Below are 57,671 nucleotides of genomic sequence, written 5' to 3'. Positions count from 1 at the left end.
GCCCGCTGGAAATTTCGTAGGAACGATTCAGCAGGTTAATTATAGTAGATTTTCCAGCCCCTGTAGCTCCTACAATTGCAACTGTTTCACCGGTTTCTGCCTTAAAAGAGACTCCTTTTAGCACCTCTTCATCACCCACGTAGCTAAATCTAACATCTTTAAATTCAATTTCTCCTTTTAAATGATTTACAGCAATTTTACCGTTATCGGGAATAGAAGATTGAGTATCGAGCACGCCAAAAACCCTGTTTGCGGCTACCATTCCCATTTGAAGGGTATTGAACTTATCGGCAATTTGTCTCAAAGGTCTAAAAAGCATTTGGCTTAACTCAACGAAGGCCACTATTACCCCCAGGGTAATAGCTTCACTGCCTTCAACAACTCTTAGCCCTCCATACCACACAATTAAACCTATGGTGATAGAAGTGGCCATTTCGGCAATGGGAAAGAATATGGAGTTATACCACACAGTTTTAACCCAGCCTTTACGGTGTTTATCGTTGATCTCTTTAAAATTCTCGTATTCTTTTTCCTCCCGGGTAAAGAGCTGCACGATCTTCATTCCTGTAATTCGCTCCTGCACAAAAGTGTTAAGGTTTGCTACCTGCGTACGCACTTCTTCAAAAGCCAGCTTCATCTTCTTTTGAAAAACCCTTGTCGCATAGAGGATAAATGGCAGTACCACAAGTACCAAAAGTGTGAGCCTCCAGCTTTGATAGAACATAAAAGCCAGGATAACTGTCATTTTTAAGAGGTCACTAATAATCATGAACAGCCCTTCACTAAAGATGCTCGCGATAGTCTCGATATCGCTCACCGCCCTGGTTACAAGACGCCCCACAGCAGAGTTGTCAAAATACTTCATCTTAAACTGAAGCATGTGCTTAAAGAGGTTCACCCTTAGATCGCGAATTACCTCCTGCCCCAGCCAGTTGGCGAAATAAATAAAACAAAACTGGAAAAGTACCTCGAGCACCAGCACTCCCAGCATGAGACTTATATAAAAGAAAAGCTGATCATTATCTTGTGGCACTATAGAATTATCTATAGTAAGCTGCAATAAATAAGGCCGCATCACCCCCAGGAAGGAGAGCAAAATAGCGGCTATAGCTACAAAATAGAAGGCGCCTTTGTAGGCGAAGGCATAATTAAGCAATCGCTTAAATAATCTAAAATCGAAAGCATTTCCTGTTGTTGCTGCCATTAAATCAAAATACTTTCAGGATACACGATCCTGGTTAAATATAATCCGTGCGCAGGCACCGAAGCTCCGGCCTTGCTTCTGTTTTCACTTTTAATTACCTGATGCATATCTTCTATTTCGCGTTTGGCCAATCCTATCTCTACCAGAGTACCTACAATAGCCCTCACCATATTCCGAAGAAAACGATCTGCAGTAATATGAAATATCAACAGGTTATCCCGTTGTTCCCACTCTGCTCTTGTTATCGTGCAGTTGTAGGTAAAAACATCGGTCCTGGACCTGGAAAAACACTTAAAATTTGTGTACTCCAATAATATCTGCGCAGCTGCATTCATATCTTCCACATTAAGTTCTTTCTGTAAAAAATACGCTGTCTCTCTTTCAAACACATTCTTTTTGGTGGTAACATGATATTCATAAGAACGGGCTACAGCATCAAAGCGCGCATGAGCATCGGGGCGTACAGCAACGAGATCTCTAACCGCAATATCGTTTGGCAACAGCGAATTAATCCTGAAGATGAATTCCTGCCCCAGGATAGCTTCGGTATCAAAATGTGCAAAGATTTGCTTTGCATGCACTCCCGCATCTGTTCTTCCGGCACCCAGCACTTCAATTTTTTCCTGAAGCAGGGTGCTTAAGGAATTTTCTATTACCTCCTGCACGGTTATCGCCGTAGGCTGTCGTTGCCAGCCGTGGTAGGCTTTTCCGAAGAATTCCAGCTCCAAAAAATATCTCAACCTAAATTTTTACTTTTGCAAATTAAAGAAACAAAGATAAGCCATTAAAGGCAACTGCTCATTCTTCCCGGCGGTAGATTATTAATCTTGTTATAATTATTCCCTATGAAAAAGATCTTACTACTAAGTGACACCCATGGTTATCTTGATGACCGCATCCTGAAATATGCTGCTGAAGCTGATGAGTTGTGGCATGCAGGAGATATTGGCACACTGCAGGTAAGCGATTCTCTAAAAAAAGTAAAACCACTAAAAGCCGTATACGGGAATATAGATGGCGGGGGCATAAGAAAGGAATTCCCCCTAAACAACCGGTTTATATGTGAAGAAGTAGATGTGTGGATTACGCATATTGGGGGCTACCCCGGCCGTTACTCCCCTGCAGTTAAAGAAGAGATCAAAGCCAACCCACCCCGGATCTTTATCAGCGGGCATTCCCATATTTTAAAAGTGATGAACGACAAGAAGCTCGGTTTACTTCACATGAACCCCGGCGCAGCAGGAAAACAGGGTTTTCACCAGGTAAGAACAATGCTAAGATTCAAGATTGACGGGAAGGATATCAAAGATCTTGAGGTGATTGAACTGGGGAAAAAAGTAGTGAGCAGTGATCGGTGATCAGTAGCTAATAGTTATTGATTAGTAGTTGATAGATCTGTTAATTGAGAATACTGCTTCAGGAATACCTGCCAAAAATGCCATTTTTGGAATCTTATATTCTTTAAGCCTGAAACCAAAAAACCCGGAGCTTTCACTCCGGGTTTTTACGCACTAATACTACTAAGATGAAAGGTTTATCGCAGTCGGTCTACAGATTTTACAAGATCTTCATCCTTTTTTATAGCCTTATTGGCCAGCACTAAAAAAACGATAGAAAATACAGGAGTCAGCATCCCAATACCTTTCTCTGAAACCGAAGTTTCTCCAGATACAGTTAGAGACCAATAGACAAATAATCCTAGTAAAATTAAGTTTAATAAGATATTGACACGCCCCAGCACAAACTGAAGCTTTCTATTTTTAAACAAAAAGATCGTAATTATTGAAAGTAAAGCCGAAAAGAGTGTTAACCCTAAAGCCGAATAAACATCCTCGATGTATACCGGATTTCCAGCCAAATCATTCCACAGTTCAAATATAAAAATAAAACCTGCATTGAAAAGGGCGGCAATTAATAAATAAACTGTCTGAATTCTTTGTAACATTTATCTTCAATAGAGGCACAAAAATAAAAGATTCTTTTTAGAAACCATATTTATAATCTGAAAATAATATCGTATAATTGCAGTATCAATTCGTAACCAATTCAATAAAGGTTACTTAGACTCCAAAAATTTTTTCGATTCTTCCTCGAGAAGGTTAATTAAACCAAAGACCAATTTTATTTAAGAACATTCATGTTTGAAATTTCAGAATTAAAGGCTAAGAAGCTGCCTGAACTTCAGGAAATAGCCAAAACGCTACAGGTACCAAAATACCGTACGCAGAAAAAGCTTGACCTGGTATACAAAATCCTTGATTATCAGGCGGCCAATCCGCAAAAAGTTCAGGAGGTACTGACAGATGAAGAGGGAAAACCTCAATCCCAGGAAGACCAAAATACTGCCAGGAAACAGCGAAAAACCCGCCCCAGAAAAGAAAAATCCAGTACTGCAAAAAATCCAGCAGACCAACGACCGGTCTCTGAGAAAAAAGCAGATCACAAAGGAGAACAAAAAGAAAAGTCACAGGAAGCAAAACCTTCATCTGACAACAGGAATGAGCAGAAAGGAAAGAAAGAAGATTCTTCCCGCCAGCAAACTTCTAAAGATTCTTCTTCGCGAAATCAACAAAAAGACCGCAAAGATACCAGGCAGAAAGATGCACGGGATAACCGCAACCAAAATCGTGACAATACCCGCGACAATAGCAACCGCGACAACAACGGGAACAGAGACAACTCAGGCAACCGCGACAGCGGGAACAGAGATACAGGAAACCGCGATAACAGAAATCGTTATAAAGAACCCGATTACGAGTTTGATGCAATTATAGAAAGTGAAGGAGTACTTGATATCATGCAGGACGGATATGGCTTCCTTAGGTCATCAGACTACATGTACCTCTCTTCTCCAGATGATATTTATGTTTCTCAATCCCAGATAAGATTGTTTGGACTTAAGACCGGTGATACCGTTCTTGGCCAGGTAAGACCTCCAAAAGAGGGAGAGAAATATTTTCCGCTTATCAAGATTAGCAAGATCAATGGTCTTGATCCACAAGTAGTGAGAGACCGGGTTTCTTTTGAACACCTTACTCCACTTTTCCCTCAGGAAAAATTCAACATTGCCGAAAGACAAAGCACAGTTTCTACCAGGGTTATTGACATGTTCTCTCCTATAGGAAAAGGACAAAGAGGAATGATCGTTTCCCAGCCAAAAACAGGTAAAACCATGCTCCTAAAGGATATTGCAAATGCAATTGCTGCAAATCATCCTGAAGTATATCAAATTATCCTGCTTATTGATGAACGTCCTGAAGAGGTAACCGATATGCAGCGTAATGTAAAAGGAGAAGTAATAGCTTCAACTTTTGACAAGGAAGCTCACGAACACGTACGTGTTGCAAACATTGTGCTTGAAAAAGCCAAGAGAATGGTAGAATGTGGTCATGATGTAGTGATCCTTCTGGATTCCATCACCCGTTTAGCCAGAGCATATAATACAGTACAACCTGCCAGCGGAAAAGTACTTTCTGGAGGTGTTGATGCAAATGCGCTTCACAAGCCTAAAAGATTCTTTGGTGCAGCACGAAATATTGAAGGAGGCGGATCTCTTTCAATAATCGCCACAGCACTTACCGAAACAGGCTCTAAAATGGACGAGGTGATCTTTGAAGAATTCAAAGGTACCGGTAACATGGAACTTCAATTAGACAGGAAAATTGCCAATAGAAGAATTTTCCCAGCCATTGACCTTACCTCTTCCAGTACAAGAAGAGATGATATCCTGCTTGACGAGAACACACTTCAAAGAATGTGGGTAATGCGCAAGTATCTGGCCGACATGAACCCTGTGGAAGCCATGGAATTTATCAATGGCCGTATTACACAAACAAAGAACAACGAGGAGTTTTTAATCTCCATGAACGGTTAAGGATCATACCTTCCTAAAATGACAAAATCCGGACATCTTTTGATGCACCGGATTTTTTTATGGGCTTTGATAGGATCATTCCTAAATGTTGTGGAGGAATTGGAGTAAATCTCGATCTTTGCAGAAAAATTACTGTAGGTGGATAATAATTACCTGGACCTGATTAAGCTTGTACTTCCACAATTCTTGGTGGAGAATTTTGACTTAGAAAAGAGTAGAAAAGAAAAAGAAGTACTTCATCTTTATTTTGAAGAACGCAATATCCCTCCTGACGAACATTCTTCAAAGATTTTAGTATCTAAAGGTTTCCACAAAGAAATTACTATTCAAGACTTTCCGCTCCGGGGAAACACCGTTTATCTTCATGTGAAACGCCGTCGATGGTTGGATAAAGATACCGGACAGGTAGTGCAAAGAGACTGGAACTTAGTAGCACAGGGAACACGTATGACCAACGAGTTCGCTGCTTTTTTAAAAGAAATTAGTCGATACTAAGGCTTCTGACTGCCATACTATTGGAAGTTTCTACAGTGTCAATGGAAAGAAACTGCAGCGCCAGTACAAAGACTTTCTGAGTGATTTTAAGCAGTGGAAAGAAAAGAAGCACGCCAGAAAGTGGCTTATCTTTCCAGAGAATATGGGACCTTACCTCTCCATTGATGAGACTGCTCTATCCAAAGGAGAGCTCTACACGATCATCACCAATAAGAAGGCTAAAGGTAAAAAAGGAGCACTTGTAGCTATTATTGCCGGTACTAAAGCTGAAGCTATCATTGAGCAATTACTAAAGATCCCTTCTTATCAACGCAATAAAGTGAAGGAGATAAGCTTAGATATGGCTCATTCCATGAAGCTTATCGTGCAGAAATGTTTTCCAAAAGCAATAAAAGTCACAGATCGATTCCACGTCCAGAAGCTGGCTATTGAAGCCCTTCAGAACCTCCGGATCAAGCATCGATGGGAAGCAATTGATTATGAAAACGAGCAGATACAGAAGAGAAAATTAAAAGGCCAAAGTTATACTCCAGAGACCTTTACCAATGGAGATACCAGGAAACAGTTATTGGCCAGGAGTAGATATCTGCTATACAAAGCTCCATCGAAATGGACAGAAAGTCAATCTAAAAGAGCTAAAATCTTGTTCCATGAATATACAGACATTGATAAAGCCTATGCACTTGTCAATAGCCTTAGAAATGTATTTAACCAGACAAAATCTATTGAAGCAGGATATACAAGATTAGCCCATTGGTATAAAGAAGTAGAAGAATCCGGATTTAAATCATTTAACACCGTTGCCACAACAATAAGTCTCAACTACAGATCGATCTTAAACTACTTTAGAAATAGAAGCACAAATGCTTCAGCAGAATCATTCAATGCAAAAATTAAAGCTTTTAGAAGTCAATTTAGAGGGGTGAAAAATGTAGAATTTTTCCTGTACAGATTAACTACATTATTTAGCTAGTCCACAACTTTTGTTCTTGATCCCTTTGATACCTTGTTGCTACAACTCCTTAGAAAAAAACATTCCTCCCGCTTATAGACACTCCTCCTTACGCAGGAAGAAAATAATATGTCCATGCACTACCATCCTTAAACTATCTTAGAACAGGAGTATAAATGTTTCAGTAGTATCCTTTAATTGAATACCATAAGCTTTTAGAAGCCAGTTTAGAGGAGTAAAAAATATCGAATTCTTCCTGTTCAGATTAACCACAATTTTTGCCTAATCCCCCAGTTTTGATCATGATTCATGGTCTGTTTTTATCATCTGATTTTAAAAAATAAAAAATGCCTTTCGTCAAGACGAAAGGCATTCCTATATAAATTGAACACTATCTTAATTAAAGCGCAGCTACGTGCTTAGCTAATCTTGATTTAAGATTAGAGGCTTTATTATCATGAATAATGTTTTTCTTCGCTAATTTGTCAATCATAGAAGCTACAGTAGGGTACAAAGTCTCTGCCTCCTCTTTTCCTGCCTCACGTAACTTTTTGATGGCATTCCTGGTAGTTTTATGCTGGTAGCGATTTCTAAGACGTTTTGTCTCGTTGCTACGGATCCTCTTTAACGATGACTTATGATTTGCCATTATACTCTTATTAAATTAATTCTTTTTCTGTAGTCCGTAGGGGAATCGAACCCCTGTTACCAGGATGAAAACCTGGCGTCCTAACCCCTAGACGAACGGACCAATTTACTATTTCAAAGATGGTTTACACGACTTGTAAACCTTTGTAGTCCGTAGGGGAATCGAACCCCTGTTACCAGGATGAAAACCTGGCGTCCTAACCCCTAGACGAACGGACCATTTATTTTCAAATGCGGATGCAAAAATACAACTATTTTTGAATGCCGCAAATGTTGAGGAATTTTTTTTAAAAAAATTAATAAGCCTTTGCAAATAGCACCCTCCCCACCGATGGTTTCCCGGTGAAAACACAAACGCCTTCCTCTTTTTCATTATCAAAAGGGATTAAACGGATGGTAGCCTTTGTAAGTTCTTTGATCCTATTTTCTGTCTCTGCAGTGCCATCCCAATGCGCTGAAATAAACCCTCCCTTTTCCTTAAGCACTTTCTTGAACTCTTCAAAATCGTTAACCACTGTAATATGTTCGTTACGAAAGGCCTTTGCTTTATTGTGAAGATTCTCCTGAATCTCGGTCATAAGCCCTTTTACCCGCTCTACTACCTCGTTTTGCTGAACAAACTCTTTACTCAGCGTATCTCTTCTTGCTAACTCCACAGAACCCTTTTCAAGATCTTTAGGGCCAATAGCTATTCTTACAGGAACCCCCTGCAGTTCATACTGTGCAAATTTCCAACCTGGCTTTTGAGTATCGCGATCATCGTATTTTACCGAAATTCCCTGGGCCCTAAGATCGGCAGTAAGCTTATTGGCAACTTCCGAAATTTGATCTAATTGCTCCTGCCCTTTGTAAATTGGCACAATTACAACCTGTATTGGCGCCAGGTTTGGAGGCAGCACTAACCCATTATCATCACTATGCGTCATAATCAACGCTCCCATCAATCTTGTAGACACTCCCCATGAAGTAGCCCAAACATGCTCCAGCCCCCCTTCTTTTGTAGCAAATTTCACATCAAATGCCTTAGCGAAGTTCTGCCCCAAGAAGTGAGAAGTCCCGGCTTGTAAGGCTTTTCCATCCTGCATCATTGCTTCTATACAGTAAGTTTCTACAGCCCCTGCAAAACGCTCACTCTCTGTTTTTCTACCCTTTATCACAGGCATTGCCATGAAATTTTCGGCAAATTCTGCATAGATATTATTCATTTGTTCTGTCTCGGCCAATGCCTCAGCCTTAGTGGCGTGTGCGGTGTGACCTTCCTGCCATAAAAATTCGGCTGTACGCAGAAAAAGCCTGGTACGCATCTCCCAGCGCACTACATTGGCCCATTGGTTTACCAGGATGGGCAAATCGCGGTACGACTGTATCCAGCCTTTATAAGTATTCCAGATAATAGCTTCAGATGTTGGCCTTACTACCAGCTCTTCTTCCAGCTTTGCATCAGGATCTACTATTAATTTTCCGGCATTATCGGGATCGTTCTTTAATCGATAATGAGTAACTATAGCACATTCTTTAGCAAAACCTTCAGCATTCTTTTCTTCAGCTTCAAACAGGCTTTTAGGAACAAAGAGCGGGAAATAAGCATTTTGATGTCCTGTTTCCTTAAACATTTTATCAAGTTGTGCCTGCATTTTTTCCCAAATTGCATAACCGTAAGGTTTAATAACCATACAGCCTCTCACGGCAGAATTTTCTGCCAGGTCGGCCTTCACAACCAGTTCGTTATACCATTTTGAGTAATCTTCTTTTCGGGTAGTTAGGTTCTTTGCCATCTCCAGTCTTTTGGCACAAATGTTGTACCTTGTTAGTGAAATAAAGTTAGCGCAAAACTAACTATTTTTATCTTTGTTCAATAAATTATTCAACGTCATGAAACGATACTACAAGCTTTTAAACGTGAGAAGCCTTTTTACAGCACTAGGCGCTCTGTTTTTTTTAGCTTCCTGTAGTTCTTATCAGTATGCCGGCTATGACAACGACGGCATTTACAACTCCTCAGATAATGAAGAGGCGTATACTGCTAATGATTACGAGGAATCTTACGAAGACGCCCTTTATTATAAAAACCTCTTTGGAGAAAAAGCCGCACAGTTTGAAGCTGTTCCTGAAAATGGAGCAATTTTTACTGATGTAGAAACATATTCATCGGGTCAATATGATGAAAATATGTTTGGAGCCGAAGGTTTGGAATATGAACCCGGACGTGCCGCATGGGGAACTGACCCCGATGAGATCGCAGTAAACATTTACAACAACTATCCGTTTTACAGCCCATACCACTATGGTTACGGATTTGGTTATCCGCATTATGCCGGATTATATGATCCATTCTTGGGACCCCGTTACTATTGCTACGGCTTTTATGATCCATTTTACTTCGGACATTCTTACGCCTACCCCTCATGGAGATGGAACATTGGCTGGGGTTACGGCTGGGGTGGATATTATGGTTACGGCCACAGATACTCCCCATACTATCCTTACGGCGGATATTATAACCACTACCGTTCTTATAACACACGTGAAGTGGCTTATAATGCAGGGCGCAGAGACAGCTATTCTAATCGCTACCGGAATACCGAAGCCTCAGAAAGCCGTGTTTCCAGAATTCAGGGATATTCCAACACCCGTAACGTGAGAGCTGCCGCAACGAGATCTAATAATGACAGAACTTATCAAACCCGTTCTACCAGAACAAGATCTACAGTAAGTCGTAGCAGCGATTCATCTGAAAGAAGCTATAGAAGTGCAACCCAACGCAGGTCTACACCTGCTGTAAGAAGTAACACTTCATCAGATTCAAGACCTGCAGTGAGAACAAGTCGTTCTTCAAGAAGCAACAACAGTTCTTACCGGTCTTCTACGCCATCAGTAAGATCTTCTTCAACAGTAAGATCCTCTTCGGCACCTCGAGCCAGTTCATCATCAAGCAGGTCACGTGGCGGCGGTAGATAATTCCCCTAAAACACTTCATAAATGAAAAGATTAATTTTTGCCTTCACAGCCATGATTTCCATGACTGTGGAGGCTCAAAATATAACAGATGCTGTAAGATATTCTACAACAGATCTTAACGGAACAGCACGATATCGGGCCATGAGTGGTGCTTTTGGCGCCCTGGGAGGCGATCTCTCCTCTCTTAATGTGAATCCTGCCGGTTCAGCAGTATTCCTCTCAAGTTTCGCCTCGATTAGTCTCAACGTAGAGAACAGCAACAGTGACGTAAGCTTTATGAACGGCTATAATTCCAGTTCCGATTCTAATGTTGATCTTGGGCAGGCCGGAGCCGTTTTTATCTTTAACAATAGAAATGAGAACGCAAACTGGAAAAAGTTTTCCCTCGGTTTTAATTTCAATAAATCTTCAAGTTTCAATAACACCTATTCGGCCAGGGGAAATAACCCCCATTCAATAGACCAGTACTTTCTGGCTTATGCCAATGGCACTCCCGTTGAATACCTTATCCCTTACAGAAATGAATCTGACGGCGAGGCATATGCCAGGCTGGGAGAGACTTTAGGGTTTGGAGCTCAACAGGCCTATTTAGGCCTTTGGGGCGGAGTGATTGGCGTAGATAACCCAAACAACCTTCCAGAATCAGATCCTGCTTTTCTGGAACTCGACTCTTACAGCAGTATCTTATCTCCGGGAACATACGATCAAATTTACAACTATACCGCAACGGGACTAAATGGGAAACTGAGCTTCAATTTCGCTTCTCAATACCAGGATTTTCTGTACCTGGGAATTAACCTGAACTCCCACTTCATCAACTATGAAAGAATGACTTCTATTGATGAAGAAAATCTACAGGCACCCGATGAGTATGTATATTTCGAAGATCAATTAAATACATTAGGATCTGGCTTTAGCCTGCAATTAGGGGCTCTCGCCAAGATAGGAAACAATGTAAGGGCCGGATTAGCCTATGAATCTCCTACCTGGTACACAATTTCTGAAGAAACAAGCCAGTATATCGAGACCGACATTGATTATGTAGAACCTAATATCGTCAACATTTACCCCGATTATAAGTTGCAAACTCCTGCCAGCTACACGGGAAGTTTGGCTTATCTTTTTGGTGCATCGGCACTTATTAGTTTTGATTACACCTATAAGGACTACTCTACCACAAAATTCAAACCTACAGATGACCCTGCTTTTATGGAACAAAACAATATCATCTCCAATGAATTGGGAGGGGCTTCAAAATTTAGACTTGGAGGTGAGTACAGAATTCAGAATTGGAGCCTTAGAGGCGGATACAGGTTTGAAGAAACTCCTTATGCAAATGAACTACCCATGGGAGACCTTGAAGGTTATTCGGCCGGGATTGGATACAGCTTTGGAAGTATCAAAATTGACTTCGCTTACGATCATTCTTCACGCAAAACAAACCCAAAATTATATCAGGCAGGATTAACAGACAGAATGGGAATTTCAAGAGACAATTCAAATTATGTGCTCACCATAGGTTTTGGCTTGTAGCACATAGGTTTTTAATATAGAAAACAGCCTTCGGGCTGTTTTTATTTTTTATACTATTTCAGCCATTGAACTTGCTGCAACAGACTTCCAAAAAAGGGTTTAAATATGTATCTTTGCAAGCTTACTTACCAAGTGTTTTAGACGCTACTTTATATAGAATTATGAAAAAAGACAATATAGACGAGGCTATTGATGAAATGGGAGATGCTTTTGTAAGCCCCAATACAGACACTCCTATGCGTAAAGATGCCTTTGAAATAAGTGATGAGGAAAAGATTGAACGCATCCAAAAAGACGTACAGAGCATCCTGGACACCCTGGGCCTTGATCTTACCGATGATAGCCTTAAAGGAACTCCAAAAAGGGTAGCCAAGATGTTTGTTAAAGAAGTATTTGGCGGGTTGCACCCTCAATTGAAACCAAAGGCTTCAACCTTTCAAAACAAGTATAAATACGGGGAGATGTTGGTAGAAAAGAACATCACCCTCTACTCTACCTGTGAGCACCACCTGCTGCCAATAGTAGGACGAGCACACGTAGGATATATTTCCAACGGTACCGTTGTAGGGCTTTCAAAAATGAACCGCATTGTAGATTATTACGCCAAGCGCCCACAGGTACAGGAGAGATTGACCATGCAAATTGTAAAGGAGCTCCAGGAAGTATTGGGCACCGAAGATGTTGCCTGCGTGATTGATGCCAAGCACCTTTGTGTAAACAGCCGCGGAATCAGGGATATCGAAAGCAGTACCGTTACCAGCGAATACGGCGGAAGATTCAAAGATCCCGAAGCAAGACGCGACTTTTTAGACTACATCAATCTGGAAACCGAATTCTAAATCTGTACATTTTTTATGGCACTTTACCAGCAGCAGGAATTAAAGATCTACAACTCAATATCGGGAGAAAAAGAAGTTTTTAAACCTATCAATGAAGGTACCGTGGGCATGTATGTTTGCGGCCCTACGGTTTACAGCAATGTGCATCTTGGCAATTGCCGCACATTTATCTCCTTTGATCTTGTTTTTAGATACCTAAAACACCTGGGCTACAAAGTGCGGTATGTACGAAATATTACCGATGCCGGGCATTTAGAAAATGACGCCGACTCAGGGGAAGACAGGATCGCTAAAAAAGCACGCCTTGAGCAAATTGAGCCTATGGAAGTTGTGCAGCGATACACTGTAGATTTTCACAATATTCTGCAGAAGTTCAACAACCTCCCACCAAGCATTGAGCCTACCGCAACCGGCCATATTGTTGAGCAGATAGAGATTATCAAGGAGATCCTTGAAAAAGGCTATGCATACGAAGCTAACGGTTCTGTTTACTTTGATGTCATCAAATTCAACGAATCTCATGACTATGGCAAATTAAGCGGAAGAAAGCTGGAAGACATGATCCCCAATACCCGGGAGCTGGCTGCACAAAGCGATAAAAGGAATCCGCAGGATTTTGCGCTCTGGAAAAAAGCCGAACCTCAACACATCATGCGCTGGCCTTCGCCATGGAGCGATGGTTTCCCAGGCTGGCACCTGGAATGTACCGTGATGAGCTCAAAATATCTGGGAGAGGAGTTTGACATTCACGGCGGCGGAATGGATCTGAAATTTCCGCATCATGAATGTGAGATTGCACAGGGAGAAGCCGCTACAGGAAAGACCCCGGTAAATTACTGGATGCATGCCAATATGCTTACCCTTAACGGGAAGAAAATGGCTAAAAGCACAGGTAATAACATCCTTCCCAATGAGATCTTTACAGGAGACAATCCCAATCTCGAAAAAGGATTTGCACCTACAGTAGCACGGTTCTTTATGTTGCAGGCAAACTACCGCAGCATACTCGATTTCTCAAACGAAGCTCTTGTGGCCAGTGAAAAAGGTTTTCAGCGATTGATGGATGCCTATCATGCACTTGATCATCTGGAAACCGCAGCAACTTCCGACTTTGATGTAGCTGAATGGAGACAGAAGTGTTATGATGCTATGAATGACGATTTTAATAGTCCCATTCTCATTGCGCAACTTTTTGAAGCTGTAAAGCAGATCAACATCATTAAAGACGGAAAAGCTAAGATTACAGCTGAAGACCTCGAGGTGCTAAAAAAGACAATATCCGACTTCATTTTTGACGTTCTCGGACTTGTAGATACTGCTGAAGCTGCCGATAATGACTTCGGAAATAAACTTTCAGGCACAGTAGAACTGCTCATTAAATTAAGAGCAGAGGCCAGAGCTAACAAAGATTTTGCTACCAGCGATAAGATAAGGGATGAACTCCTGGAGATTGGGATTCAGCTGAAGGATGGCAAAGACGGCACCAGCTTTACCATAGAATAACAAAAATTCTTGTGAGAAAGTGGCTTACATATCCGCTTATAGGTTTGGTGAGGACCTACCAAAGATTCATCTCGCCACTCACGCCTGCAAGCTGTCGCTACACGCCTACCTGTTCCCAGTATACTGTTGAAGCCCTGCAACAGCACGGTGCTCTAAAAGGAAGCTGGCTCTCCATAAAACGAATTGCCAGTTGCAATCCGTGGGGAGGACAGGGATATGATCCTGTTCCAAAGAAACTTCAGGAGGAAAAATAATCAGGAAAGGCGCCAAATATGTATCTTTACCTTCCAACAATAAAACAATTTCATGCTTTTCAATAAAATCTACTGGAATCCTTCCGAAGGAATTGATCTGGGATTTTTCGTCATTCACTACTACAGTTTAATGTTCGTTGTTGCCTTCACCATAGGCTGGTACCTTATGAAGAGCATTTACGAAAGAGAGGGAATTGCTATTGAAAAACTGGATTCACTTTTTATTTACACCGTACTTGCCACTCTTATTGGCGCCAGGCTGGGACATGTTATTTTCTATGACTGGGACTATTTTCAAAACCACCTTCTTGAAATATTTCTACCCGTAAGATTTGAACCTGAGTTTGAATTCACCGGTTTTAGAGGGCTTGCAAGTCACGGGGCGGCAATAGGTATCATCACCGCCATGTACCTGTACTGCCGCAATATATTGCATAAGCCGGTTCTTTGGATCCTTGACAGGATTGTTATTCCTGTAGCTTGTGGAGGTATTTTTGTACGGATTGGTAACTTCATGAATTCTGAAATTATAGGAAAACCTACAAACAGCGATTTTGGAGTGGTTTTCACAAAACTGGGTGAGGATTTTGCAAGGCATCCAGCCCAGCTTTACGAAGCAGCCTGCTACCTTGTGGTGTTTCTCATACTTTGGTTCACTTACTGGAAAACCCTTAAAAGGGAAAAACTGGGTTATATTTTTGGACTTTTCTTAGTACTGCTATGGTCTGTCCGATTCTTTGTAGAATTCGTGAAAGAACCGCAAGTAGGCGAAAGGGTGAACTGGGTATTGAATACAGGTCAATGGCTGAGCGTTCCGTTTATCATTGCCGGTTTCTACTTCATGTACAGACCCTCGACTAAAAGTCGCGTAAAATGATAAGGAAAAGCACTTTTTTCAGCATTTTTCTTGCTACAAGCGTGTTGCTGAGCTGCAAGGACAACAAAGAACCCGTACAGCAGGATATCGCCGAACCTATTACTTTTACGAAAGAGGCTGAAGCTTACCTCACAAAAGAAACAGGTGACACCATCCAGCACTTGCAATTGGAAATCGCCGATGACGATTACCAGCGGGAAACCGGTCTCATGTACCGTACTTCTATGGAAGACGACCAGGGAATGATCTTTATCTTTGAAGATGAAGCCCCACGTGGATTTTACATGAAAAACACGAATATTCCGCTTGATCTCATCTTTCTCGATGCAAATAATAAAGTGGTAAGCATTAAGAAGAACGCCCCACCAAAAAGCCTGGAGACAATCCCTTCAGAAAAGCCGGCTCAATATGTCCTGGAGGTCAATGCAGGACTCTCAGACCAATGGAACCTGGCTGTGGGCGACAGTCTTATCTTAAACAGAGATTAACTTCAAAAATACTCTTCAAAAATGGTATTTTTGAAGAGTATTTTCTTTTACCCTGTCCAATCCCCGGCTCAATTAATTTTCCTCCTTTTTATCCCCGACTCACCCCAGAGCAGAAAAGAGGACGGAAATCATCTTTATTCCCTGATTTTACCGGTAGTCAAAAATGACATTTTTGGGTAGTCCATAGACAAGAAATTCATCCCTGCTTCACTTCACCTTCAGCAACAGAATTAATGCTTTACTCTCACCTTCAGCAACAGAATTATGGCTTTAGGAGCGCCTTTTCAGCATAAAATAATATCGGTAACACCCTTTAGCTTTTACTTCAGCAGGAGTATTTAATTTATCTGAGAGAAAAAGGCTTTTCAGTGACATCAGCGAAAGCGTGTAACTTCTTTGAACCTTCAGAAGAAAAGATATTTTAAAAAGCATGAGAAAAACCTGAACAACTATACCCACCCTCTCAAAAATGGCAAAAAAAAGAGCCTTTCCGAAGAAAGGCTCTTTTTATATAATATGCTTGTGGCTCTTACTCCACCGTTTCTTTTTGTTTAAGCTTTCTTTTCTTAGTCTCCTTATTAAAGGTATCGTAAGTAATAGGAGTTGCAATAAAGATAGAAGAGTATGTACCCACTATCACACCTACAATAAGAGCAAACATGAATCCTCTAATGCTTTCCCCTCCAAAGATGAAGATCGCAAGAAGTACTACAAGTGTAGTTAAAGAGGTGTTTATTGTACGACTAACCGTACTGTTGATCGCTGCATTGATTGCATCTTTCTTGGTCCAGGAAGGATGTTCATTGAAGAACTCCCTGATCCTGTCAAAGATTACCACGGTATCGTTAAGCGAGTAACCTACCACCGTAAGGATCGCAGCAATAAACGCCTGGTCGATCTCCATGTTGAAAGGCATGAACTTATAAGTAAGGGAGAATACCCCCAATACTATAAGGACATCGTGAATAACTGCAACCACAGCCCCCAAAGAGAACTGATATTTTCTAAACCTCAAGAGGATGTACAGGAAGATCACTAAAAGAGATCCTAGTACCGCCCAAATAGAGGCCTGCTTAATATCATCTGCTATAGAAGGACCTACTTTAATAGACTGCATGATACCAATCTCTCTTTCCCCTTCACCTCCAACGGTAAAGTCTTCGTAAGTTGTTCCTTCAGGAAGGTAAGACTGCACAGCAGCAAAAAGCTTTTGAGTAATTTCTTCATCTACCTCACTGCCTTCTTCTTCTACCTTATATTTTGTTGTGATCTTGATCTGGTTTGCTGCTCCAAAGGTCTTGGCGCTGGCACTTCCAAATTCGGTCACAAGCTCATCCTCAAGTTCGGTTGGATTTACAGCCTTATCAAATCTTACTGTATAACTTCTTCCTCCAACAAAATCAACACCCTGGTTCAATCCCTGAGTGAAAAGAGAACCTAAACTCACAAGAAGGAATATTCCTGAAACCACATAGAAGGTTTTTCTCTTTTGCAGGAACTTAATGCTCAAGCCAGAGAAAAGGTTTTTAGTAACCCCTGTAGAGAATTCAAGACTCTTATTTGGATTCTTGGCATAGTTGTCAATGAACAATCTTGTAATAAAGATCGCTGTGAAAAGTGAAGTTGCAATACCTATTAATAAAGTTGTGGCGAAACCTTTGATAGGTCCTGTTCCAAGAACCAAGAGGATCAATGCCGTAAGACCGGTTGTAATGTTTGCATCAAGAATTGAAGAAAGTGCATTGCTAAAACCATCTCTAATGGCATCTTTTTGAACCTTCCCTTTCGCATATTCTTCCCGAATACGTTCAAAGATAAGCACATTCGCATCTACCGACATACCAATGGTAAGCACGATACCGGCAATACCAGGTAATGTAAGTACCGCTCCAAGGCCTGCAAGTACACCAAAAATGAACAGGATGTTTACTACAAGAGCGATATCGGCGAAGATACCGGCTTTTCCGTAGTAGAAGATCATCCATAACAATACAAGAATTAAAGCAATAGCGAATGACATGATACCGCTATCAATAGCTTCCTGCCCAAGTGACGGACCTACGATTTCGCTCTGTACAATATCTGCAGAAGCAGGCAGTTTACCCGCACGCAATACGTTTGCTAAATCCTGCCCTTCGGTAATAGAAAAATCTCCTGTGATCTCACTTCTACCACCTGAAATTGGGCCGGTAGAAACTCCCGGAGCCGAATACACTACGTTATCAAGAACGATAGCTATTTGACTTTGGTTCTCAAAAGCGTAACCTGTCATTTCTTCCCAGGTCTTGGCTCCTTTTCCGTTCATTTGCATAGTTACTGCAACTCTACCTACCTGATCGTAAGCCTGGGTAGCATCGGTAATCACACTTCCCGAAAGTGGCGGCTCATTTTGCCTGTTTCCTTTCAAGGCATAAAGAGCGGCAACTGCATCATCCTCATCGGTGATTCCCCATACAAACTTTGTGTACCGCTGCTCGCCTTCAAGAAGGTTGCGCACCTGCGGCATATTAAGATACTGTCTTACTTTTGCAGTATCTGCGATATTAAATGTAGCCAGTACCGGCCCCCCTTGGAAACCAGGAGAAGCCATTAAGTCAAATAAAGGATTGTTTTGTTCAGCTACCTGTGCAGTATCACTAGCCGATTCTAAAAGAGCATCGATCTCATCCTGCCCGGCCTGTGCAGTATCTACATCGGCTTCTGCAGTCTCTGCAGTTTCCTCAACTTCGATTTGCTTAAGCAGGTTATTTGCCTGCACAAAGAAGTTTTGGAATTCATTGCTCTTATAAACATGCCAGAACTCTAACTGAGCTGTACTCTGTAAAAGGTCCTGTACACGTTGAATTTCTTTAGCTCCCGGTAATTCAACAAGAATTCTTCCTGAAGATCCAAGACGCTGAATATTGGGTTGAGTAACCCCGAATTTATCGATACGTTTTCTAAGCACTTCAAACGCCGAAACAATAGACTCATCAATTTTTCTTCTAATTATAGGCTTTACTTCCTCATTAGTCATTTCAAAATTGATCTCATCGCTAAGATTTCTATTTGCAAAAATATCGGGAGAAGCAAGGCGTGCATCCGGAATCTCTTCAAAAGCTTCAAAGAAAAGGTCAAGATAGTTCTCCTGACTTGTTTTTTGAGCTTCGTCTGCTCTTAACAGCGCCTGGTTAAAAGCAGGATCTTTACTGTTATTGGCTAATTCCCGAAGGATATCTTTAACCGAAATTTGGAGAATTACGTTAATACCTCCTTTTAAGTCAAGCCCTTTGTTAAGCTCTTTTTCCTTAGCCGAATTGTAGGTGATTCCAAGAAAAACCTCTTCATTCCCAATGGAATCAAGATACCTTTGTTCTGCTCTTTCCCGCGCTGTAATGTAACCATCTACACTCTCGGGGACTTCCTGCTGTGCAAATTCTTCGGCATCTCCCTCAATGTTGCCAGCAATAAAGGTGAAAGACAACTGGTAGATACATACCAGGGCAAACAAAATTGCAAATACCTTGATTATTCCCTTGTTCTGCATTATTCTTTAATTTATGTTCATTTTTTAAAAACGGACAAATATAGGTTTTCAAGATAGAAATCCCAATTATATTTTTTGAAAAAATTAACTTTTAAAACCAAAAAAAGAAGCTTTCCAAGAGCACCTTACAATGGGAGGTTTCATCACGCCAATTCACTGTTGCGATGAAAGTTCCCCTCAAAAATGGCACTTTTGAGAAGCTTCTTTAAAAAATTTATTTGATCCTGATTATTTCACCTCAAGAAGATCGTTGGTTTTTGAAACCCCTGAAGCACTTTCTTTAAGTTTAGCTTTTTCTGCCTCGTCAAGTTCTACTTCAACAATTTTCTCGATCCCATCTTTACCAAGAATCACAGGTACTCCAATACAAAGATCGTTAAGCCCATATTCCCCTTCTAAAAGGGCAGAACAAGGGAACATTTTCTTCTGGTCACAGGCAATTGCCTGTACAAGTGAAGAAACAGCAGCTCCTGGTGCATACCAGGCACTGGTGCCAAGCATTTTAGTAAGAGTTGCTCCTCCTACCTTAGTATCTTCAGAAATCTGGTTGATGCGATCTTCAGAAAGGAATTCTGACACAGGTACAGAGTTACGGGTGGCAAGTCTTGTTAAAGGCACCATTCCAGTATCACTGTGACCTCCAATTACCATCCCGTCAACATCTGACGAAGGGCAGTCAAGAGCTTCACTAATTCTGTATTTGAAACGGGCGCTATCTAAAGCTCCACCCATTCCTATAATTTTGTTCTTCGGAAGTTTAGTGGTTTTGTGCACCAGGTAAGTCATGGTATCCATAGGATTACTCACCACGATCAAAGTCACATTAGGAGAATGCTCTAAAAGGCTTTCAGATACCGATTTTACGATATCGGCATTGATCCCAATCAATTCTTCGCGGGTCATCCCAGGTTTACGTGGCACTCCACTGGTAATTACAGCAATGTCTGAATTTGCTGTTTTAGAATAGTCATTTGTACTTCCGGTAATTTTAGTATCGAATCCAAGAAGGGAAGCAGTTTGCATGAGATCCATGGCCTTACCTTCGGCATAATCTTCTTTAATATCAATTAGAACTACTTCGGAAGCAAAATTTTTAATGGCGATATATTCCGCGCAGCTGGCTCCAACAGCTCCGGCACCTACTATAGTAACTTTCATTGTGAGTTAGTTTGATTAATAGTCCTGCTAAAGTACGAATTTCACAGGATTTTTCCCTCAAAAAAAGCCGTAAAAAGCTGTGATTATATACCTACCGAAAGACCTAAATTAGCATTGAAAAATTCTCCTGCCGTCATCATTGCACTCAGTCTAAACCGGCTAAAATAAAGATTCAAACCAAGATCACCTTTAAACTGGGTTTGCCCTCCTTCTATCCCTCCAAGTTCCTGGTTTACACGAGGCAACGCAATGCCGTCTCCTCCCATTTCATAATCAAAATTGGAATTCATCACTCCTGCTGCAGCAAAAACTTCTAAATTATTCCATCTTTTGGAACCTATAACTTCAGCCAAAAAAAGATTAGCATCTACAACAATATGGTTCATCGTTAAGAAATTCTGAACCGAAATGGGATCAAATTCATAATCTACATTTAACTTGCTGTAAGAAGCCCCTACAGCTAGCTGAAAACCTTCGGCATATGTATTTCTGAAATACTGACTAAGACTATGTTTTGCACCTATACCGTAAGTACTGGCAGAAACACCATCAATGGTAACTTCAGGCATTGCACGTACGGTAATTTCTGTACCTGCAGACACTCCTACAGATGCCTGTAAAAAAGCATGAGGCACATAATCTCTGTTGATCCCATCAATTCCTTTGAACCGAACCGCTTCAGTAAGCACTCCACCTGTAAGCGGGTTTTCAAAAGTGACATCTCCAACAAAATATTCTGATGTACTACCTCCAAAAGCTGTAGGAAAAGTAGCTGAAGTGATTCCTTCCATTTCAAGCAATTCAAGATCGCTATTACTAAGGTTGAACGATTTTTTATCATTGGGCACAAAAAGGGCATTTCCATGCACCGACACTCTAAAATCCCATTTTTCAAGGGCGGCAGCCGAACTAAACCACCCGGCCCCGGCCTGGTAGGAAGCTCCATCGGCAGCAGGTTGTGCAAAATTTTGGGCCAGCACAAGCATATCGTTAATAAACAGCTGAGAATTATCTTCAGTTTGAGCAACTAAGGCAGATGGCAGAAGAAAAAGGAGAAAGAGATAGGAAAGTTTTTTCACAATATTGGATTTTGTAATCAGGTAAAAATAGCAAAAAAAGTATAGCTTGTTCAGCAGATTGCACCAAACAAAAAACCCTGCTAAAAAGCAGGGTTTTTTAAAATTATTTAAAGCTTGTTTAAGCATCGATATTTGCATAAACAGCATTCTTCTCAATAAATTCTCTACGAGGTGGCACTTCATCTCCCATCAACATAGAGAAGATCCTGTCGGCTTCCCCAGTGTTGTCAATGGTCACCTGGCGAAGAGTTCTAAATTCAGGATTCATGGTAGTATCCCACAATTGCTCTGCATTCATCTCCCCCAAACCTTTGTAACGCTGAACGCTCACACCTCCACTAAAGGAATTGGCAATCTCATCACGCTCCTTATTATTCCATGCGTAACGCTTTTTACTTCCTTTCTTAATAAGGTAAAGTGGCGGCGTAGCAATGTAAACGTGGCCTGCTTCAATTAATTCTTTCATATACCTAAAGAAGAAGGTAAGAATCAATGTAGCAATGTGACTACCATCAACATCGGCATCACACATGATCACGATCTTGTGGTACCTCAGCTTTGTAAGATTCAGTGCCTTACTGTCTTCTTCTGTACCAATAGTAACTCCCAGAGCTGTATAGATGTTCTTGATCTCTTCGTTTTCAAAAACCTTGTGGCTCATTGCTTTTTCAACGTTAAGGATCTTACCCCTTAGCGGCAAAATAGCCTGGAAATGACGGTCACGACCTTGCTTGGCCGTTCCTCCCGCCGAGTCTCCCTCTACGAGGAACACCTCACTCTCATGCGGATCTTGCGAAGCACAATCTGAAAGTTTACCGGGTAATCCACCCCCGCTCATCACGGTTTTACGCTGCACCATTTCACGGGCCTTCTTAGCCGCATGACGTGCCTGCGCTGCAAGGATCACCTTTTGAACAATGGTTTTTGCATCATTCGGGTTTTCTTCAAGGTAATTTTCGAGCATTTCAGAAACTGCCTGAGAAACCGCAGCAGTCACTTCCCTGTTCCCAAGTTTGGTCTTGGTTTGACCCTCAAACTGAGGCTCTGAAACTTTTACTGAAACAATTGCCGTCAATCCTTCCCGGAAGTCATCTCCCGAAATCTCAAACTTCAGCTTATCGAGTAGTCCCGAAGCATCTGCGTATTTTTTTAATGTAGTAGTAAGCCCTCTTCTGAAACCGGCAAGGTGAGTTCCTCCTTCGTGGGTATTGATGTTGTTAACGTATGAGTGAAGATTTTCGTTGAAGGAAGTGTTGTAAACCATCGCAACCTCAACCGGAATATCATTCTTCTCTCCTTCAATAGCAATTACTTCGCTAATAATAGGCTCCCGTGTGCCATCAAGGAATTTTATAAATTCCTTTAGACCTTCTTCGGAATGAAAAACTTCAGAAATAAACTCTCCCTTGTCATCTTTTTCCCTACGGTCTGTAAGCGTAATTGTGATCCCTTTGTTGAGGAAGGCAAGTTCACGCATCCTGCTGGCAAGGGTATCATAGCTGTACTCTGTAGTTTGCTGAAATATGGTAGCATCGGGCTTAAAGGTTACGATAGTACCATTAAGATCGGTAGTTCCTACCGATCTTACCGGGTAAACAGGCTTACCTTTTTCATATTCCTGCTCCCAGATAGTTCCATCACGGTAAACAGTGGCTTTAAGTTGGTCTGAAAGTGCGTTCACACAACTTACCCCTACCCCGTGAAGTCCACCGGATACTTTATAGGAATCTTTATCAAATTTCCCACCTGCCCCAATCTTGGTCATAACAACCTCAAGTGCAGATACACCTTCTTTCTTATGTAAATCTACAGGAATACCACGACCGTTATCCTCTGTAGTAATAGAATTGTCTTCGTTTATGGTTACTCTAATGGTATCACAGTGACCGGCAAGCGCTTCATCAATAGAGTTATCCACCACCTCATACACCAGGTGATGCAAGCCTCTTACCCCAGTATCACCAATGTACATGGAGGGACGCATGCGCACATGCTCCATCCCCTCCAGCGCCTGGATACTGTCAGCCGAATAACTGCTTCTTTTAACCTCTTCGCTCATATTTAAATTCGTTAAAATTTTATCAATTTCTATAACGAACAAATATACCAAAATCGTGCCTGTTAAACCACTACCCTCATTGTTAAAGCCTTGAAGTTATCAACAATTTATGTGGAAAAATCCTCTCTTGTAGCGGTTTGGAGAAGAGGGACCTCAAACACTTCCCTCCCTTATTTTTACATTCAAAATTCTGGATAAAAGTGTTTTCCGGTAATTTACCCCTGAACCAAATTTTACAGATTTATTCACAATTGTAGCACACCCTTATACACGACAAAATTACGAAGCCTAAAAAGCCAGAAATGAGAATTTTAATTTCTCATCTTTTTAACCCGATTTAAAGAAAACCTTAACTAATTATTATTCAGCATGGTTTATATTTAACCCATAATTCAAAAACACAGGAAATGAAGAAATATTTTATAATGTTCGCAGTTATGGCGGGGTCACTCACCACACAATTATATGCTCAGGACACTACGGAAACTTTAAAAGATAATGACGGGCCCAACTTTTCAAAACTTGATGTGAGCCCTATGGATGTCGCTTTATTTAGAGGAGAAAACAACGAACCTATGGCCAGAGTTCTTTACAGCCGGCCTCAAACCCGTGATCGTGAAGTCTTCGGAAAATTGGTTCCTTTTGGCGAAGTTTGGAGAACAGGTGCCAATGAAGCCACCGAAATCACGCTTTACCAGGACCTCATGGTAGCTAACAAAACCATCAAAAAAGGAACTTACACGCTTTTTACCATTCCAAAAGAAAACGAATGGACAATCATTCTTAATAACAGCACAAATATTTGGGGAGCATACGACTATCATGTAGAAAAAGATGTTGCCCGTATCACTGTACCTGTAAGAAAATCACCTGTGCCCATTGAAGCACTGTCAATGAGCTTTGCAGAATCCAACGATGGCGCAAACTTGTTTATTGGCTGGGATGACCGCTATGTACAAATTCCCTTCAAGCAACCAAAGTAAGAAGCAACAATACAGGAAAAATATAATCTAAAAACGCCCTTTTTGAAAGGGCGTTTTTTTATGGGATGTTCAGGTATTTATGTGTTTGCAGTGACACCTTCCACCTGGGGTTCTGCATTACGTATTCTACAATTAGAGGCATCATCTTTTCACGGTTACTCCATTCGGGTTGTAGATAAAGGATACAATTCTCATTCACCTGCGCCGCCTGTTCCTCGGCAAACTGAAAATCATGTTTATTGAAAATTATCACCTTCAGCTCATTTGCAATTTGGTAGATCTCTGGAGTGGGTAGCTTGATTTTCTTCGGGGAAAGGCAAATCCAGTCCCATGTTCCAGTCACCGGGTATGCTCCCGAAGTCTCTATATGGATCTTTGCTCCTTTCTCCTTTAAACTACTGGTAAGCGGCTCCATATTCCAGGTAAGAGGTTCCCCTCCCGTGACCACCACAGTCTTACTATGTTTCACAGCATTGCCAACAATAGTGTCAACTCCTGTTGGAGGGTGCAGCTTCGCATTCCAGCTTTCCTTAACATCACACCAGTGACAACCAACATCGCAGCCGCCTACACGAATAAAGTAAGCAGCAGTTCCCTTGTGAAAACCTTCTCCCTGAATGGTATAAAATTCTTCCATTAGCGGCAGCATCTTTCCCTGCTCCACCAGCTCGTTCATTTCCTGTTCTTTCATAAGCGGCAAAGGTACATAAAAACAGGATTTAGCAACCGGCATTAGATAACCAAATTCAATCTATTCCGGCAACCGATTTATTCTTTAAAACCTAATTCCGAATAATGAACCCATTCCTAAAATTGGAAGCCTCTCCATCAAGAGGAACAACAAATCCATTAATGACAGCATAATGTGGTTTTCCTGCTTTCGTCAAGAAGAAAGTTGGGTTCATTCCCACCTTTATTTCTTCTGAAACTTTAAAATTTTCACCTACCACTACAATTGGATAATTAAAATAGCTTCTGTCTTTTGGCAGGTTTTGAACCCTTACATAAGCTACGCCTTTTGAATGAAGATCTGAAAAATTCAACTTTTCCACAGCATCAAGATTGGGCAAAACTTCGGCATAGATTTTCCCAGGTTCAAAATCGAATCCTGAAGCATCCAGTGTATTATACCCGAAATTTGTTGAGAGATCTCCCTGATCAGCAATGTAGCTTCTGTAAAAAAGCTGCTTTTCATTTTGCGTGTAAACTTCAGAATGATTTATTCCTAAGTCAAGAATATATTGCTCTCCAAAAAGGGCATATTGCAAGCCCTTTATTTTGAGATCATAAAGTTTGCTGTCATTTTCAGGAATTTTGCTGTAATCGGCAATAGCCATAGACTCATATTCTTCTTCAGCAATAGAAAAGATGGCTGATAGAATTGTTAGAAAGTTCAATTTTCTAATTTCCTGTTTTTCCGGATCTCCCGAAAAACCGCCCGATTCTATCAAAATAGTGCTGGTCCCCCATTTCTGAATATTGTCTCCAAAAGCCCGTGGTTCAAAATCATCATTGTACCTGCCCACATTTCCCGGAGCAAATTCCTGCAGGAGTTGATTCATTTGAACAATAAGTTTCATAGCATTTCCACGAACATCATTAATAGATTTCTCATAGTTATAAGCAGGTGCCAAAAATGAGATTGTAGCCGGGTTTTCTGAACCCTCTGTATTGTAATACCTGCTTTGATCATGAAGATTAAATCCAAAGTCGGCTTCCAGGCTATCTCTAACCCGTTTTAAGGTCTTTGCTTCAGGTGATTGCAAACGCAAAGCATCGCGATTAACATCAATACCTAAAGAGTTTCTACGCTGAAATACCTCAGCCCCATCGGGATTGAGCATTGGCAGAAAATGTAATTTCACCTTCTTCAACATTGTTTCTTTTTCCTTCTGAAAGGAATCATGTGCGAGAAAATTGAGAATGTCAAAAATGGCCATAGTTGCCGTAGATTCATCACCGTGCATCTGCGACCATAAAAAAACATCAGTTTCTCCTGAACCGATACTTAACAAGTACAGGTCTCTGCCTTCTATTGACGTACCTACCTGATTAACTTCAAACAAATCATCGTTTTGCCATTTTTGAATGACAGGCATGATATCATTATACTTAAAACGCCTTTCTTCAAAACCTGGTTCTTTATAATCCTGGTAATGATCTACAATTTCACGAACCAGAGAAAAGGTTTTATCGGGTGCAGGTGCGGGAACCGGTTTAAAAGCAAGATCGGCAGTAGCGGCCCTTACCTTTTCCATAAAATCATCTCCCGGATCTGATTTCTGAGTTCTGTAATCGGCATCTTTTTCAAGCCACAATTCGTGATCTTCAAACCTGGTGTACTCGTAATGACCAATTACGTACTCAATATCATATTTTGTTTTCAGGTACCTTACCAGCCAGATGTTTGCTTCCAGTTGAGCCTGAGTTAGCGGCGTCCCGGGAGTACCTCCAACATTCTCCACCCCTATTGCTGTGGTTTAATCCTATTACATGTCGCCCCATTTTGGTTTCGGGCATTAGACGATAAATGGTTCCATCTCTGTCAACAAGAAAATGGGTGGACACATTTAAGTCACTCGCCCCCGAAATTGCTGTTCTGCTGCCGGGAAGGTAAGGGTCTTTAAAGGCTGCAAAAGATCTTTCGAGGGTAGGAATAGCTGTCCAGTGAAGTACTATCATTTTAGGATCAATAGTGGGATCTTCCTTTTCAAGACCATACCTATCTTTCATATAAGCCAAACTTAGCTCCTCCCGTTCTTCATTGAAAACAATGGGTTTATCTATAATTCGGGAAGTACTTGTACCGGCAGTACCACAGGAAAGCAGTAAAAGGGAAACAAAAAGAACGAACGGGTATCTCATAGTATGTAAAAAATAAAATCTCCCGACAATATCGGGAGATTTTAAGAATTATGGGAATGGATTTTTATTCATCCCACCATACAGTACCATAAATAGAATCTTCCCCTCCAAATTGTCGTTCTACAGCCTCATTAAAATTATCGGCGTTGTTGAAATCTTCGGTATCGGGGTAAGCAAGTCGGGTTGGCACCGGACGTCCTTCGGGCTGAACAAAATCATTGGGAAATCCTGTTCTTCTCCATTCGCTCCAGGCTTCGTACCCATTCATAAATAAATGGATCCAACGTTGCTCTGAAATTCTCTCTATGGCATTTGCAGGATCAAAAGCAACTTCTGGCTGACTTATAAACTCCTCTACACCTTCAGTTGAACCTGTCCACTGAAGAACAGATTTTTCTATTGCCATGTTATAGTAAGTTTCAGCATCTTCGGTTATCCAGTCTCTTTCCGCAGCTTCAGCAATAGCGAACAACACCTGAGGGTAGGTTACCAAATAAACAGGAGCATCCTGGGCGGTAATATCAGACCCCAGCAGTGAATATTCTTCAGTCCCTATAGCTTCGGTCTCACCATACGGCATACCAATAAACTCCCCGGTTTCACGTGCAGGATTTCCATACACCTCAAGACGCGGATCATCAACCGGTTTCATATCTTCAACCAAGTTAACTGTAAGAGCCCACCACTCCCGATTGCTTTCTACTACCTGATCATACCAGTAGTTTTGATTGTTAGCATCGGCTAAATGTTTAAAGACCAGGCTATCATCATTAGAGTCCATCACCCCATCGGAAATCGCAGCATTAAACTCATCCTGCGCCCATTGAGGATCTACTTCAGAAAGACGAAGAGCCATTAACAATCTTAGCGAATTACCCAACTTTTTCCATTTCTCCATATTGCCACCATAGACGAGGTCATTATCAATATCACCTGAGACTATTTGATTATTGGCCTCTTTTAGTAGCGCAAAAAAATTTGAATAAATAGACTCCTGGGTGTCATATGCGGGGGTGAAATTATTATTCCCCTGCAAAGCTTCAGTGTAAGGCACATCACCCCATCTATCGGTTAGATTCCAGTAAAAATAAGCTTTCAAAATTTTTGCCACAGCAAGCTGGTTAGCAACCGGACCTTCAGCAGCATTTAAATCTTCTTCAGAATTTAAAACGGTCTCAAGGTTCATAAGCGGCCCCTCATAAAACCAGTAAAAGTTTGTGGAACCTTCGGGGTACAAAGATACCCCCACGTACTGGGTCTCTGCTAAGTATTGGGCCAGAAACTCTCCCTGTGGGGAAGAACTTAAAGATGGAAGATATAATTGGGCGTTGGCAATTAATTGTGTTCCCGATGCTTCACCCGGTATGTTTGGGTTCACATTAATATCTTCGTCAAATTCGTTACATCCTAGCAAGCTAAGATTGCAAAATAATAAGATGATAATATATTTTTTCATAATTCGTTTTTTAGAAAGTAATGTTTACGTCTACGCCAATTGATCGTACTGACGGTAATTGACCTGATTCGTACCAGCTAATTGACTGGGCTCCCGTAGAAATCGCAGAGGGGTCAATACCTTCTGGCGCTTCCTGCCAAATCATAAATGGATTTTGGGCAATCACTGCTAATTGTACACTCTCTACAGGAAAATTGCCCAGGATCTCTTTGGTAAGATTGTATCCCAGCCTCAATTCTTTCATTTTTACGTAAGAAGCGTCAAAAAGCCACTCTTCGTAGATTCGTCTTCCCAATACATTCCTGTAATAGCTTCGGGCATTGACATAAGCACTTACAGGTTCACCTGTAGCAGCAGAAATTCCCTCTACCTTTACACCACCGCCCTGGTCTAATGGATCCCTTACATTTGCACCTCTATCGTTCATTGCAACGGTTACGGGATCCTGTCCGGTTCTTACCGCTAACATTTTTGACCGGCTAAAGAACTGCCCGCCGCCCTGGAACTCGATCATTCCTGAAAGTCTCCAGTTTCCATAACTAAATGTATTGGAGAAGCCTCCCGTAAAATCTGGAAGCACACTCCCAAAATTATGGGTTTCATCTGTGTAAAGCGGCATATTGTCGTCACCTAAAAGTATTTGCTCTGTAGCTTCATCTCTTTGATAAGCTGTACCTACAAGACTTCCAAAAGGCTTCCCTTCATAAGAATTGAGGTAGCTCGTCACACTGGAGTAAGTTGTGGAAGAGTAAGTATACACATCAATACCAGGAGCCAGCTCTACTACCATACTTTCGTTACTCGCGAAATTAAGATTGGTGTCCCAGAAGAATTTTCCAGTTTCGATAGGCCTGGCATTTATCGCCACCTCAACACCTTTATTTTCAATTAAACCTGCGTTGATTGTAGTGGAACCATAACCACTGGCCCCTGAAACATCAAGGTTAATAATCTGGTTCTTGTTCTTTTGTTCATAATAAGTAAAATCAATTCCCAGCCTGCTGTCGAAAAATCTTAAATCGAGCCCAAGCTCGTATGAATGAGCAAAGGACGGCTCTATATTTGGGTTATTCAGGTTATCTGGAACAAACAAAGTATTAGTACCTTCATACACTGTTCCCACTCCAAAACCCATTGTTGTTTCATAAGGAGAAAGATCAGATCCTGCCTGCGCATAACTTGCCCTAACCTTTGCAAAGCTTAAAGGGTCCCAATCAAAAAATTCGCTAAAAATTACACTTCCAGAGATGGAAGGATACCAATAGGAATTATTATCTTCAGGAAGGGCCGAAGAATTATCATTTCTCAAGGATGCATCTACAAAAAAAGTATCTGCGTATCCTAAAGAAACAAGACCAAACAAACTCCTCACCTGCTTTCTTAGAAGATAATTAGATGTTTCAGGACGATCTATCGAGGCATCAATATTATAAAAACCCGGTGAAGAAAGACCCCCAACGGTTGCCATGGTTAAATAGGTGTAGTTCCTATTCCAGATATTTCCTCCCAAACTGGCATTAAGTGATAAATCTCCCCACTCTTCATCAAATTGAGCAAGAAATTCATAGTTAAATTCTTTGTTCTGAAATTTTCCGATATAAAAAGATGGAAGGCTTTTACCTCCAAAGGCAGTACGCTCCTGAATGTTTTGGGTATAAAGATCCCCTCTTATGTGTCCACTCAAACTAAGGTTCTCCAATACCTGAAAAGTTATTCCCACATCTCCAAAAAACCTATCCCGGTTATCCTGACTAAGGTTCTCGTATGCATTAAAGAATGGATTATTCCAGTACAAAGGATCAAAATCAGTAACTTCTCCGGTTTCAGAACTTGGCCTGCTAAGATTCCAGTGAAGATAAGTTCCATCTTCATACTGATAGTCCCGCAATCTATTCATATCTACATTACGCTGAAACCATTGTACGAGATAATTAGCCCCAAACTCTGATCCCTGTCCCGGGCGCTGCGCATCATTACGGGCAAATGTAAAATTGGTTGAAACATTTATTTTGTCAACTACATCGGCATCGGCATGAACAGTAAGGTTGTTTCTATCTAAATGTGTATTTGGCTCTACACCTTCTATTTTTGTATCATTCAGACTAATTCTGAAGTTGATCTTTTCTCCCCCACCAGCAACCGATACAGTATTATTAAAAGTGTAACCGGTTTCATAGAAATCTTTGATATTATCTGGATGAGGCACAAAAGGAGTTAATTGCCCATAGGTAGGGTCTTGAGGGTAAAAACTGAAGACCTGCCTTACCATTGTCCCGTCCATTCTAGGCCCCCAACTTTCATCAACAGATATATCTACGTAGGGATCTCCATTAGGAAGTGTTCTAAAATCTAAACTAGACCCTCCTCCATACATGTTCTGTAAGGGCATAAAATCATAAGTTGACTGCACTGAAAAAGTGGAATTAGCCTGCACCGTAAACTTTTCGGCCGCACCTTTTTTTGTGGTGATCATAATAACGCCATACTGTCCACGAATTCCGTATAAAGCTGAAGCTGCAGGACCCTTTAACACATTCACAGATTCAATATCGGCAGGGTTCACGTCCTGTCCCAGGTTACCATAATCGGCACCTGCACTCCCTGCAAAATTGGCATTTGAAATTGGCGTACCATCAATCACTATTAAAGGCTGGTCTCCTCCTCCTATAGAATTTACTCCCCTAATTTTGATTTTTTGAGTCCCCCCCATACTTGCTCCCGATGATCCGGTAACCTGCACTCCAGCAACTCTTCCCCCCAGGGCTCCAATAACATTTTGATCTTTTGCAACTGTTAGATCTTCCCCATCTACTTCCTGCGTGGCATATCCAAGGGATTTCTTATCCCTTGAAATCCCCAGGGCTGTTACCACCACCTCATCGAGGGCCTGGAGATCGGCTTCCAGTTGTACATTAATCTGGTCGTTTTCGCCCACAGTACGTTTCACAGTTTGGTAACCAATAGAAGAGAAGCTAAGCACATCTCCGGTTTCTGCTTTAATAGAAAAATCCCCATCAAAGTCTGTCACAGTACCTTTATTAGTACCTTCAATAATAACGTTTACTCCGGGAATCGGCATACTCCTTTGAGCACTGCTTACCGTACCCGAAATCACCCTTTCCTGGGCCTGCACATTCATGAACTGCAAAAGAGCGATCAGGAATGAAAACAGTGTAATTTTGTTTCTCATTTGTTTGGTTTTTGAGTTAATAATTGATGAAAAGTTATTAAATTTTTTCAGGTTTCAATCTTTTCTTCTTAAAAACCTTTAGATAATAAAAAAAAGCTAACTTGAATTTTCTTTTTAAAATCCCTTACAAGTGAGAAAAAACAATCATTCAAAAATGTCATTTTTGAAGCTTGTTCTTCAAATTATTCTGATAGTTTTAATCTTCAGCTCCTGCTCCTCCTCGCGTAAGCTCACTATGGAAGCACAAAATACATTGCAGGAATATCCGGCTTTTAAAACAGGATTTTCCGGAATATATATTTATGATCCGGCTGAGAAAAAAGTCGTTTTTGAACACAACTCCGAAAAATATTTCACCCCGGCCTCAAACACCAAACTGTTTACTTTCTATGCAGGATTAAAAATTTTAGGGGATTCCGCTGTAGGCCTTGAGTATATTGTAAAGGAAGATTCCCTGATTTTTAGAGGGACAGGTGATCCTTCTTTTTTGTACGACGAGCTGGAATCTACTACCGTTTATGATTTCTTAAAAGAAAGAAATGAAACCCTTTATTACGTGCCGCCTATACATGAGGAAAAACATTTTGGCCCCGGCTGGTCGTGGGATGATTACAACTACTACTATTCTGTAGAACGGGCAGCTATGCCTCTCTTCGGAAATTATGCCACCTTCACATCTTCAGCTGAAGATACAGTTCCCGTTGCCAAACCTGCGTATTTCAATCGTTACCTCGTAAAAGATTCTCTTAGCTCAGGAAGCAGCTTTACAGTTGTGAGAGATCACGACCAAAACAAATTCCTTTATCAGCAGCCCGCCGAAGCAGAAAACAGAAGCCGAATTGTTCCTTTTATTCATTCTCCACATCTGGTTACCGCCCTACTGTCCGACACACTTCAGAAACCGGTAAAAATACTGGATCCTAAAAAAGTAGACTTCAGCAATAGCAAACTGTTGTATAGTATTCCTACAGACAGCCTTTACAAGCGAATGCTGCAGGTTAGTGACAACTTTATCGCCGAGCAACTACTGCTTATGAGTTCCAGAGAAATATCTGACACACTTAAAACGGATATAGCCATTAATTATATAAAGAAAAATCACCTTCAGGATCTATCTCAGGAGATTAACTGGGTAGATGGCTCTGGTTTGTCCATCTACAATAAATTCACTCCTAAAACAGTGGTAGAGCTCCTGGAAAAGATCTCTAAAGAGGTGCCTCAAAAAAGGCTTTTTGAACTGCTCCCTGCCGGAGGTGAATCTGGCACCATTAAGAACTTTTATAAAGCCAAAGAGCCTTATATCTATGCCAAAACCGGCACAATTAGCAACGTACATGCTTTAAGCGGCTATTTAAAAACCAAAAGCGGCAAAATACTCATCTTCAGTTTTATGAATAACAATTATATGGTTCCTTCCGCAGAAATAAAAGCAGGTATGGAGATCATTCTGCGTGATATCCATTTAAATTATTAGTTTTATGGAGGCTCAAAAATGCCATTTTTAAACCAAAATTATGCAGAGACGAAATTTTCTTCGCAATGTGGGCCTTGGCAGCCTTGCAATTCCGCTTCATAGTTTAGCCACTTCATTTTCTGTCACCGGTTCTTTACAGGATGTTTCTAAACCAAAACGCCTAGCTGCAGGTGATACCATTGGCATAGTGAGCCCTGCGGGGGCCATATATGAGTCTGAACCTTATGAGATTGCTATTGAATCTATGCAGGCCATGGGCCTTAAAGTGAAGTTGGGAGAGTTTGTGCGTACCCGCCATGGTCACCTTGCAGGAACTGATGAACAAAGGGCTACCGAATTTAATGACATGTGGCGGGATCCTGAAGTTGACGCGATAATTTGCCTTAGAGGTGGCTCGGGGGCAGCGAGAATTCTGCCACTGCTCGATTATGAGGAAATCAAAAAAAATCCGAAGATATTTATCGGTTACAGCGACATTACTGCATTGCACCTGGCTATTTATAAAAAAACCGGACTTGTAACCTTTCACGGACCTTTGGCAACCTCAACATGGAATTCTTTTGCCGTAGATCATTTTAAAGATCTTCTTTTTAATGCAGAAGCTGTTGCCTACTTAAACCCAAATGAGAAAGGCGGAATGCTTGCCCAATCCAGAAACAGGATAAGAACCATTACTCCGGGAACTGCAACGGGAGAACTCCTGGGCGGAAATCTTTCTGTACTTACCAATATTATGGGCACACCTTATTTCCCTACCGACTGGCAAAATAAAATTCTCTACCTCGAAGATGTAGGAGAACAGATCTATGCCGTAGACAGGATGATGTCACAGCTACAATTAGGCGGAGTTCTGGAACAAATAAGTGGTTTTATCTTTGGAAAGTGTAGCGATTGTGACCCCGGAGGCGCCGGAGGTTATGGCTCCCTAACCCTGGAAGAAGTTCTGGACCATTATTTAAAGCCTTTGAAAATTCCGGCATTTTCTGGAAGCATGATTGGGCACATTAGCGATAACTTCACTATTCCCAACGGAATACAAGCCAAAATGAACGCGAACGACGGAACTTTCACATTATTAAATCCGGCAGTTCGTTAATTTAGGCCCGTAAGAAAGTCCGCCAATCCCTCACAATTCTTACTTTTATAAAAATTTTAAAAGCGTTCGGCAAATGGCATTTTAGAGAAGTTTTGCTTCCGTATATGAAGTTGGAGAAAATTTCGTTTACTGAAAGGTCATTATTTGAAATGCTGAAGATTTTAAAATACAGAGCTCTTACATGAAGAAAGAAGGGCACGAGGGAAGCAGGAGCTATAAAACAATAAATGACTGGGTGAATAAAGGAAGGGATCATACCAATCTGAAAAAACCCAAAAATAAAAAGTCACCCACATTACTTTATAATAGAAATGAGGGACTCATTAAATTTTAAAAAATTACCTAAACATCATGCGAAAAAGTTTTTTACTCCTCCTTTTTGTTACTGCTGGCTTCCTGATTTCCTGTGAAAAAGAACAGGATCCTTTCCTGATTACTTCTAATAGCATAGGACGATTAACCAGCGACATAAAAATTAATCAACTCGATTCAATTTTTGCTGAAGACTCGCTTGTAAAACAGGTAAGTAACAGCGAATTGTACAGGAAAAGCAATGAAATAGAAGTTTATGATAACCAGGGCAACAAACTCCTGTTGATCGAACCTGTGCAGGCATTTGACTCCACCAGTACCATTGGATTCATCCAGGTACTCGACCCGCGTTATAAGACGGCCAAAGGTCTTGGAAAAGAAAGTACATTCCAGGATATTGTACAGAACTACGATATTTCGAGAATTGAGAACACTCTAAGCGCAGCCGTGATTTTTATTGATGAATTGAACGTATATGTAACCATTGATAAAAAACAGCTGCCCGTAGAACTGCGCTATGATACGCAAACCCGCATACAGGCTTCCCAAATTCCCGATGATGCCAAAATCAAGTACTTTATGGTAGATTGGGATTAACTCTTTAATACATCTGAATGTCTTCTGAAAACCTTACCCGTTTAAATAAATATCTAAGTGAAGTGGGCTACTGCTCACGCCGTAAGGCCGATACTCTCATTGAACAGGGGCGGGTAACCATTAACGGCAAGGTCCCCGAAATGGGAACAAAAGTTAGCCCCGAAGATGAAGTGCGGGTGAACGGCGAACTCATTGTGCCTCCAAAAAAAGACAATGTCTACCTGGCTTTCAATAAACCTATAGGCATTGTTTGCACTACAAATCAGGCGGAAAAGAAGAATATTGTAGATTATATAAATTTCCCTACCCGAATCTTCCCCATTGGCAGACTCGACAAACCCAGTGAAGGTCTGATTTTACTCACCGACGACGGGGATATTGTCAATAAAATTCTTAGAGCGAGAAACAATCACGAAAAAGAGTACATAGTTACTGTAGACCGATTGATCACGCCTGACTTTCTAAAAAGAATGTCTTCAGGAATTCCCATTTTAGACACCGTTACCCGCGAGTGTGAGGTGGAACAATTGAGCAAGTTCGTTTTCAGGATTATCCTCACCCAGGGTTTAAACCGGCAAATTCGCAGAATGTGCGAGTACCTGGGTTATGAAGTAGTGAAGCTAAAGAGAATACGCATCATGAATATTGAACTTGATGTGCCAGTGGGGCAGTATCGTCATCTCACCCAAAAGGAACTGGACGACCTTGATCGCTTAACGGGAGAATCAAGTAAAACAGAAGATGCTTCTGTTGAGCAAAAACCAGCGAGTTCAAAGCCGAAACCCTCCAATACCACTTCCAAGAAAAACTTCGGAAAAAATCCGGAGAATCAGAAAAACTTCCGAAGTAAAAGAAGAAACCGGGAATCTTAACACTCAATTAAGCAAATGATTGAGCATATCTGCTTATTTTTAAGAAAAAAGATATGCCAGACAATCGCATCAAGAACGAAGATCAATACGAAGCCCTGAGAGATAAAGGGGCAAGTAAGGAGAAAGCTGCAAGAATTGCCAATTCTGAGAACACAGGTAAGAAAGGTGGTAAGGCCGATAAATATGAAGACCGTAGCAAAGACGATCTTTATAAGAAAGCCAAAGAGGTGGGGATAGAAGGACGTTCAAAAATGAGCAAGAAAGAACTTATCAACGCGTTACGCAACCATTAAAAAAATGCAGAAGATCCAACCTTTTCACCTAGCCATTCCCGTAGACAATCTGGAAAAGGCAAGAAAATTTTATAGAGAAACCTTAAACCTGGAAGAAGGAAGAAGTAGTGATCACTGGGTAGATTTCAATTTTTTTGGACATCAACTGGTAATACATTACAAAGCTGCTTCTGAAATTGACAATAGCGGCAGTAATCCTGTAGACGGAAAAGATGTGCCCATTCCACATTTTGGGGTGGTGCTGGATTGGGAAACTTTTAATTCCTTCTCGCAGGAATTAAAAACAAAGAATGTTGATTTTGTCATAGAGCCATACATTCGGTTTGAAGGACAGGCAGGAGAACAGGCCACCATGTTCTTTAAAGATCCCTGCGGAAACGCGCTGGAATTCAAAGCTTTTAAAAATATAGACCAGTTATTCGAGAAATAATTACTTTTCAATGAACAGATTAAAACCATCTTTAGTGCGGCAACTGTTCGTACTACTCCTCATTCTATTCATGCTGGTTTTAATCTTTCGGGAGATTTTACCTTATCTCTCAGGAGTGCTTGGCGCAATCACCCTTTATGTTGTGCTAAGAAAGCCTATGACCTGGATGGTAGAAAAGCGATGGCAACCTGTATTGGCAGCCGCTTTGCTTATGTTCCTTTCCTTCATTGGGATCCTGGTACCTATCACCCTTACTGCCATCATGCTCACGTCAAAAATAGGCAAGGCTGTTGCAAATTCAGAAATGGTGTTGCAGGCAGTAAAGGATCAAATTAATGAAGCTGAGATCTATGTGGGTTATGATCTTAGCCAGAGTATTGATTCGGCCCGGGTGGCCAATTGGCTCTCTAACAACCTCCAGTCTCTTGGTGCCGGCACATTTAATGCTTTTATAGCAATAAGTATTATGTATTTTTTGCTGTATTATATGTTGATGAACCGCGACAGGCTTAAAGATATGATCATTTCTTACATCCCGTTGGGTGAAAACAATCTTGAGGTTATAGGCCACGAAGGCGATGAAATGGTAAAATCTAATGCTTTAGGTATTCCACTGGTGGCGTTTTTCCAGGGAATAGTTGCATTAATTGGCTACCTCATTGTAGGCGTACCCGACCCCTTGTTCTGGTTCGTAATTACTGCCATTGGCGCCATGGTACCCTTTATTGGTACCGCCATAGGAATTGTACCAGTAACCATTCTGCTTTATTCAATGGGCATGGAATGGCAGGCGGTTTTTATTGTAATTTATGGCTTTGTGATCGTGGGAATTACAGACAATATCTTACGGCTTTACATTCTTAACCGCCTTGCCAGTGTACACCCGCTTATTACTCTTTTTGGGGTTGTGGTTGGGGTGCCATTGTTTGGGTTTATAGGGCTTATTTTCGGGCCTTTGCTCGTATCTCTGTTTTTGCTTATCTTAAAGATATACAAGCATGAATACGGAAAAACAGAAAACAAACTTTAACCATAAAACAAAAATGCTATGTTAGAAAATGTAAAGAAGAAGATCAACAAAGACTATCTGGAGACCGAAATTTCTAAAGTTAATGAAGGGGATTTGGATGTGGTCATGAAGAACAAAGATGCCATCGATAAAAAGTTAAAAGGTGCAGGCATGAAAAAATATGCCGAACTGGGAAAGCTTATGTTTGGTATGCTAAAAGACTATAGAAAAGGAGAATACAATCAAATGCCGTGGTTCACAATTGCCGCCATAGGATTGACCCTGCTCTACGTTTTTAATCCAATGGATATGCTACCCGACTTTCTTCCGGGAGTAGGCTATGTAGACGATTTTGCGCTTTTCACAATCGCCGTTCGGTTCATTGAATCCGATTTACATGCTTATCTCGACTGGAAAATCGATGAGGCTAAATTACTAAACGCCTAACCTGAATCTATTTAGCATTACTTCTTGCACGGTGCTCCTCCCGGGCCAGCAGTGTATTTTTAAGAAGCATGGCAATGGTCATAGGCCCAACTCCACCGGGCACCGGAGTGATGTAACTTGCCTTTTGTGAAACATTTTCAAAATCGACATCGCCCGTGATCCTGTAACCTTTTGGCTTGGTTTCATCGGGAACGCGGGTTATTCCCACATCAATTACCACAGCATCATCTTTTACCATTTCTGCTTTCAGGAAATTAGGAATTCCTACAGCAATGATAATGATATCGGCCTGTGAAGTGATTTGAGTAATGTTTTTTGTGAATTCGTGAGTAAGAGTTACCGTAGAATTACCCGGGAATCCCTGTCTCCCCATAAGGATACTCATGGGTCTTCCCACAATGTAACTACGACCAATCACGCAGGTGTGTTTTCCTTTGGTTGGGATGTTGTAACGCTCAAGCATCTCAAGAATCCCAAACGGTGTTGCCGGTATAAAGGAGGACATGTCGAGAGACATTTTTCCGAAGTTGGTAGGGTGAAAACCATCCACATCCTTATCGGCACTCACCGCTAAAAGCACTTTTTGAGTATTGATTTGTGGCGGAAGCGGTAGCTGCACTATAAAGCCATCAATATCGTCGTTGTTATTAAGCTCTTCAATCTTGGCCAGGAGTTCAATCTCGCTGGTGTTTGAAGACATGCGGTATTCGGAAGATTCAAATCCCACCCTTTTACACGCATTAACTTTGGCATTTACGTAGGTTAAGCTGGCGCCATCGCTACCAACAATAATGGCTGCCAAATGGGGGACCTTCTCCCCACGTTCTTTCATTTTTTGAACTTCCAGGGCAATTTCATCCTGAATTTCGTTGCTTAATTTTTTACCGTCGAGGAGCTCCATGTTTTAAGTGTGCAGTTATTAGTAATCAGTGGTCAGTGATCAGTGATCAGTTTTTAATATGTAATTTATTCTCTCTTCTTCACCCCAAATTTTCCGGGATATAGGATCATGTAATTTATTAGTTTCCCAACCTCCTCACTCTCACCGACCAGTCTTTGATACTCAACCTCAGTAAGGTAGGAACATCTAAAGGCGTATTCAAGCCATACCTGAGTTTCAGAGTTTTCGGCATCTCCATCTGTCAGTTTACTGGCGAAGTGCCTTGGATAATCTCGTTTCCTATAAGCTTCAGCAATAGCAGCAGATACACTCCGGGAAGATCTCCTTATTTGATCAGCGAGAGAATAAATCTCTTCTCTTGGGAAGGATTTTGAAACTTCAAAAATCTGCATTGAAAGTTCAATGGACTTTTGATAAGCTAACAACTCCTGAAATCTCATAATACTGTTTTAGATCATGTTCGCTGCTCACTGAACACTGAGCACTGAACACTGGGCACCGATCACTGAACACTGACCACTTATTTCATTCCCTTCATCATCTGCATCATCTTTCTTCCGCCGCCGCCCTGCATCATTTTCATCATCTTACTCATTTGGCTAAACTGCTTTAAAAGCTGATTTACCTGTTGTACCGAGGTGCCCGATCCTTTTCCTATTCTTTTCTTACGTGAGGCGTTTATAACTGATGGTTTTGAACGTTCTTCTGGTGTCATCGAATGAATAATGGCTTCAATAGGCTTGAAAGCGTCATCATCAATCTCCACATCTTTCAGCATTTTTCCAGCTCCCGGGATCATCCCCATAAGGTCTTTCATAGACCCCATCTTCTTGATCTGCTGAAGCTGGTTCAAAAAGTCATCAAACCCAAATTCGTTCTTGGCTATCTTCTTCTGAAGTTTTCTCGCTTCTTCTTCGTCATATTGCTCCTGCGCCCTTTCAACAAGAGACACAACGTCTCCCATTCCAAGGATACGGTCGGCCATACGCGAAGGATAGAAAACATCAATCGCATCCATCTTCTCACCTGTACCAATAAATTTGATTGGCTTATTTACTACAGACTTAATTGAGATCGCAGCTCCACCACGGGTATCCCCATCAAGTTTTGTAAGGATAACCCCGTCGAAGTTGAGTCGGTCGTTGAAGGCTTTGGCTGTATTAACAGCATCCTGCCCCGTCATGGAATCAACTACAAAAAGCGTTTCCTGCGGCTGGATGGCACTGTGAATATTTGCAATCTCGGTCATCATCGCTTCATCTACAGCAAGACGACCGGCGGTATCGATAATCACCACATTGTGACCGTTTGCTTTTGCGTGAGCAATGGCGGCTTTTGAGATAGCAACAGGATCCTGATTTCCTTCATCACTAAATACCTCAACCCCAACCTGATCTCCAACAACGTGCAACTGATTAATTGCTGCAGGACGATACACATCACAGGCAACTAAAAGAGGATTCTTAGATTTCTTGGTCTTTAAGTAATTTGCCAGCTTACCCGAAAAAGTGGTTTTACCACTCCCCTGAAGACCCGACATAAGAATAACCGATGGGTTCCCAGAAAGGTTAATCCCTTCGGCATCTCCACCCATAAGCGTGGTAAGCTCGTCTTTTACCAGCTTTACCATCATTTGTCCCGGCTTTAGAGCGGTAAGAACGTCTTGCCCAAGTGCCTTTTCCTTTACCTTAGAAGTAAATTCTTTGGCAATTTTATAATTGACATCGGCATCAACAAGGGCCCGCCTTACCTCTTTAAGAGTTTCGGCAACGTTAACTTCGGTAATCTGCCCATGTCCTTTGAGGACGTGTAATGCATTATCTAACTTATCACTTAAACTTTCGAACATATTCTCTCAGATTTAAATACTGCCGGGTTTTACAGGCAGTTGCAAATTTAATGATTTGAGGCTGAAGTGAAAACTTTCAACTTCACATCTGCTCCAAAAATGTCACTTTTCGGAAAAATTTTTAAACATTTCTTCGGAAGGGGTCTCAAAAATGACATTTTTAACACCTCTTGTTTACTTCTTAACTTGTACTCTGCCTCTAGTCTCGATACATTTTACTTTCGCTGCCGCTAAGGGAAAACACTCAACCTGACGGCAATTCTAAACCCTTACTTCTAATTTAGTAATTCTAACTTCCCAATTCCCCTGCCTGTCTTCTCGATACAAATTTTCCCCAGCTTCCGCGGGTCAAAATTCACTCGAAGTGACGGCAGTGCCACGTTCACACTTCTACCCTCTAATTTCTAAAATCTAACTTCCCCTACATTCTCTCGGGCACCTGAATTCCCAAAAGTGCGAACGAAGATTTGATCACATCTCCCACAGCTTTTGACAACTGCACCCTGAAGTTCTTTTCTGTCTCATCTTCGGTTCCCAAAATAGTCACATTTTGATAGAAACTATTGAATTCCTTTACCAGCTCATAGGTATAATTGGCTATAAGCGCCGGACTGTGATTTTCGGCTGCAAGCTGAACAGTTTCGGGGTAAAGCTGAAGCTGTTTGATGAGTTGTTTTTCTTTTTCATTCAGGCTGTACTCAAAAATAGGATTTGAGTAATCAAATTCAGCTTTTCTAAGTATAGACTGGATTCGGGCGTAGGTGTACTGTATAAACGGACCTGTATTTCCCTGGAAATCTACAGATTCTTCCGGATTAAACAGTATTCGCTTCCTCGGATCTACCTTCAGAATATAATATTTTAAGGCTCCCAGGCCTATAATCCCATAGAGTTCTTCTTTTTCAGCTTCCGAATAGCCATCGAGTTTCCCAAGCTCTTCAGAAATATTTTTGGCGGTGGCAGTCATTTCTTCAATAAGATCATCGGCATCTACCACGGTGCCTTCGCGGCTTTTCATTTTTCCACTAGGAAGATCTACCATTCCGTAGCTCAAATGGTAAAGATTTTCGGCCCATTCGTAACCCAATTTTTTCAGGATCAAAAAGAGCACTTTGAAGTGATAATCCTGCTCATTGCCCACGGTGTAAACCATCCCGTTGATATGGTAATCTTTTACACGCTGTATCGCTGTACCAATATCCTGTGTCATGTAAACCGCCGTACCATCGCTTCGCAAAACGATCTTTTCATCGAGGCCTTCATCGGTAAGATCTATCCATACACTACCATCATCCTTTCGGTAAAAAATGCCTTTTTCAAGACCTTCGGCAACTACGTTTTTACCGAGCAGGTAAGTGTTACTTTCGTAGTAATTTTTATCAAAATCGACCCCAAGTTTAGCGTAGGTTTCCTCAAAACCATCATATACCCACTGGTTCATGGTCTTCCACAGCTCAACAACTTCAGCATCTCCCGCTTCCCATTTACGCAACATTTCCTGGGCATCTTTTAAAATAGGGGCTTCAGCTTTTGCCTCATCTTCGGTCTTTCCCTGGGCCTGCAAATAAGAAACCTCCTCTTTGTAAGCCTTATCGAACTTCACATAGTAGTTCCCTACCAGTTTATCCCCTTTTAGACCTGTAGACTCAGGCGTTTCATCATTTCCAAATCTTTGCCACGCGAGCATAGACTTACAAATATGAATTCCGCGGTCATTGATGATCTGGGTTTTGTAAACTTTTTTTCCTGAAGCCTTCAGGATTTCAGAAACTGAATACCCCAAAAGGTTATTTCTGATGTGTCCTAAATGCAATGGTTTATTGGTGTTTGGCGAAGAATATTCTACCATGATAGATTCCTCACCTACAGAAGCTTTTCCGAAGTCAGGATCATCTTTTACTTTTCCGAAGAAATTGAGATAGTAAGCATCGGCCAGGACAATATTCAAAAACCCCTGAACTACGTTGAACTTTTCGATCTCTTGGTTATGGGCAACCAGGTAATCACCTATGGCTTCCCCAAGCTTTACAGGACTGGTTTTTATTTGCCTCAACATAGGAAATGTGACCAGGGTGATGTCACCTTCAAAGTCCTTTCGGGTAGGTTGAAACTCAACCGTCTCCAACGTTACATTAAAAATATTGCTAACCGCTTCTTTTACCTGTGCGGCGAGTACGTCCTGAACATTCATGTCTTTTATTTTTTTTACCTGCAGGCTTCTACAGGAAGTGGCAAAGATAACAGAATTTTGAGGTTGTATAAAGGGTTTGAGCGCAAATGCTTACCTTTAGAAAAAAAGAAAATGCTACTGAATATTTCCCGTGATTTTGCTGACAAGAGAGAAGAGATCAATGAACTGGTGGGCAAGCCTTTCACCCTTGAGGAAAGACAGGAGCTAAAAAAAACCAGCTTTAACGAACTGCCTGTCACGGCAGCAAGCATAGAAATTTATAACCTGCTCGTTTTAAATGAAGGCCAGGCACAAAATCACTGCAATATAGAGATGCGGCCAAAAGGAGTATTAATAAGCTTTAGTGCTGCCGGCGAAACTTATTCACTGGTAATTCCTTTTTTTAAGCTGAAGATTTACAAAGGTCGCGCTGAAGAATACTCTTTTTACAAAGACCAGTATTTTATTAAAATTCATGCCGGCGCCGGTCAAACCGAAGTACATAGTTTTATCAAAAAATTGCGTCACTACAAGGCAGATAAAGCTTTACCAAGAATAGAAGACCAGGAATAAGAGGCATCAAAAAAGCCCTTTTTGAAAGGGCTTGTAGTTTTATTTCTTCGGAAGAAAAATTTCGGCCAGCATACAGCGGGCACTGCCGCCCCCACAGGTTTCTATGGTGGTAAGGTCACTGCTCAAGATCTCACAATGCTTCTCAATAGCTGCAATTTGAACCGGGAGCAGGCTTTTTCTTGCCGCCTCACTCATTACCAGGTATTTTTTTTCATCCCTGCCCTGCACCTGCAACATATTGCCGGCATAATGATGTAATTGTGCTTCAGAAATCTCTATGATCTGCTTCCCGTCAGATTTTAAATGTTTTACCACATTTTTGCGCTCTTTAGGGTCGTCGATACTATCAAGGCAAATTACCGCGAAATTTTCGGCCAGGCACATCATCACATTGGTGTGATAGATAGGCATTCTGCGACCATCTACATCCTGATAGGCATTAAAAATTACCGGGGTAAGTTCAAAATCCTCACAAAATTCAATTAGCAATTCTTCATTGGCACGGGGTGAGAGCGCACAATAAGCCTTTTCATTGATCCTGTCAAGAATAAGCACACCGGTAGATTCAAGAAAAAGCTCTTCCTCCTCGGCGCTTGTATAGTCAATAACCTCTTTAATGAGAAAGCCCTCTGCTTCAATTTTATCAAAAACTTCAGCCCTGCGTTCCCTTCTGCGGTTTTCAGCAAAAAGAGGATAGATGGCTGCCGTTGCATCTTCGTGAAAAGTCACCCAGTTGTTTGGGAAGATCGAATCGGGTGTGTCGAGTTTTTTATCGTCATCTACCACGATGACATTCACGCCAACATTGCGGAGTTTTTCAACGAACGCATCGAATTCTTCCTGGGCTTTTTTATTTATCTGCTCATTGTCGAGATGCAGGCCTTCCTGAAAATAGTTGTTCACAGCGGTTTGCTCATTCATCCTGAAGGCCACCGGCCGCACCATTAGTACAGTATCTGTAATTTGTTTCATGTACAATTAATCTCTTATAAGGGGCAGGGTTGAACAGCGCAACAATCCCTCTTGTTTTGCAATTTCGGCGTAGGGTACTTCTTCAACGGTCATCCCGTTTTCCCTAAGCCATGTGTTGAGTCGGGTGAAATTTCTTTCTGAAATCACCACATCTTCAGAAATTGAAAAGACATTCGAATTCATATCATACATTTCCTGCTGGGTAATTTCAAAAATATTTTCTTTTCCGAAGAAATTTACCAGCCACTCGTATTCCTTTTCATCAAGGAACCCGTCTTTATAGAGAATGGCCTTTCCTTTCCCTACCGGCTGAAAACAGCAGTCGAGGTGAAGCGCATTGTCTCTCGCTTCGGTATTGGACTTCCTAAGATTAAAGGAGTGAACCTTTTTATTGGGGAACATCTTCCTGATGTGCTCTACTCCATTGAGATTGGTTCGCGCAGTGATAAACTGGGGATAATCTTCGCCATAATAAGCACCTATAAAAAGATGATCGTTGTAAAGCATTACGTCCCCCCCTTCTACATGAACATCTTCGGGCAGCTCGATCACCTTATTGGGGTCAATCTGGTCAATAACATATTGAATGGCTTCAATTTCCTCTTCACGATCTGGGAGAATATTGGCCTTTATGAATTTATCATCAATCACAAAAGCTATATCGCGTGTAAAGATCTGGTTGAGATCTTTTACGAGATTTGGACGAAAAACCTGGACATCATATTTTTCCAATACCTCCCGCACAGCTTCCATTTCCTTCACAATATCTTCTTCTAAAGGGTAGGTGCCGGCCTTGATATGCTCTGCCGATTTTGGATCGTAGGCATTCTCATATTCGGGTGTTGGTCCCGGACTCTCAGCCGTTCCCAGGATCACGGCCCTAAGACGGGAAGTCTCATTTTTAATATTTAGTTTCATCATAAACTCCCAATTTGGCTGCAAATATAAGAAAAGGAACACTCCTCTATAAATGCATAAAATCTTTATTTACAGCACTTTTTTTATAAAATTATTTTCTACGGAAGGATTTACTCCGGGTATCTCTGTGAGTGAGAAAATTAGATTTACCTGGCACCTGAAAAAGAAAAACTCCACAAAAAGTGGAGTTTTTACTTTAATTATTAATGGAGCATTTTATCTCTTTTCAATTTCTTTGAAAGCACGTTTAGTCTCTCCAATATAAACCTGTCTTGGACGGCCAATTGGTTCTTTTCTAAGGCGCATTTCTCTCCATTGTGCAATCCAGCCCGGAAGACGGCCAACTGCAAACATTACTGTAAACATCTCAGTCGGGATACCCATAGCACGGTAAATAATACCCGAATAGAAATCTACGTTTGGATAAAGTTTTCTCTCTACAAAGTACGGATCTTCTAAAGCTGTCTTTTCAAGACTCTTGGCAATCTCTAGAATTGGATCTTCAACACCCAGCTGGCCAAGTACTTCATCGGCAGCTTTCTTTATAATTCTTGCCCTTGGGTCAAAGTTTTTATACACCCTGTGCCCAAAGCCCATTAGCCTGAAAGGATCGTCTTTATCTTTTGCTTTTGCAATGAATTTTGAAGTATCTCCACCATCTGCTTTGATCTCCTCAAGCATCTCGATTACAGCCTGGTTTGCCCCACCGTGAAGCGGACCCCACAATGCAGAAACTCCTGCCGAAATTGAAGCGAATAAACCTGCATGAGAAGAACCTACAATTCTCACTGTGGAAGTAGAACAGTTTTGCTCGTGATCTGCATGAAGGATAAGCAACTTATCTAGCGCATCGACCAAAATCTTGTTCTGCTTGTAAGTCTTTTTTGAGTTATCATCCTGGAACATCATTTTCAGGAGGCTCTCTACATAACCAATGTTGGTATCTTTATTAAAGAGCACCTGGTTGCTCTTCTTGCGTAAAGTCCATGCTGCAAGAACAGGGAATTTTGCAAGGATCTTCACTATGGCCCGGTACATATCTTCTTCAGACTCAACATTCACCGACTTTGGATTAAAAGCGGTTAGTGCACTGGTAAGAGAAGCCAGGACCCCCATTGGGTGAGCTGTTTGAGGAAACCCTTTAAGCACAGTTTTCATATCCTCATTCACGATGCTTTGATCGAGAATATCGGTATTAAAATTTTGCAACTGCACCTCAGTTGGTAATTCCCCAAAAATTAAAAGATAAGCTACTTCTAGAAAATCGGCTTTTTCAGCTAATTCTTCAATGGAATATCCACGGTATCTCAAGATCCCCTCTTCTCCATCAAGAAAAGTAATTGCACTCTCACAAGCACCCGTATTTTTATATCCGGGATCTAAGGTTATTGCTCCACTTTGCCCTCGCAACTGCGTAATATCCAGGGCAACTTCTTTCTCTGTGCCTACAACCATTGGCAGGTCATAGGTCTTTCCATCAATTTTTATAGTAGCTACTTTTGACATATTTGTTATGGATTTTCTTATGATTTATTTTCAGGATTGCTAATTTACAAAATTCTACCTTATTTTTCGGCAGCACACAGCTTTTCCTCAAAGGCCCAAGTACTGAAAACAAGCCTAAAAGCTTATTAGAAATGACGAAAAAACAGTTATCTCCCTAATTCTGAACTCTCTTAAAAATAGGAAGATCAAAATATTGCAGAGATGACGAATATCATGTTCTAAAAGAAAAAGCCTTTCCCGAAGGGGAAAGGCTTAGAAAAAAGGTGAAGTACCTGTTATAATTTAACCTTGAAAGCTTTTTCCTGCGGGAAATAAGCTACACTTCCTAGTTCTTCTTCAATGCGAAGAAGCTGGTTGTATTTTGCCATACGGTCACTACGCGAAGCAGAACCGGTTTTAATTTGACCTGTGTTAAGTGCCACAGCTAAATCGGCAATAGTATTATCTTCGGTCTCTCCCGAACGGTGCGACATTACAGAGGTATAACCTGCGTTGTGCGCCATGTTCACTGCCGAAATAGTTTCGGTAAGCGTACCAATCTGGTTCACTTTAATAAGGATAGAGTTCGCTATGTTGTTTTCTATTCCTTTTGAAAGACGCTCTACGTTAGTTACAAATAAATCGTCTCCTACAAGCTGAACTTTGTCTCCAACTTTTTCTGTAAGAGCTTTCCACCCATCCCAGTCGTTTTCGTCCATTCCATCCTCAATAGAAATGATTGGATATTTTGAAACAAGTTCAGCAAGGTATTCTGCCTGTTCCTGGCTGCTTCTTACCTTCCCGCTTTCTCCTTCAAATTTGGTGTAGTCATACTTGCCATTTTCGTAGAATTCAGCCGAAGCACAATCTAGAGCAATCATCACTTCTTCACCCGGTTTGTAACCTGCGTTTTTGATAGATTGTAAAATAGTATCTAAAGCATCTTCTGTTCCGTCTAAAGTTGGCGCAAAACCACCTTCATCACCCACAGCAGTGCTTAGACCTCTCTTGTGAAGTACTTTTTTGAGGTTATGGAAAATCTCAGTACCCATTTTAAGAGCTTCAGAAAAATTCTTGGCCTTTACGGGCATCACCATGAACTCCTGAAACGCAATAGGAGCGTCACTGTGAGAGCCACCGTTAATAATATTCATCATGGGAACAGGAAGCGTGTTTGCGCTCACACCACCCACATAGCGATACAACGGCATATTGAGTTCATTTGCCGCAGCCTTTGCTACTGCTAATGAAACACCAAGAATGGCATTTGCTCCAAGCTTAGATTTGTTCTTTGTACCGTCAAGCTCAATCATTACCTGGTCGATAACATTTTGATCGAAAACAGAATATCCAAGAAGCTCTTCAGCAATTACTTCATTCACGTTCTTTATAGCCTGTAGCACACCTTTACCCATGTAATCACTGCCACCATCACGTAGTTCAACCGCTTCATGTTCCCCGGTAGAGGCTCCTGAAGGGACTGCTGCTCTTCCAATGGTTCCATTTTCAGTTTCTACATCAACTTCAACAGTTGGATTACCGCGAGAATCAAAAATCTGGCGGGCATGTATGTTTATTATAACGCTCATATTTAGAAATTTTAATTAATTATCTTTTTTAGCCCCTGCAAGATACGAATACTTCAAAAGAATAGTAAAAACCAAAGCCTTTAGTTCAAAGGAATTAAGAGAAATTTATTAACGAGAACGATGTAGATAGCTTCTAAAACTTCGGAAGCGGGGTTTCCAATTTCTTCAGGTTAAAAACAGCAGAATTTCTTCGGAAATTTCTTCAAAAACTTAAAGGAAGTTGCCATTATTCCCTTCGGAAAAAGTTCAGAAAAATGCTGAAAATTTATTCAATAACTACTTCCGAAGGAAAATTCTCTAAGCCTGAAATTTACTTCAGAAATAAAAAGACAAAAAAAATCACCCTTCAAAAATGCCATTTTTGAAGGGTAATGCTACACATTGATCTTCTGAAAATTATTCAGCTGTGATTTCTTCGCCTATTAGGTTGTGAATGAACTCATCGAACAGATAATGAGCATCATTTGGCCCGGGACTGGCTTCAGGATGGTATTGAACCGAGAAGCAATTCTTGTTTTTCATCCTTATTCCCGCTACGGTCTGGTCATTTAGATGTGTATGGGTCACAACAACATCGGGATGGGCTTCAGTTTCCTCTTTATTCACCGAAAAACCATGATTTTGAGAGGTAATTTCCCCTTTTCCGGTTTCCAGGTTAAGAATAGGATGATTTATCCCCCTGTGGCCATGGTGCATTTTGTATGTAGAGATGTCATTTGCCAGGGCGATGATCTGGTGGCCAAGGCAAATCCCAAAAAGCGGTTTATCTTCAGCAATTATATCTTTAGCCACCTGAATGGCATTTTTAAGAGGTTCGGGATCGCCGGGACCATTGGAAAGCAGGTAACCGTTGGGCTCCCACTCTTTCATTTGGGCATAAGTAGTATCATAAGGAAACACCTTGCAATACACATCACGTGAAGCCAGGTGCTTTAAAATGCTCTTTTTGACACCCACATCAAGTACGGCGACTTTAAAGCGGGCAGATTCATTTCCGAAGAAATAAGGCTCTTTAGTAGAGACTTTTGAGGCAAGTTCGAGACCGTTCATATCGGGCACATTGGCAAGTTCCTGCTTCAGGGCCTCTAAATCTTCAAACTGGGTGGTTAAAACCGCATTCATAGCACCATTTTCCCTGATATAGGTAACCAGGGCACGGGTATCAATATCTGAGATCGCGAAGAGCTCACTGCGATCAAGGAATTGCTGAAGCGTTTCATTGGCTGCAGGACGCGATTGATAATAACTGAAATTCTTGCACACCAAACCAGAGATCTGGGCTTTCTCAGCTTCTTTCTCATTTTCATTTGCACCGTAATTACCTATATGGGCATTGGTGGTGACCATAATTTGCCCGAAATAAGACGGATCTGTAAAAATTTCCTGGTATCCTGTCATTCCCGTGTTGAAACAGACCTCTCCAAAGGCCTTTCCATCCTTATCTCCCACCGCTTTGCCATGGAAGATGGTGCCGTCTTCAAGTAGTAAAATGGCTTTTTTTCTTGCTTGGTATTTCATGATTGCTCGTCTTTATCCTTCACAAAAATAAATTTTATTAAGGATTATTTGATTTTAAATTTCGGTTTCAAAGTAACTTTTTTGGCACCCTGGCGTGAGGGTATAAAAAAAGGATAAGCTTTAACGGCTTATCCTTTTTAAGAAATTAAGAATCAAGAATCATATCTATTCCTTGTTTCCTTCGTCTTTTTTATCTTCAGCAGAAGCCTCAGGTTTTGCTTGTGCAGCATCAGAAGACTTTTTACTTCTACCAGCTCTACGGGTAGATTTCTTCTTCTCTGGCTTATTCACGTTATAGATTTCGTTGTAATCTACAAGTTCAATAAGTGCCATATCTGCATTATCACCTAACCTGTTTCCAAGTTTAATGATTCTGGTGTATCCTCCCGGACGATCACCAACCTTAGGAGCAATCTCGCGGAACAATTCAGAAATTGCATTCTTGTCGCGAAGTTTGCTAAATACTATTCTCCTGTTGTGAGTAGTATCTTCTTTAGACTTGGTTACCAATGGTTCAACAAATTGCTTTAAAGCTTTTGCTTTTGCCACAGTAGTGTTAATACGTTTGTGCTCAATTAGAGAACAAGCCATATTTGCAAGCATAGCCTTACGGTGTGCTGTTTGTCTACCCAGGTGATTTGTCTTTTTTCCGTGTCTCATGACGTTTTTTGTTTCATCATCTTGCTGCGACCCATTTTGAGGAGCAAATTATGATGGTTATTATTTTGTTTTATTGACTACTGCGTATTTACGCGACTAGTCTTTATCTAATTTATATTTTGAAAGATCCATTCCAAAGTTCAGGCCTTTGTTGTTTACCAACTCTTCAAGTTCGGTAAGCGATTTTTTACCAAAGTTTCTGAACTTCATAAGGTCATTCTTGTTGTAAGATACTAAGTCACCAAGGGTATCAACTTCTGCAGCTTTAAGACAGTTCAATGCTCTAACTGAAAGGTCCATATCAACTAACTTGGTTTTTAGCAACTGACGCATGTGAAGGGATTCTTCATCGTAAGTCTCAGTCTGTGCAATCTCATCGGCCTCCAGAGTGATGCGTTCGTCAGAGAACAGCATAAAATGGTGGATCAAAGTTTTAGCAGCTTCGGTAAGAGCTTCTTTAGGATGAATAGAACCATCTGTAGAAATCTCGAAAACCAATTTTTCATAATCGGTCTTTTGCTCTACCCTATAGTTTTCGATGCTATATTTTACATTCTTTACAGGAGTGTAAATAGAATCTGTGTAGATCGTACCGATAGGTGCATTTGGCTTCTTATTCTCTTCAGCAGGAACGTATCCTCTACCCTTTTCTACAGTAACCTCCATGTTAAGGTTCACTTTCTTATCCATGTTACAGATCACTAAATCGGGATTAAGGATTTGGAAACCTGAGATGAATTTTTGGAAGTGACCAGCAGTTAATTGCTCCTGACCAGATACAGAAATGGTAACGGCTTCATTGTCTATTTCATCAATTTGCCTTTTAAACCTGATCTGTTTAAGATTCAAGATTATTTCGGTTACGTCTTCTACTACCCCGGGGATAGTTGAGAATTCGTGCTCTACTCCTTCGATGCGAACCGAAGTAATAGCGAACCCTTCAAGTGAAGATAAAAGCACTCTTCTTAGAGCGTTACCAACAGTCAATCCATAACCTGGTTCCAAAGGGCGAAATTCAAATTTCCCTTCGAAATCGGTTGAATCAATCATTATAACTTTATCGGGCTTCTGAAAATTTAATATTGCCATATTACGACTTCTGTGAATTATTATTTCGAATATAATTCGACGATGAATTGTTCATTGATATTTTCCGGAATTTGTACTCTTGCCGGAACAGAAACATAAGTTCCCTGTTTGGTCTCGTTGTTAAACGTGATCCATTCGTAGACACTGCTAGAATTAGCTAATGAATCCTGGATGGCAGTTAAGGATTTTGATTTCTCTCTTACTCCTACAACATCTCCTGCTTTTAACTGGTAAGATGGAATGTTTACCAACTCTCCATTCACAGTTAAATGCCTGTGAGAAACCAATTGTCTTGCAGCACGTCTAGATGGGGCAATTCCCATTCTATATACCACGTTGTCTAAACGAGACTCACATAATTGTAAAAGCACCTCCCCGGTAATTCCCTGGGCACGTGTTGCTTTTTCAAACATGTTTCTGAATTGACGCTCAAGAATACCATAGGTATACTTAGCTTTTTGCTTTTCCATTAACTGGACAGCGTATTCAGATTTTTTTCCGCGACGACGGTTATTACCATGTTGTCCCGGAGGATAGTTTCTTTTTTCAAAAGATTTGTCATCTCCGAAAATAGCTTCCCCGAACTTACGGGCGATTTTAGTCTTTGGACCAGTATATCTTGCCATTGAAAAATTTGTTATAAAGCAAGCGATCGTGGAATTAAGGTCACTGTCCTTCGCAGATCTTTTGCTTACTTTTGTTTATACTTGTTAATTAAACTCTACGTCTTTTTGGAGGACGACATCCGTTGTGTGGAAGTGGAGTAACATCGATGATCTCGGTCACTTCAATACCAGCATTGTGAAGGGAACGAATAGCAGATTCTCTACCGTTTCCTGGTCCTTTCACAAAAACCTTTACCTTACGAAGACCTGCTTCGTGTGCCACTTTTGATGCGTCTTCTGCAGCCAATTGTGCTGCATAAGGAGTATTTTTCTTAGACCCTCTAAAGCCCATTTTACCGGCAGAGGACCATGAGATAACATCTCCTTTTTTATTGGTCAACGAAATGATAATGTTGTTGAAAGAAGCAGTAACATGCGCTTCTCCAATAGACTCAACATTTACCTTACGCTTCTTTTGAGTTGCTTTTGCTTTTGCCATCCTACTTATTATTTAGTTGCTTTCTTCTTGTTTGCAACTGTTTTTCTTCTTCCTTTTCTGGTTCTGGAGTTGTTTTTAGTTCTTTGTCCTCTTAACGGTAATCCCGCTCTGTGACGAATTCCTCTATAACTTCCAATATCCATTAAGCGTTTAATGCTCAACTGGATCTCTGAACGCAATTCACCTTCTATTTTAAAAGATCCAACGGCCTCACGAATTCTTCCGATTTCGTCATCATTCCAATCGGAAACTTTTTTTCCTTCTTCTACGTTGGCCTCTTTAAGAATTTCCTGAGCTCTGCTCTTTCCAATTCCGAAGATATAGGTCAATGCTATAACGCCTCGCTTTTGTTTTGGTATATCAACACCTGCAATTCTAGCCATAACTACCCTTGTCTTTGTTTAAATTTTGGATTCTTTTTGTTAATCACGTACAGTCTGCCTTTTCTTCGCACAATCTTGCACTCGGCACTTCTTTTTTTAATTGATGCTCTAACTTTCATAGTTATTAGTATCTGTAAGTTATTCGAGCCTTAGATAAATCGTACGGGCTCATTTCTAATTTCACTTTGTCCCCAGGCAATAATTTGATGTAATGCATCCGCATTTTACCTGAGATATGCGCGGTCACAACATGACCGTTCTCTAACTCCACCCGGAACATTGCATTTGATAATGCTTCAATGATCGTTCCGTCTTGTTCTATTGCCGATTGTTTTGCCATTATGCTACTGCTTTTCTGTTTTTACCGGTTTTCATAAGACCATCATAATGCCTATTTAACAGGTATGAATTAACCTGCTGCATGGTATCGATTGCAACTCCTACCATAATAAGTAATGATGTTCCTCCAAAGAACAACGCCCATCCGGCCTGAACTCCCAAAAGGGAAACGATAATTGCAGGGAACACTGCGATAAGCGCTAAGAAAACAGAACCCGGCAGGGTGATTTGCGACATGATGCGATCTAAAAATTCTGAAGTTTCTGAACCAGGTCTTATCCCGGGTATGAAACCACCACTTCTTTTAAGATCATCTGCCATTTTATTGGTAGGTACCGTAATCGCGGTGTAAAAGTACGTAAAAATTATAATTAACACTGCAAAAACCAAATTGTACCAAAAGCCGAAGATATCGCTGAAGGCAGCTGTAACTCCTTGTGCGGTTTCAGACTGTGAAAGCCCTGCAACCGCTGCCGGAATAAACATTATTGCCTGCGCGAAAATAATTGGCATAACTCCAGAAGCATTAAGCTTCAATGGAATATATTGTCTTGAACCAAAAACATTCTTTTCGTATCCTCCCGTAGCAGTTCTTCTTGCATACTGGACAGGGATTTGTCTAACAGCCATCACTAACATTACACTGGCCAGAATTATTACAAACCATATTACAAGTTCAATAAGGATCATAATCATTCCTCCATTCGATTCGAATACTCTGGAAGCAAATTCCTGAATGAAGGCTTGTGGCAATGTTGCAATAATACCTACCATGATAAGCAGTGAAATACCGTTACCAATACCTTTATCAGTTATCTTCTCTCCAAGCCACATTGCAAAAATGGTCCCTGTAGTAAGGATTATTACAGAAGAAGCAACAAAGGTCACTGTACTTCCAAGCAAAAATGCACCTGAAGGTAAGGTGGCAAAAAGGTTATAAATATAACCAGGCCCCTGTACAAGAGTAATAGCAATAGTCAACCATCTTGTGATTTGATTGATCCTTCTACGACCACTCTCTCCTTCTTTCTGCAATTTCTGCAAATAAGGAACAGCAATTCCCATTAATTGCACTACAATAGATGCCGATATATAGGGCATAATTCCCAAAGCAAATACAGAAGCATTCGAAAATGCACCTCCTGTAAAAGCATTAAGAAGCCCTAATAAACCGCCATCTGTTTGAGTAGCAAGGTTCGCTAATTGAGACGCATCAATTCCAGGAAGCACCACCTGTGCTCCAAAGCGATACACCAGCAATAAACCGAGGGTTACTAAAATTCTATTTTTTAGCTCCTCGATTTTCCAGATATTCTTTAATGTATTGATGAATTTCATTGTTATCTATTATAAAGTAACAGCTTCACCACCAGCAGCTTCAATAGCTTGCTTTGCTGAGGCAGTAAATTTATGAACAGATATTTTCAACTTAGCTTTTAATTCACCTCTTCCTAATATCTTAACCAACTCGTTTTTTCCAGCCAATCCGTTCTCAACAAGAACATTCATATCAACTGTATCGGTGATTCTTCCTTCGTCAACCAAAGCTTGAAGTTTATCAAGATTGATACCCTGATAATCTTTACGGTTGATGTTAGTAAAACCGAATTTTGGAACTCGTCTTTGAAGTGGCATTTGCCCTCCTTCAAATCCTATTTTCCTAGAGTAACCAGAACGAGATTTTGCACCTTTATGACCACGGGTAGCAGTACCGCCTTTCCCTGATCCTTCACCACGCCCAACTCGCTTCGCGTTACTTTGAACTGAACCTTTAGCAGGTTTTAAGTTACTTAAATCCATGTGAGTTTCTTATTTGGTCTCCTCTACAGAGACTAAGTGATTTACTTTATTTACCATACCAAGGATGTTTGGCGTATTATCGTGCTCCACAACCTGACCAAGTTTTCTTAGACCAAGTGCTTCCAAAGTACGTTTTTGGTTTTGAGTGCGCTTAATAGCACTTTTTACCTGTGTAACTTTTATTCTTCCCATTATTCCTTGTTATTAACCTTTAAAAACTTTCTCAAGAGAAATACCGCGTTGACGGGCAACAGTCTCCGCACTTCTTAACTGAAGTAATGCATCAAAAGTAGCTTTCACCACGTTGTGAGGGTTTGATGATCCCTGGTTCTTTGAAAGTACATCATGAACACCAACAGATTCCAGTACCGCACGAATCGCTCCACCAGCAATAACTCCAGTACCCGGAGCTGCAGGTAAAAGCATCACTCTAGCTCCACCGTATTTCCCTTTTTGTTCGTGAGGAAGTGTTCCTTTATTAAGAGGAATACGCACCAGGTTTTTCTTAGCGTCTTCAACCGCTTTAGCGATAGCATCGGCTACTTCTTTAGATTTACCTAAACCCTGGCCTACAACCCCATTCTCGTCACCTACAACTACAATTGCAGAGAAGCCAAATGCTCTACCACCTTTTGTAACTTTGGTAACACGTTGCACACCAACCAAACGGTCTTTTAATTCAAGTCCACCCGGTTTTACAAGTTCTACATTTTTATAATCCTGATACATACTTTTAGAATTTTAGTCCTCCTTCGCGAGCACCTTCTGCTAATGATTTTACTCTTCCGTGGTATAAGTATCCTCCTCTGTCAAATGAGATGGTCTCAATCCCGGCTTTTAAAGCTTTTTCAGCAATAGCTTTACCAACTAAAGCTGCCTGCTCTATTTTATTCTCTACAGTCGCCGAGGCAACATCTTTATCTCTTGAAGAAGCAGCTACCAAAGTTTTCCCATCCACATCATTCACAATTTGAGCATAAATTTCTTTATTGCTTCTAAAAATGGAAAGTCTTGGACGGCCCTGAGTACCGCTTATATCTCTTCTGATCCTTTTCTTGATCTTAGTTCTTCTATCTTGTTTTGAAACTGCCATAATCTTAGTTATTAAGCTGATTTACCTGCTTTTCTTCGTAACTGTTCACCTTTGAACTTAATACCTTTACCTTTATAAGGTTCTGGCGCACGGAAAGATCTGATCTTTGCAGCTACCTGGCCAACCAGTTGTTTATCATGTGAAGTCAATTTCACAACAGGATTTTTACCTTTATCTGAAATTGTTTCCACTTTTACTTCGGGGGCCAAATCTAAGACAATGTTGTGAGAGTACCCAACAGCCAGGTCCAATTTTTGACCCTGGTTAGATGCACGGTACCCTACACCTACTAGTTCAAGTTCGTGAGTGAATCCATTAGTAACACCCTCAATCATATTGTTGATCAAAGCACGGTAAAGACCGTGTTTTGCCTTATGATCTTTCTTTTCTGAAGGACGCTCAAATGTAATAACCCCGTCTTCTATGATGATATCAATCTCAGAATATTCCTGAGTTAGCTCACCTAATTTTCCTTTTACCGTAACAACTCCGTCCTTAATGTCTACTGTAACACCTTGTGGAATTGTGATTGGACTTTTACCTATTCTGGACATTTCTTTTCGTCTTTAAATATTAGTAAACGTAACACAATACCTCACCACCAACTTTATCCTGTTGAGCCTGCTTCCCTGTCATTACACCATGAGAAGTAGACACAATAGCGATTCCAAGTCCATTAAGGATACGAGGAAGCTCATTGGCACCGGCATACTTACGTAAACCAGGTTTACTTATGCGTTGAATCTTTTTTATAACA

Annotated in this window: 57 protein-coding genes, 2 tRNA genes and 1 pseudogene (2 of these 60 running past the window's edge); 21 read left to right on the top strand and 39 right to left on the bottom strand. The window is 41.0% G+C overall.

The genetic code is table 11. The features are described 5' to 3' along the window. Together VS868_RS10515 and truA are read right to left on the bottom strand one after the other, a co-directional pair. Window positions 1–1,204, bottom strand: the 5' portion of a protein-coding gene (locus VS868_RS10515) for an ABC transporter ATP-binding protein (protein WP_266071060.1). It extends 569 nt beyond the left edge of the window; the window shows 1,204 of its 1,773 coding nt (coding positions 1–1,204); it begins with the start codon at window positions 1,202–1,204; its stop codon lies off the left edge, out of view. Continuing rightward, entirely contained in the window at window positions 1,204–1,944 is a 741-nt protein-coding gene (truA, locus tag VS868_RS10510) for a tRNA pseudouridine(38-40) synthase TruA (protein ID WP_266071061.1), read from the bottom strand. The genes VS868_RS10515 and truA overlap by 1 nt, the downstream gene beginning before the upstream one ends. Window positions 1,945–2,049: 105 nt before the next feature. Here truA and VS868_RS10505 point away from each other — a divergent pair, with 105 nt between their 5' ends. Then, window positions 2,050–2,562 (top strand): metallophosphoesterase family protein, encoded by a 513-nt coding sequence (locus VS868_RS10505; protein ID WP_266071062.1) that lies wholly within the window; start codon window positions 2,050–2,052, stop codon window positions 2,560–2,562. Between the two features lie 176 nt (window positions 2,563–2,738). Here VS868_RS10505 and VS868_RS10500 read toward each other — a convergent pair whose 3' ends face one another. Then, window positions 2,739–3,149 (bottom strand): DUF4293 domain-containing protein, encoded by a 411-nt coding sequence (locus tag VS868_RS10500; RefSeq protein ID WP_266071063.1) that lies wholly within the window; start codon window positions 3,147–3,149, stop codon window positions 2,739–2,741. Between the two features lie 192 nt (window positions 3,150–3,341). On the opposite strand from VS868_RS10500, the gene rho reads away from it, so the two are divergent. The 3 genes from rho (at window position 3,342) to VS868_RS10485 (ending at window position 6,546) form a co-directional block, all read left to right on the top strand. Next, entirely contained in the window at window positions 3,342–5,078 is a 1,737-nt protein-coding gene (gene rho, locus VS868_RS10495; protein ID WP_266071064.1) for a transcription termination factor Rho, read from the top strand. Between the two features lie 138 nt (window positions 5,079–5,216). Next, window positions 5,217–5,573, top strand: coding sequence for a transposase (locus VS868_RS10490; protein ID WP_266068495.1), 357 nt, complete (start codon window positions 5,217–5,219; stop codon window positions 5,571–5,573). A 52-nt stretch (window positions 5,574–5,625) separates the two neighbouring features. Beyond that, on the top strand, window positions 5,626–6,546 hold the full coding sequence (locus tag VS868_RS10485; protein WP_345599806.1) for a transposase: 921 nt from the start codon (window positions 5,626–5,628) through the stop codon (window positions 6,544–6,546). 379 nt (window positions 6,547–6,925) lie between these two features. Here the strand turns inward: VS868_RS10485 and rpsT are convergent, their stop codons facing one another. The 4 genes from rpsT to proS form a co-directional block, all read right to left on the bottom strand. Beyond that, the gene (rpsT, locus tag VS868_RS10480) at window positions 6,926–7,174 is read right to left on the bottom strand and encodes a 30S ribosomal protein S20 (RefSeq protein WP_266071065.1); all 249 of its coding nucleotides are present in this window, start codon (window positions 7,172–7,174) and stop codon (window positions 6,926–6,928) included. A gap of 30 nt (window positions 7,175–7,204) precedes the next feature. Then, a tRNA-Glu gene (locus tag VS868_RS10475) sits at window positions 7,205–7,276 on the bottom strand. A gap of 44 nt (window positions 7,277–7,320) precedes the next feature. Next, window positions 7,321–7,392 (bottom strand) — tRNA-Glu (locus tag VS868_RS10470). A gap of 77 nt (window positions 7,393–7,469) precedes the next feature. Beyond that, on the bottom strand, window positions 7,470–8,948 hold the full coding sequence (proS, locus tag VS868_RS10465; RefSeq protein WP_345597305.1) for a proline--tRNA ligase: 1,479 nt from the start codon (window positions 8,946–8,948) through the stop codon (window positions 7,470–7,472). 97 nt (window positions 8,949–9,045) lie between these two features. Between proS and VS868_RS10460 the strand changes: the two genes are divergently transcribed. From VS868_RS10460 to VS868_RS10430, 7 genes are all read left to right on the top strand, one after another. Continuing rightward, complete coding sequence (locus VS868_RS10460; RefSeq protein WP_345597302.1) at window positions 9,046–10,131, top strand: hypothetical protein; 1,086 nt, start codon at window positions 9,046–9,048, stop codon at window positions 10,129–10,131. 21 nt (window positions 10,132–10,152) lie between these two features. Further along, window positions 10,153–11,664 carry a transporter gene (locus tag VS868_RS10455; protein WP_345597300.1) on the top strand — a complete coding sequence of 504 codons (1,512 nt, stop codon included), beginning with the start codon at window positions 10,153–10,155 and terminating at the stop codon, window positions 11,662–11,664. Window positions 11,665–11,825: 161 nt separating this feature from the next. Beyond that, window positions 11,826–12,503: a GTP cyclohydrolase I FolE gene (folE, locus tag VS868_RS10450; protein ID WP_266071069.1), complete on the top strand. Its 678-nt coding sequence runs from the start codon at window positions 11,826–11,828 to the stop codon at window positions 12,501–12,503. A 15-nt stretch (window positions 12,504–12,518) separates the two neighbouring features. Next, window positions 12,519–14,006, top strand: a complete 1,488-nt coding sequence (gene cysS / locus VS868_RS10445) for a cysteine--tRNA ligase (protein WP_266071070.1) — start codon at window positions 12,519–12,521, stop codon at window positions 14,004–14,006. An 11-nt stretch (window positions 14,007–14,017) separates the two neighbouring features. Then, window positions 14,018–14,260 carry a membrane protein insertion efficiency factor YidD gene (gene yidD / locus VS868_RS10440; protein ID WP_266071071.1) on the top strand — a complete coding sequence of 81 codons (243 nt, stop codon included), beginning with the start codon at window positions 14,018–14,020 and terminating at the stop codon, window positions 14,258–14,260. 52 nt (window positions 14,261–14,312) lie between these two features. After that, a complete protein-coding gene (gene lgt / locus VS868_RS10435) occupies window positions 14,313–15,137 on the top strand; it encodes a prolipoprotein diacylglyceryl transferase (RefSeq protein ID WP_266071072.1) in 825 nt (274 codons plus the stop codon). Further along, window positions 15,134–15,625 carry a DUF192 domain-containing protein gene (locus VS868_RS10430; protein ID WP_345597296.1) on the top strand — a complete coding sequence of 164 codons (492 nt, stop codon included), beginning with the start codon at window positions 15,134–15,136 and terminating at the stop codon, window positions 15,623–15,625. The genes lgt and VS868_RS10430 overlap by 4 nt, the downstream gene beginning before the upstream one ends. Before the next feature lie 529 nt (window positions 15,626–16,154). Here VS868_RS10430 and secDF read toward each other — a convergent pair. The 4 genes from secDF to gyrB all read right to left on the bottom strand — a co-directional run bounded on the left by secDF (window position 16,155) and on the right by gyrB (window position 23,447). Further along, on the bottom strand, window positions 16,155–19,151 hold the full coding sequence (secDF, locus tag VS868_RS10425) for a protein translocase subunit SecDF (RefSeq protein ID WP_345597294.1): 2,997 nt from the start codon (window positions 19,149–19,151) through the stop codon (window positions 16,155–16,157). A 228-nt stretch (window positions 19,152–19,379) separates the two neighbouring features. Continuing rightward, window positions 19,380–20,309 (bottom strand): malate dehydrogenase, encoded by a 930-nt coding sequence (gene mdh / locus VS868_RS10420; RefSeq protein ID WP_266071076.1) that lies wholly within the window; start codon window positions 20,307–20,309, stop codon window positions 19,380–19,382. An 83-nt stretch (window positions 20,310–20,392) separates the two neighbouring features. Continuing rightward, on the bottom strand, window positions 20,393–21,388 hold the full coding sequence (locus VS868_RS10415; RefSeq protein WP_266071077.1) for a DUF6588 family protein: 996 nt from the start codon (window positions 21,386–21,388) through the stop codon (window positions 20,393–20,395). A 118-nt stretch (window positions 21,389–21,506) separates the two neighbouring features. Continuing rightward, a complete protein-coding gene (gene gyrB / locus VS868_RS10410) occupies window positions 21,507–23,447 on the bottom strand; it encodes a DNA topoisomerase (ATP-hydrolyzing) subunit B (protein ID WP_345597291.1) in 1,941 nt (646 codons plus the stop codon). A gap of 407 nt (window positions 23,448–23,854) precedes the next feature. Between gyrB and VS868_RS10405 the strand changes: the two genes are divergently transcribed. Further along, window positions 23,855–24,430 carry a DUF2911 domain-containing protein gene (locus VS868_RS10405; protein ID WP_266071079.1) on the top strand — a complete coding sequence of 192 codons (576 nt, stop codon included), beginning with the start codon at window positions 23,855–23,857 and terminating at the stop codon, window positions 24,428–24,430. Between the two features lie 58 nt (window positions 24,431–24,488). Here the strand turns inward: VS868_RS10405 and VS868_RS10400 are convergent, their stop codons facing one another. The 5 genes and pseudogenes from VS868_RS10400 to VS868_RS10380 all read right to left on the bottom strand — a co-directional run bounded on the left by VS868_RS10400 (window position 24,489) and on the right by VS868_RS10380 (window position 31,941). Continuing rightward, entirely contained in the window at window positions 24,489–25,121 is a 633-nt protein-coding gene (locus VS868_RS10400) for a 7-carboxy-7-deazaguanine synthase QueE (RefSeq protein WP_345597287.1), read from the bottom strand. A 91-nt stretch (window positions 25,122–25,212) separates the two neighbouring features. Beyond that, a complete protein-coding gene (locus VS868_RS10395; protein ID WP_345599829.1) occupies window positions 25,213–26,529 on the bottom strand; it encodes a M14 family zinc carboxypeptidase in 1,317 nt (438 codons plus the stop codon). 228 nt (window positions 26,530–26,757) lie between these two features. Further along, window positions 26,758–27,112 (bottom strand): annotated as a pseudogene (locus tag VS868_RS10390) (peptidoglycan recognition family protein); the annotation flags it as partial. Between the two features lie 247 nt (window positions 27,113–27,359). Further along, window positions 27,360–28,751 carry a SusD/RagB family nutrient-binding outer membrane lipoprotein gene (locus tag VS868_RS10385; protein ID WP_345597285.1) on the bottom strand — a complete coding sequence of 464 codons (1,392 nt, stop codon included), beginning with the start codon at window positions 28,749–28,751 and terminating at the stop codon, window positions 27,360–27,362. A 10-nt stretch (window positions 28,752–28,761) separates the two neighbouring features. Beyond that, window positions 28,762–31,941: a SusC/RagA family TonB-linked outer membrane protein gene (locus tag VS868_RS10380; RefSeq protein WP_345597283.1), complete on the bottom strand. Its 3,180-nt coding sequence runs from the start codon at window positions 31,939–31,941 to the stop codon at window positions 28,762–28,764. A 154-nt stretch (window positions 31,942–32,095) separates the two neighbouring features. On the opposite strand from VS868_RS10380, the gene dacB reads away from it, so the two are divergent. From dacB to VS868_RS10340, 8 genes are all read left to right on the top strand, one after another. Next, complete coding sequence (gene dacB / locus VS868_RS10375; RefSeq protein WP_345597281.1) at window positions 32,096–33,415, top strand: D-alanyl-D-alanine carboxypeptidase/D-alanyl-D-alanine-endopeptidase; 1,320 nt, start codon at window positions 32,096–32,098, stop codon at window positions 33,413–33,415. 40 nt (window positions 33,416–33,455) lie between these two features. Beyond that, window positions 33,456–34,511 (top strand): LD-carboxypeptidase, encoded by a 1,056-nt coding sequence (locus VS868_RS10370; protein ID WP_345597279.1) that lies wholly within the window; start codon window positions 33,456–33,458, stop codon window positions 34,509–34,511. Window positions 34,512–34,862: 351 nt separating this feature from the next. After that, the gene (locus tag VS868_RS10365) at window positions 34,863–35,420 is read left to right on the top strand and encodes a hypothetical protein (RefSeq protein ID WP_266070272.1); all 558 of its coding nucleotides are present in this window, start codon (window positions 34,863–34,865) and stop codon (window positions 35,418–35,420) included. A 17-nt stretch (window positions 35,421–35,437) separates the two neighbouring features. Next, window positions 35,438–36,292 carry a 23S rRNA pseudouridine(2604) synthase RluF gene (gene rluF / locus VS868_RS10360; RefSeq protein ID WP_266070271.1) on the top strand — a complete coding sequence of 285 codons (855 nt, stop codon included), beginning with the start codon at window positions 35,438–35,440 and terminating at the stop codon, window positions 36,290–36,292. Between the two features lie 53 nt (window positions 36,293–36,345). Beyond that, window positions 36,346–36,585 carry a Rho termination factor N-terminal domain-containing protein gene (locus tag VS868_RS10355; RefSeq protein ID WP_266070270.1) on the top strand — a complete coding sequence of 80 codons (240 nt, stop codon included), beginning with the start codon at window positions 36,346–36,348 and terminating at the stop codon, window positions 36,583–36,585. A 4-nt stretch (window positions 36,586–36,589) separates the two neighbouring features. Continuing rightward, on the top strand, window positions 36,590–37,015 hold the full coding sequence (locus VS868_RS10350) for a VOC family protein (protein WP_266070269.1): 426 nt from the start codon (window positions 36,590–36,592) through the stop codon (window positions 37,013–37,015). 10 nt (window positions 37,016–37,025) lie between these two features. Continuing rightward, window positions 37,026–38,045: an AI-2E family transporter gene (locus tag VS868_RS10345; RefSeq protein ID WP_345597276.1), complete on the top strand. Its 1,020-nt coding sequence runs from the start codon at window positions 37,026–37,028 to the stop codon at window positions 38,043–38,045. A gap of 18 nt (window positions 38,046–38,063) precedes the next feature. Continuing rightward, a complete protein-coding gene (locus VS868_RS10340; RefSeq protein WP_266070266.1) occupies window positions 38,064–38,471 on the top strand; it encodes a DUF1232 domain-containing protein in 408 nt (135 codons plus the stop codon). Window positions 38,472–38,478: 7 nt separating this feature from the next. On the opposite strand, the gene VS868_RS10335 is transcribed toward VS868_RS10340, so the two are convergent. From VS868_RS10335 to argS, 4 genes are all read right to left on the bottom strand, one after another. Next, entirely contained in the window at window positions 38,479–39,372 is an 894-nt protein-coding gene (locus VS868_RS10335; protein WP_266070265.1) for a bifunctional 5,10-methylenetetrahydrofolate dehydrogenase/5,10-methenyltetrahydrofolate cyclohydrolase, read from the bottom strand. A 65-nt stretch (window positions 39,373–39,437) separates the two neighbouring features. After that, the gene (locus tag VS868_RS10330) at window positions 39,438–39,812 is read right to left on the bottom strand and encodes a four helix bundle protein (RefSeq protein ID WP_345597274.1); all 375 of its coding nucleotides are present in this window, start codon (window positions 39,810–39,812) and stop codon (window positions 39,438–39,440) included. 80 nt (window positions 39,813–39,892) lie between these two features. Continuing rightward, a complete protein-coding gene (gene ffh / locus VS868_RS10325) occupies window positions 39,893–41,221 on the bottom strand; it encodes a signal recognition particle protein (protein WP_266070263.1) in 1,329 nt (442 codons plus the stop codon). 421 nt (window positions 41,222–41,642) lie between these two features. After that, complete coding sequence (gene argS, locus VS868_RS10320; protein ID WP_345597271.1) at window positions 41,643–43,412, bottom strand: arginine--tRNA ligase; 1,770 nt, start codon at window positions 43,410–43,412, stop codon at window positions 41,643–41,645. Between the two features lie 111 nt (window positions 43,413–43,523). On the opposite strand from argS, the gene VS868_RS10315 reads away from it, so the two are divergent. After that, on the top strand, window positions 43,524–43,964 hold the full coding sequence (locus tag VS868_RS10315) for a hypothetical protein (protein ID WP_266070261.1): 441 nt from the start codon (window positions 43,524–43,526) through the stop codon (window positions 43,962–43,964). Between the two features lie 39 nt (window positions 43,965–44,003). Here VS868_RS10315 and VS868_RS10310 read toward each other — a convergent pair whose 3' ends face one another. From VS868_RS10310 to rpsH, 19 genes are all read right to left on the bottom strand, one after another. Then, entirely contained in the window at window positions 44,004–44,936 is a 933-nt protein-coding gene (locus tag VS868_RS10310; protein ID WP_345597268.1) for an arginine deiminase-related protein, read from the bottom strand. 6 nt (window positions 44,937–44,942) lie between these two features. Next, window positions 44,943–45,857, bottom strand: a complete 915-nt coding sequence (locus VS868_RS10305) for an arginine deiminase family protein (protein WP_345597266.1) — start codon at window positions 45,855–45,857, stop codon at window positions 44,943–44,945. A 213-nt stretch (window positions 45,858–46,070) separates the two neighbouring features. Next, entirely contained in the window at window positions 46,071–47,360 is a 1,290-nt protein-coding gene (locus tag VS868_RS10300) for a citrate synthase (RefSeq protein WP_345597263.1), read from the bottom strand. Between the two features lie 275 nt (window positions 47,361–47,635). Beyond that, window positions 47,636–48,928, bottom strand: coding sequence for a phosphopyruvate hydratase (gene eno, locus VS868_RS10295; protein WP_345597261.1), 1,293 nt, complete (start codon window positions 48,926–48,928; stop codon window positions 47,636–47,638). A gap of 396 nt (window positions 48,929–49,324) precedes the next feature. Then, window positions 49,325–50,446, bottom strand: coding sequence for a glutamine-hydrolyzing carbamoyl-phosphate synthase small subunit (gene carA, locus VS868_RS10290; RefSeq protein ID WP_345597259.1), 1,122 nt, complete (start codon window positions 50,444–50,446; stop codon window positions 49,325–49,327). Window positions 50,447–50,611: 165 nt separating this feature from the next. After that, window positions 50,612–51,106, bottom strand: a complete 495-nt coding sequence (rplQ, locus tag VS868_RS10285) for a 50S ribosomal protein L17 (RefSeq protein WP_266070255.1) — start codon at window positions 51,104–51,106, stop codon at window positions 50,612–50,614. 96 nt (window positions 51,107–51,202) lie between these two features. Then, window positions 51,203–52,195: a DNA-directed RNA polymerase subunit alpha gene (locus VS868_RS10280; RefSeq protein WP_266070254.1), complete on the bottom strand. Its 993-nt coding sequence runs from the start codon at window positions 52,193–52,195 to the stop codon at window positions 51,203–51,205. Between the two features lie 20 nt (window positions 52,196–52,215). Beyond that, window positions 52,216–52,821 (bottom strand): 30S ribosomal protein S4, encoded by a 606-nt coding sequence (gene rpsD, locus VS868_RS10275; protein ID WP_266070253.1) that lies wholly within the window; start codon window positions 52,819–52,821, stop codon window positions 52,216–52,218. Window positions 52,822–52,909: 88 nt separating this feature from the next. Further along, a complete protein-coding gene (gene rpsK, locus VS868_RS10270) occupies window positions 52,910–53,299 on the bottom strand; it encodes a 30S ribosomal protein S11 (RefSeq protein ID WP_265162665.1) in 390 nt (129 codons plus the stop codon). Between the two features lie 8 nt (window positions 53,300–53,307). Beyond that, on the bottom strand, window positions 53,308–53,682 hold the full coding sequence (gene rpsM, locus VS868_RS10265; protein ID WP_168139061.1) for a 30S ribosomal protein S13: 375 nt from the start codon (window positions 53,680–53,682) through the stop codon (window positions 53,308–53,310). 2 nt (window positions 53,683–53,684) lie between these two features. Beyond that, window positions 53,685–53,801 (bottom strand): type B 50S ribosomal protein L36, encoded by a 117-nt coding sequence (gene ykgO, locus VS868_RS10260; protein ID WP_037325435.1) that lies wholly within the window; start codon window positions 53,799–53,801, stop codon window positions 53,685–53,687. Between the two features lie 5 nt (window positions 53,802–53,806). Next, a complete protein-coding gene (gene infA, locus VS868_RS10255) occupies window positions 53,807–54,022 on the bottom strand; it encodes a translation initiation factor IF-1 (RefSeq protein WP_006988529.1) in 216 nt (71 codons plus the stop codon). Next, entirely contained in the window at window positions 54,022–55,359 is a 1,338-nt protein-coding gene (gene secY, locus VS868_RS10250; protein WP_266070252.1) for a preprotein translocase subunit SecY, read from the bottom strand. Before secY ends, infA begins: the two co-directional genes overlap by 1 nt. A gap of 9 nt (window positions 55,360–55,368) precedes the next feature. After that, window positions 55,369–55,821, bottom strand: a complete 453-nt coding sequence (gene rplO, locus VS868_RS10245) for a 50S ribosomal protein L15 (protein ID WP_266070251.1) — start codon at window positions 55,819–55,821, stop codon at window positions 55,369–55,371. 9 nt (window positions 55,822–55,830) lie between these two features. Beyond that, window positions 55,831–56,013 carry a 50S ribosomal protein L30 gene (gene rpmD / locus VS868_RS10240; protein ID WP_266070250.1) on the bottom strand — a complete coding sequence of 61 codons (183 nt, stop codon included), beginning with the start codon at window positions 56,011–56,013 and terminating at the stop codon, window positions 55,831–55,833. A gap of 12 nt (window positions 56,014–56,025) precedes the next feature. Continuing rightward, entirely contained in the window at window positions 56,026–56,550 is a 525-nt protein-coding gene (gene rpsE / locus VS868_RS10235; protein WP_265162661.1) for a 30S ribosomal protein S5, read from the bottom strand. Between the two features lie 4 nt (window positions 56,551–56,554). Continuing rightward, window positions 56,555–56,914 (bottom strand): 50S ribosomal protein L18, encoded by a 360-nt coding sequence (gene rplR / locus VS868_RS10230; RefSeq protein ID WP_266070249.1) that lies wholly within the window; start codon window positions 56,912–56,914, stop codon window positions 56,555–56,557. An 11-nt stretch (window positions 56,915–56,925) separates the two neighbouring features. Then, window positions 56,926–57,468, bottom strand: coding sequence for a 50S ribosomal protein L6 (gene rplF, locus VS868_RS10225; protein WP_266070248.1), 543 nt, complete (start codon window positions 57,466–57,468; stop codon window positions 56,926–56,928). Window positions 57,469–57,487: 19 nt separating this feature from the next. Then, window positions 57,488–57,671 carry the 3' end of a 30S ribosomal protein S8 gene (gene rpsH, locus VS868_RS10220; protein WP_266070247.1) on the bottom strand. Its footprint extends 215 nt past the window's final position, so the window shows 184 of its 399 coding nt (coding positions 216–399); its start codon lies off the right edge, out of view; its stop codon occupies window positions 57,488–57,490.

The sequence above is a fragment of the Salinimicrobium sp. 3283s genome (assembly GCF_039602225.1).
GTDB classification, from domain to species: domain Bacteria; phylum Bacteroidota; class Bacteroidia; order Flavobacteriales; family Flavobacteriaceae; genus Salinimicrobium; species Salinimicrobium profundisediminis.
Note: the sequence above shows the minus strand (reverse complement) of the source record. Positions and strands in the feature narration are given on the sequence as shown.

Excerpts from the sequence above, each read along its gene's own strand:
- VS868_RS10505 (WP_266071062.1), top strand. The coding sequence starts at position 2,050 with ATGAAAAAGATCTTACTACTAAGTGACACCCATGGTTATCTTGATGAC.
- VS868_RS10500 (WP_266071063.1), bottom strand. The coding sequence starts at position 3,149 with ATGTTACAAAGAATTCAGACAGTTTATTTATTAATTGCCGCCCTTTTC.
- rho (WP_266071064.1), top strand. The coding sequence starts at position 3,342 with ATGTTTGAAATTTCAGAATTAAAGGCTAAGAAGCTGCCTGAACTTCAG.
- rpsT (WP_266071065.1), bottom strand. The coding sequence starts at position 7,174 with ATGGCAAATCATAAGTCATCGTTAAAGAGGATCCGTAGCAACGAGACA.
- proS (WP_345597305.1), bottom strand. The coding sequence starts at position 8,948 with ATGGCAAAGAACCTAACTACCCGAAAAGAAGATTACTCAAAATGGTAT.
- VS868_RS10460 (WP_345597302.1), top strand. The coding sequence starts at position 9,046 with ATGAAACGATACTACAAGCTTTTAAACGTGAGAAGCCTTTTTACAGCA.
- VS868_RS10455 (WP_345597300.1), top strand. The coding sequence starts at position 10,153 with ATGAAAAGATTAATTTTTGCCTTCACAGCCATGATTTCCATGACTGTG.
- folE (WP_266071069.1), top strand. The coding sequence starts at position 11,826 with ATGAAAAAAGACAATATAGACGAGGCTATTGATGAAATGGGAGATGCT.
- cysS (WP_266071070.1), top strand. The coding sequence starts at position 12,519 with ATGGCACTTTACCAGCAGCAGGAATTAAAGATCTACAACTCAATATCG.
- lgt (WP_266071072.1), top strand. The coding sequence starts at position 14,313 with ATGCTTTTCAATAAAATCTACTGGAATCCTTCCGAAGGAATTGATCTG.
- VS868_RS10430 (WP_345597296.1), top strand. The coding sequence starts at position 15,134 with ATGATAAGGAAAAGCACTTTTTTCAGCATTTTTCTTGCTACAAGCGTG.
- secDF (WP_345597294.1), bottom strand. The coding sequence starts at position 19,151 with ATGCAGAACAAGGGAATAATCAAGGTATTTGCAATTTTGTTTGCCCTG.
- mdh (WP_266071076.1), bottom strand. The coding sequence starts at position 20,309 with ATGAAAGTTACTATAGTAGGTGCCGGAGCTGTTGGAGCCAGCTGCGCG.
- gyrB (WP_345597291.1), bottom strand. The coding sequence starts at position 23,447 with ATGAGCGAAGAGGTTAAAAGAAGCAGTTATTCGGCTGACAGTATCCAG.
- VS868_RS10405 (WP_266071079.1), top strand. The coding sequence starts at position 23,855 with ATGAAGAAATATTTTATAATGTTCGCAGTTATGGCGGGGTCACTCACC.
- VS868_RS10400 (WP_345597287.1), bottom strand. The coding sequence starts at position 25,121 with ATGAAAGAACAGGAAATGAACGAGCTGGTGGAGCAGGGAAAGATGCTG.
- VS868_RS10395 (WP_345599829.1), bottom strand. The coding sequence starts at position 26,529 with ATGCCTGTCATTCAAAAATGGCAAAACGATGATTTGTTTGAAGTTAAT.
- VS868_RS10385 (WP_345597285.1), bottom strand. The coding sequence starts at position 28,751 with ATGAAAAAATATATTATCATCTTATTATTTTGCAATCTTAGCTTGCTA.
- VS868_RS10380 (WP_345597283.1), bottom strand. The coding sequence starts at position 31,941 with ATGAGAAACAAAATTACACTGTTTTCATTCCTGATCGCTCTTTTGCAG.
- dacB (WP_345597281.1), top strand. The coding sequence starts at position 32,096 with ATGTCATTTTTGAAGCTTGTTCTTCAAATTATTCTGATAGTTTTAATC.
- VS868_RS10370 (WP_345597279.1), top strand. The coding sequence starts at position 33,456 with ATGCAGAGACGAAATTTTCTTCGCAATGTGGGCCTTGGCAGCCTTGCA.
- VS868_RS10365 (WP_266070272.1), top strand. The coding sequence starts at position 34,863 with ATGCGAAAAAGTTTTTTACTCCTCCTTTTTGTTACTGCTGGCTTCCTG.
- rluF (WP_266070271.1), top strand. The coding sequence starts at position 35,438 with ATGTCTTCTGAAAACCTTACCCGTTTAAATAAATATCTAAGTGAAGTG.
- VS868_RS10355 (WP_266070270.1), top strand. The coding sequence starts at position 36,346 with ATGCCAGACAATCGCATCAAGAACGAAGATCAATACGAAGCCCTGAGA.
- VS868_RS10350 (WP_266070269.1), top strand. The coding sequence starts at position 36,590 with ATGCAGAAGATCCAACCTTTTCACCTAGCCATTCCCGTAGACAATCTG.
- VS868_RS10345 (WP_345597276.1), top strand. The coding sequence starts at position 37,026 with ATGAACAGATTAAAACCATCTTTAGTGCGGCAACTGTTCGTACTACTC.
- VS868_RS10340 (WP_266070266.1), top strand. The coding sequence starts at position 38,064 with ATGTTAGAAAATGTAAAGAAGAAGATCAACAAAGACTATCTGGAGACC.
- VS868_RS10335 (WP_266070265.1), bottom strand. The coding sequence starts at position 39,372 with ATGGAGCTCCTCGACGGTAAAAAATTAAGCAACGAAATTCAGGATGAA.
- VS868_RS10330 (WP_345597274.1), bottom strand. The coding sequence starts at position 39,812 with ATGAGATTTCAGGAGTTGTTAGCTTATCAAAAGTCCATTGAACTTTCA.
- ffh (WP_266070263.1), bottom strand. The coding sequence starts at position 41,221 with ATGTTCGAAAGTTTAAGTGATAAGTTAGATAATGCATTACACGTCCTC.
- argS (WP_345597271.1), bottom strand. The coding sequence starts at position 43,412 with ATGAATGTTCAGGACGTACTCGCCGCACAGGTAAAAGAAGCGGTTAGC.
- VS868_RS10315 (WP_266070261.1), top strand. The coding sequence starts at position 43,524 with ATGCTACTGAATATTTCCCGTGATTTTGCTGACAAGAGAGAAGAGATC.
- VS868_RS10310 (WP_345597268.1), bottom strand. The coding sequence starts at position 44,936 with ATGAAACAAATTACAGATACTGTACTAATGGTGCGGCCGGTGGCCTTC.
- VS868_RS10305 (WP_345597266.1), bottom strand. The coding sequence starts at position 45,857 with ATGATGAAACTAAATATTAAAAATGAGACTTCCCGTCTTAGGGCCGTG.
- VS868_RS10300 (WP_345597263.1), bottom strand. The coding sequence starts at position 47,360 with ATGTCAAAAGTAGCTACTATAAAAATTGATGGAAAGACCTATGACCTG.
- eno (WP_345597261.1), bottom strand. The coding sequence starts at position 48,928 with ATGAGCGTTATAATAAACATACATGCCCGCCAGATTTTTGATTCTCGC.
- carA (WP_345597259.1), bottom strand. The coding sequence starts at position 50,446 with ATGAAATACCAAGCAAGAAAAAAAGCCATTTTACTACTTGAAGACGGC.
- rplQ (WP_266070255.1), bottom strand. The coding sequence starts at position 51,106 with ATGAGACACGGAAAAAAGACAAATCACCTGGGTAGACAAACAGCACAC.
- VS868_RS10280 (WP_266070254.1), bottom strand. The coding sequence starts at position 52,195 with ATGGCAATATTAAATTTTCAGAAGCCCGATAAAGTTATAATGATTGAT.
- rpsD (WP_266070253.1), bottom strand. The coding sequence starts at position 52,821 with ATGGCAAGATATACTGGTCCAAAGACTAAAATCGCCCGTAAGTTCGGG.
- rpsK (WP_265162665.1), bottom strand. The coding sequence starts at position 53,299 with ATGGCAAAAGCAAAAGCAACTCAAAAGAAGCGTAAGGTAAATGTTGAG.
- rpsM (WP_168139061.1), bottom strand. The coding sequence starts at position 53,682 with ATGGCTAGAATTGCAGGTGTTGATATACCAAAACAAAAGCGAGGCGTT.
- ykgO (WP_037325435.1), bottom strand. The coding sequence starts at position 53,801 with ATGAAAGTTAGAGCATCAATTAAAAAAAGAAGTGCCGAGTGCAAGATT.
- infA (WP_006988529.1), bottom strand. The coding sequence starts at position 54,022 with ATGGCAAAACAATCGGCAATAGAACAAGACGGAACGATCATTGAAGCA.
- secY (WP_266070252.1), bottom strand. The coding sequence starts at position 55,359 with ATGAAATTCATCAATACATTAAAGAATATCTGGAAAATCGAGGAGCTA.
- rplO (WP_266070251.1), bottom strand. The coding sequence starts at position 55,821 with ATGGATTTAAGTAACTTAAAACCTGCTAAAGGTTCAGTTCAAAGTAAC.
- rpmD (WP_266070250.1), bottom strand. The coding sequence starts at position 56,013 with ATGGGAAGAATAAAAGTTACACAGGTAAAAAGTGCTATTAAGCGCACT.
- rpsE (WP_265162661.1), bottom strand. The coding sequence starts at position 56,550 with ATGTATCAGGATTATAAAAATGTAGAACTTGTAAAACCGGGTGGACTT.
- rplR (WP_266070249.1), bottom strand. The coding sequence starts at position 56,914 with ATGGCAGTTTCAAAACAAGATAGAAGAACTAAGATCAAGAAAAGGATC.
- rplF (WP_266070248.1), bottom strand. The coding sequence starts at position 57,468 with ATGTCCAGAATAGGTAAAAGTCCAATCACAATTCCACAAGGTGTTACA.